This is a genomic window from Streptomyces griseosporeus, assembly GCF_014656055.1.
GTDB lineage: Bacteria > Actinomycetota > Actinomycetes > Streptomycetales > Streptomycetaceae > Streptomyces > Streptomyces griseosporeus.
Map to the genome: position 1 here is coordinate 511,849 of NZ_BNBR01000005.1, position 55,167 is coordinate 567,015.

The 55,167-nt window shown below is 73.6% G+C and carries 60 protein-coding genes (2 of these 60 cut by a window edge); 32 read left to right on the top strand and 28 right to left on the bottom strand.

The annotated features are described in order from the left end of the window. The 15 genes from IE308_RS25405 to leuC form a co-directional block, all read right to left on the bottom strand. Nucleotides 1-348: the 5' portion of an L-threonylcarbamoyladenylate synthase gene (locus IE308_RS25405; RefSeq protein WP_110629420.1), read on the bottom strand. Its footprint begins 330 nt before the window's first position; the window shows 348 of its 678 coding nt (coding positions 1-348); the start codon lies at nt 346-348; the stop codon falls past the left edge of the window. Between the two features lie 43 nt (nt 349-391). Continuing rightward, on the bottom strand, nt 392-1,861 hold the full coding sequence (locus tag IE308_RS25410) for a class I adenylate-forming enzyme family protein (protein WP_190219680.1): 1,470 nt from the start codon (nt 1,859-1,861) through the stop codon (nt 392-394). Next, entirely contained in the window at nt 1,858-2,598 is a 741-nt protein-coding gene (locus IE308_RS25415) for a hypothetical protein (RefSeq protein ID WP_190219681.1), read from the bottom strand. Before IE308_RS25415 ends, IE308_RS25410 begins: the two co-directional genes overlap by 4 nt. Then, entirely contained in the window at nt 2,595-2,966 is a 372-nt protein-coding gene (locus tag IE308_RS25420; protein WP_110629423.1) for a hypothetical protein, read from the bottom strand. Before IE308_RS25420 ends, IE308_RS25415 begins: the two co-directional genes overlap by 4 nt. Further along, the gene (locus IE308_RS25425) at nt 2,959-3,810 is read right to left on the bottom strand and encodes an enoyl-ACP reductase FabI (protein ID WP_110629424.1); all 852 of its coding nucleotides are present in this window, start codon (nt 3,808-3,810) and stop codon (nt 2,959-2,961) included. Before IE308_RS25425 ends, IE308_RS25420 begins: the two co-directional genes overlap by 8 nt. 32 nt (nt 3,811-3,842) lie before the next feature. After that, on the bottom strand, nt 3,843-4,607 hold the full coding sequence (locus tag IE308_RS25430) for an SDR family NAD(P)-dependent oxidoreductase (protein ID WP_110629425.1): 765 nt from the start codon (nt 4,605-4,607) through the stop codon (nt 3,843-3,845). After that, nucleotides 4,582-4,959, bottom strand: a complete 378-nt coding sequence (locus IE308_RS25435) for an ApeI family dehydratase (RefSeq protein WP_190219682.1) — start codon at nt 4,957-4,959, stop codon at nt 4,582-4,584. The genes IE308_RS25430 and IE308_RS25435 overlap by 26 nt, the downstream gene beginning before the upstream one ends. Beyond that, complete coding sequence (locus tag IE308_RS25440; RefSeq protein WP_190219683.1) at nt 4,956-6,053, bottom strand: NAD-dependent epimerase/dehydratase family protein; 1,098 nt, start codon at nt 6,051-6,053, stop codon at nt 4,956-4,958. The genes IE308_RS25435 and IE308_RS25440 overlap by 4 nt, the downstream gene beginning before the upstream one ends. After that, on the bottom strand, nt 6,050-7,210 hold the full coding sequence (locus IE308_RS25445; RefSeq protein ID WP_190219684.1) for a beta-ketoacyl synthase N-terminal-like domain-containing protein: 1,161 nt from the start codon (nt 7,208-7,210) through the stop codon (nt 6,050-6,052). The genes IE308_RS25440 and IE308_RS25445 overlap by 4 nt, the downstream gene beginning before the upstream one ends. Further along, nucleotides 7,207-7,620, bottom strand: coding sequence for an acyl-CoA thioesterase (locus IE308_RS25450; protein ID WP_190219685.1), 414 nt, complete (start codon nt 7,618-7,620; stop codon nt 7,207-7,209). Before IE308_RS25450 ends, IE308_RS25445 begins: the two co-directional genes overlap by 4 nt. Nucleotides 7,621-7,660: 40 nt before the next feature. Then, nucleotides 7,661-7,942 carry an acyl carrier protein gene (locus tag IE308_RS25455; RefSeq protein ID WP_110629430.1) on the bottom strand — a complete coding sequence of 94 codons (282 nt, stop codon included), beginning with the start codon at nt 7,940-7,942 and terminating at the stop codon, nt 7,661-7,663. A gap of 80 nt (nt 7,943-8,022) precedes the next feature. Then, a complete protein-coding gene (locus tag IE308_RS25460) occupies nt 8,023-8,451 on the bottom strand; it encodes a GlcG/HbpS family heme-binding protein (RefSeq protein WP_190219686.1) in 429 nt (142 codons plus the stop codon). Nucleotides 8,452-8,497: 46 nt separating this feature from the next. Next, a complete protein-coding gene (locus IE308_RS25465; protein ID WP_190219687.1) occupies nt 8,498-9,703 on the bottom strand; it encodes an MFS transporter in 1,206 nt (401 codons plus the stop codon). Between the two features lie 34 nt (nt 9,704-9,737). After that, nucleotides 9,738-10,331 carry a 3-isopropylmalate dehydratase small subunit gene (gene leuD / locus IE308_RS25470; RefSeq protein WP_190219688.1) on the bottom strand — a complete coding sequence of 198 codons (594 nt, stop codon included), beginning with the start codon at nt 10,329-10,331 and terminating at the stop codon, nt 9,738-9,740. 2 nt (nt 10,332-10,333) lie between these two features. Continuing rightward, nucleotides 10,334-11,758, bottom strand: a complete 1,425-nt coding sequence (leuC, locus tag IE308_RS25475; RefSeq protein ID WP_110629434.1) for a 3-isopropylmalate dehydratase large subunit — start codon at nt 11,756-11,758, stop codon at nt 10,334-10,336. Between the two features lie 176 nt (nt 11,759-11,934). Here leuC and IE308_RS25480 point away from each other — a divergent pair, with 176 nt between their 5' ends. The 8 genes from IE308_RS25480 (at nt 11,935) to IE308_RS25515 (ending at nt 19,730) form a co-directional block, all read left to right on the top strand. Then, nucleotides 11,935-12,843: a UbiA family prenyltransferase gene (locus IE308_RS25480; RefSeq protein ID WP_162655564.1), complete on the top strand. Its 909-nt coding sequence runs from the start codon at nt 11,935-11,937 to the stop codon at nt 12,841-12,843. A gap of 185 nt (nt 12,844-13,028) precedes the next feature. Next, entirely contained in the window at nt 13,029-14,129 is a 1,101-nt protein-coding gene (locus IE308_RS25485) for a sensor histidine kinase (protein ID WP_190219689.1), read from the top strand. Between the two features lie 250 nt (nt 14,130-14,379). After that, the gene (locus IE308_RS25490) at nt 14,380-14,997 is read left to right on the top strand and encodes a response regulator (protein WP_229909053.1); all 618 of its coding nucleotides are present in this window, start codon (nt 14,380-14,382) and stop codon (nt 14,995-14,997) included. A 111-nt stretch (nt 14,998-15,108) separates the two neighbouring features. After that, nucleotides 15,109-16,482, top strand: a complete 1,374-nt coding sequence (locus IE308_RS25495) for a sensor histidine kinase (protein WP_190219691.1) — start codon at nt 15,109-15,111, stop codon at nt 16,480-16,482. Continuing rightward, entirely contained in the window at nt 16,479-17,144 is a 666-nt protein-coding gene (locus IE308_RS25500; protein ID WP_110629439.1) for a response regulator, read from the top strand. The genes IE308_RS25495 and IE308_RS25500 overlap by 4 nt, the downstream gene beginning before the upstream one ends. A 30-nt stretch (nt 17,145-17,174) precedes the next feature. Continuing rightward, nucleotides 17,175-17,819, top strand: a complete 645-nt coding sequence (locus tag IE308_RS25505; RefSeq protein ID WP_190219692.1) for a hypothetical protein — start codon at nt 17,175-17,177, stop codon at nt 17,817-17,819. A gap of 9 nt (nt 17,820-17,828) precedes the next feature. Then, complete coding sequence (locus IE308_RS25510; RefSeq protein ID WP_190219693.1) at nt 17,829-19,049, top strand: cytochrome P450; 1,221 nt, start codon at nt 17,829-17,831, stop codon at nt 19,047-19,049. A gap of 87 nt (nt 19,050-19,136) precedes the next feature. Next, nucleotides 19,137-19,730 carry a Uma2 family endonuclease gene (locus IE308_RS25515; protein WP_110629442.1) on the top strand — a complete coding sequence of 198 codons (594 nt, stop codon included), beginning with the start codon at nt 19,137-19,139 and terminating at the stop codon, nt 19,728-19,730. 42 nt (nt 19,731-19,772) lie between these two features. On the opposite strand, the gene IE308_RS25520 is transcribed toward IE308_RS25515, so the two are convergent. Next, complete coding sequence (locus tag IE308_RS25520) at nt 19,773-21,377, bottom strand: ABC transporter permease (protein ID WP_190219694.1); 1,605 nt, start codon at nt 21,375-21,377, stop codon at nt 19,773-19,775. Beyond that, nucleotides 21,374-22,267 (bottom strand): ABC transporter ATP-binding protein, encoded by an 894-nt coding sequence (locus IE308_RS25525; protein WP_190219695.1) that lies wholly within the window; start codon nt 22,265-22,267, stop codon nt 21,374-21,376. The genes IE308_RS25520 and IE308_RS25525 overlap by 4 nt, the downstream gene beginning before the upstream one ends. 104 nt (nt 22,268-22,371) lie before the next feature. Here IE308_RS25525 and IE308_RS25530 point away from each other — a divergent pair, with 104 nt between their 5' ends. Both IE308_RS25530 and IE308_RS25535 read left to right on the top strand, forming a co-directional pair. Further along, nucleotides 22,372-22,866 carry a GbsR/MarR family transcriptional regulator gene (locus IE308_RS25530; RefSeq protein ID WP_110629445.1) on the top strand — a complete coding sequence of 165 codons (495 nt, stop codon included), beginning with the start codon at nt 22,372-22,374 and terminating at the stop codon, nt 22,864-22,866. 56 nt (nt 22,867-22,922) lie between these two features. Beyond that, entirely contained in the window at nt 22,923-23,543 is a 621-nt protein-coding gene (locus tag IE308_RS25535; RefSeq protein ID WP_190219696.1) for a Uma2 family endonuclease, read from the top strand. A 15-nt stretch (nt 23,544-23,558) separates the two neighbouring features. Here IE308_RS25535 and IE308_RS25540 read toward each other — a convergent pair whose 3' ends face one another. Further along, nucleotides 23,559-24,413 carry a diacylglycerol kinase family protein gene (locus IE308_RS25540; protein WP_190219697.1) on the bottom strand — a complete coding sequence of 285 codons (855 nt, stop codon included), beginning with the start codon at nt 24,411-24,413 and terminating at the stop codon, nt 23,559-23,561. Nucleotides 24,414-24,608: 195 nt separating this feature from the next. Here IE308_RS25540 and IE308_RS25545 point away from each other — a divergent pair, with 195 nt between their 5' ends. Further along, complete coding sequence (locus tag IE308_RS25545; protein WP_110629447.1) at nt 24,609-25,892, top strand: adenylosuccinate synthase; 1,284 nt, start codon at nt 24,609-24,611, stop codon at nt 25,890-25,892. 106 nt (nt 25,893-25,998) lie between these two features. Next, a complete protein-coding gene (locus IE308_RS25550; RefSeq protein ID WP_110629448.1) occupies nt 25,999-26,193 on the top strand; it encodes a hypothetical protein in 195 nt (64 codons plus the stop codon). Between the two features lie 26 nt (nt 26,194-26,219). Here the strand turns inward: IE308_RS25550 and IE308_RS25555 are convergent, their stop codons facing one another. Continuing rightward, complete coding sequence (locus IE308_RS25555) at nt 26,220-28,697, bottom strand: ABC transporter permease (RefSeq protein ID WP_308440127.1); 2,478 nt, start codon at nt 28,695-28,697, stop codon at nt 26,220-26,222. 176 nt (nt 28,698-28,873) lie between these two features. Beyond that, nucleotides 28,874-29,605 (bottom strand): ABC transporter ATP-binding protein, encoded by a 732-nt coding sequence (locus IE308_RS25560; RefSeq protein ID WP_110629450.1) that lies wholly within the window; start codon nt 29,603-29,605, stop codon nt 28,874-28,876. Nucleotides 29,606-29,786: 181 nt separating this feature from the next. On the opposite strand from IE308_RS25560, the gene IE308_RS25565 reads away from it, so the two are divergent. The 3 genes from IE308_RS25565 (at nt 29,787) to IE308_RS25575 (ending at nt 32,241) form a co-directional block, all read left to right on the top strand. Continuing rightward, nucleotides 29,787-31,172 (top strand): sensor histidine kinase, encoded by a 1,386-nt coding sequence (locus IE308_RS25565; RefSeq protein WP_229909056.1) that lies wholly within the window; start codon nt 29,787-29,789, stop codon nt 31,170-31,172. Beyond that, a complete protein-coding gene (locus IE308_RS25570; RefSeq protein ID WP_190219698.1) occupies nt 31,169-31,852 on the top strand; it encodes a response regulator in 684 nt (227 codons plus the stop codon). The genes IE308_RS25565 and IE308_RS25570 overlap by 4 nt, the downstream gene beginning before the upstream one ends. A gap of 98 nt (nt 31,853-31,950) precedes the next feature. Next, nucleotides 31,951-32,241 (top strand): hypothetical protein, encoded by a 291-nt coding sequence (locus tag IE308_RS25575; protein WP_110629452.1) that lies wholly within the window; start codon nt 31,951-31,953, stop codon nt 32,239-32,241. Nucleotides 32,242-32,250: 9 nt separating this feature from the next. Here the strand turns inward: IE308_RS25575 and IE308_RS25580 are convergent, their stop codons facing one another. From IE308_RS25580 to IE308_RS25590, 3 genes are all read right to left on the bottom strand, one after another. Further along, a complete protein-coding gene (locus IE308_RS25580) occupies nt 32,251-32,901 on the bottom strand; it encodes a putative DNA-mimic protein (protein ID WP_110629453.1) in 651 nt (216 codons plus the stop codon). 89 nt (nt 32,902-32,990) lie between these two features. Further along, on the bottom strand, nt 32,991-33,692 hold the full coding sequence (locus tag IE308_RS25585; RefSeq protein ID WP_190219699.1) for a GntR family transcriptional regulator: 702 nt from the start codon (nt 33,690-33,692) through the stop codon (nt 32,991-32,993). Nucleotides 33,693-33,813: 121 nt separating this feature from the next. Further along, on the bottom strand, nt 33,814-35,178 hold the full coding sequence (locus IE308_RS25590) for an aspartate aminotransferase family protein (protein WP_190219700.1): 1,365 nt from the start codon (nt 35,176-35,178) through the stop codon (nt 33,814-33,816). 171 nt (nt 35,179-35,349) lie between these two features. Between IE308_RS25590 and IE308_RS25595 the strand changes: the two genes are divergently transcribed. The 4 genes from IE308_RS25595 (at nt 35,350) to IE308_RS25610 (ending at nt 39,058) form a co-directional block, all read left to right on the top strand. Beyond that, the gene (locus IE308_RS25595) at nt 35,350-35,955 is read left to right on the top strand and encodes a type 1 glutamine amidotransferase family protein (RefSeq protein WP_190219853.1); all 606 of its coding nucleotides are present in this window, start codon (nt 35,350-35,352) and stop codon (nt 35,953-35,955) included. Next, nucleotides 35,952-36,419: a MarR family winged helix-turn-helix transcriptional regulator gene (locus IE308_RS25600; protein ID WP_190219701.1), complete on the top strand. Its 468-nt coding sequence runs from the start codon at nt 35,952-35,954 to the stop codon at nt 36,417-36,419. Before IE308_RS25595 ends, IE308_RS25600 begins: the two co-directional genes overlap by 4 nt. Before the next feature lie 79 nt (nt 36,420-36,498). After that, the gene (locus IE308_RS25605; protein ID WP_190219702.1) at nt 36,499-38,316 is read left to right on the top strand and encodes a serine/threonine-protein kinase; all 1,818 of its coding nucleotides are present in this window, start codon (nt 36,499-36,501) and stop codon (nt 38,314-38,316) included. A gap of 40 nt (nt 38,317-38,356) precedes the next feature. Beyond that, complete coding sequence (locus tag IE308_RS25610) at nt 38,357-39,058, top strand: alpha/beta fold hydrolase (RefSeq protein ID WP_190219703.1); 702 nt, start codon at nt 38,357-38,359, stop codon at nt 39,056-39,058. A gap of 3 nt (nt 39,059-39,061) precedes the next feature. On the opposite strand, the gene IE308_RS25615 is transcribed toward IE308_RS25610, so the two are convergent. Then, nucleotides 39,062-39,817 carry an SLATT domain-containing protein gene (locus tag IE308_RS25615; protein WP_190219704.1) on the bottom strand — a complete coding sequence of 252 codons (756 nt, stop codon included), beginning with the start codon at nt 39,815-39,817 and terminating at the stop codon, nt 39,062-39,064. 284 nt (nt 39,818-40,101) lie between these two features. Here IE308_RS25615 and IE308_RS25620 point away from each other — a divergent pair, with 284 nt between their 5' ends. From IE308_RS25620 to IE308_RS25630, 3 genes are all read left to right on the top strand, one after another. Beyond that, nucleotides 40,102-40,443 (top strand): YbaB/EbfC family nucleoid-associated protein, encoded by a 342-nt coding sequence (locus IE308_RS25620; RefSeq protein WP_190219705.1) that lies wholly within the window; start codon nt 40,102-40,104, stop codon nt 40,441-40,443. Between the two features lie 73 nt (nt 40,444-40,516). Beyond that, a complete protein-coding gene (gene recR / locus IE308_RS25625) occupies nt 40,517-41,116 on the top strand; it encodes a recombination mediator RecR (protein WP_110629461.1) in 600 nt (199 codons plus the stop codon). Next, nucleotides 41,109-41,771: a DUF5063 domain-containing protein gene (locus IE308_RS25630; protein ID WP_110629462.1), complete on the top strand. Its 663-nt coding sequence runs from the start codon at nt 41,109-41,111 to the stop codon at nt 41,769-41,771. The genes recR and IE308_RS25630 overlap by 8 nt, the downstream gene beginning before the upstream one ends. A 22-nt stretch (nt 41,772-41,793) precedes the next feature. Here IE308_RS25630 and IE308_RS25635 read toward each other — a convergent pair whose 3' ends face one another. Continuing rightward, the gene (locus tag IE308_RS25635; protein ID WP_190219706.1) at nt 41,794-42,195 is read right to left on the bottom strand and encodes a hypothetical protein; all 402 of its coding nucleotides are present in this window, start codon (nt 42,193-42,195) and stop codon (nt 41,794-41,796) included. Between the two features lie 96 nt (nt 42,196-42,291). On the opposite strand from IE308_RS25635, the gene IE308_RS25640 reads away from it, so the two are divergent. Beyond that, nucleotides 42,292-43,071 carry a helix-turn-helix domain-containing protein gene (locus tag IE308_RS25640; protein ID WP_190219854.1) on the top strand — a complete coding sequence of 260 codons (780 nt, stop codon included), beginning with the start codon at nt 42,292-42,294 and terminating at the stop codon, nt 43,069-43,071. After that, nucleotides 43,064-43,252 (top strand): DUF397 domain-containing protein, encoded by a 189-nt coding sequence (locus IE308_RS25645; protein WP_110629463.1) that lies wholly within the window; start codon nt 43,064-43,066, stop codon nt 43,250-43,252. The genes IE308_RS25640 and IE308_RS25645 overlap by 8 nt, the downstream gene beginning before the upstream one ends. Before the next feature lie 37 nt (nt 43,253-43,289). On the opposite strand, the gene IE308_RS25650 is transcribed toward IE308_RS25645, so the two are convergent. Continuing rightward, the gene (locus tag IE308_RS25650) at nt 43,290-43,967 is read right to left on the bottom strand and encodes a replicative DNA helicase (RefSeq protein ID WP_190219707.1); all 678 of its coding nucleotides are present in this window, start codon (nt 43,965-43,967) and stop codon (nt 43,290-43,292) included. Here IE308_RS25650 and IE308_RS25655 point away from each other — a divergent pair. The 6 genes from IE308_RS25655 to IE308_RS25680 all read left to right on the top strand — a co-directional run bounded on the left by IE308_RS25655 (nt 43,942) and on the right by IE308_RS25680 (nt 49,519). Beyond that, nucleotides 43,942-44,100, top strand: a complete 159-nt coding sequence (locus IE308_RS25655; protein WP_190219708.1) for a hypothetical protein — start codon at nt 43,942-43,944, stop codon at nt 44,098-44,100. The genes IE308_RS25650 and IE308_RS25655 overlap by 26 nt on opposite strands. A 50-nt stretch (nt 44,101-44,150) precedes the next feature. Next, nucleotides 44,151-44,732 carry a Uma2 family endonuclease gene (locus IE308_RS25660; RefSeq protein ID WP_190219709.1) on the top strand — a complete coding sequence of 194 codons (582 nt, stop codon included), beginning with the start codon at nt 44,151-44,153 and terminating at the stop codon, nt 44,730-44,732. Nucleotides 44,733-44,928: 196 nt separating this feature from the next. Continuing rightward, nucleotides 44,929-46,206: an aspartate kinase gene (locus tag IE308_RS25665; RefSeq protein WP_110629466.1), complete on the top strand. Its 1,278-nt coding sequence runs from the start codon at nt 44,929-44,931 to the stop codon at nt 46,204-46,206. A gap of 13 nt (nt 46,207-46,219) precedes the next feature. Beyond that, a complete protein-coding gene (locus tag IE308_RS25670) occupies nt 46,220-47,278 on the top strand; it encodes an aspartate-semialdehyde dehydrogenase (RefSeq protein ID WP_110629467.1) in 1,059 nt (352 codons plus the stop codon). 352 nt (nt 47,279-47,630) lie between these two features. Beyond that, nucleotides 47,631-48,305 (top strand): SigE family RNA polymerase sigma factor, encoded by a 675-nt coding sequence (locus tag IE308_RS25675; RefSeq protein WP_190219710.1) that lies wholly within the window; start codon nt 47,631-47,633, stop codon nt 48,303-48,305. Then, nucleotides 48,302-49,519 carry a hypothetical protein gene (locus IE308_RS25680; protein WP_229909058.1) on the top strand — a complete coding sequence of 406 codons (1,218 nt, stop codon included), beginning with the start codon at nt 48,302-48,304 and terminating at the stop codon, nt 49,517-49,519. The genes IE308_RS25675 and IE308_RS25680 overlap by 4 nt, the downstream gene beginning before the upstream one ends. A gap of 28 nt (nt 49,520-49,547) precedes the next feature. On the opposite strand, the gene IE308_RS25685 is transcribed toward IE308_RS25680, so the two are convergent. Beyond that, nucleotides 49,548-50,327: an SURF1 family protein gene (locus IE308_RS25685; protein WP_190219711.1), complete on the bottom strand. Its 780-nt coding sequence runs from the start codon at nt 50,325-50,327 to the stop codon at nt 49,548-49,550. Between the two features lie 133 nt (nt 50,328-50,460). Between IE308_RS25685 and IE308_RS25690 the strand changes: the two genes are divergently transcribed. After that, nucleotides 50,461-52,314, top strand: a complete 1,854-nt coding sequence (locus IE308_RS25690; RefSeq protein WP_190219712.1) for a S9 family peptidase — start codon at nt 50,461-50,463, stop codon at nt 52,312-52,314. 6 nt (nt 52,315-52,320) lie between these two features. Here IE308_RS25690 and IE308_RS25695 read toward each other — a convergent pair whose 3' ends face one another. Beyond that, a complete protein-coding gene (locus IE308_RS25695) occupies nt 52,321-54,177 on the bottom strand; it encodes an NAD-binding protein (protein ID WP_190219856.1) in 1,857 nt (618 codons plus the stop codon). Nucleotides 54,178-54,344: 167 nt separating this feature from the next. On the opposite strand from IE308_RS25695, the gene IE308_RS25700 reads away from it, so the two are divergent. Further along, nucleotides 54,345-55,167 carry the 5' portion of a permease gene (locus IE308_RS25700; RefSeq protein ID WP_190219713.1) on the top strand. Its footprint extends 197 nt past the window's final position, so 823 of the gene's 1,020 nt are visible here — the first part of the coding sequence; it begins with the start codon at nt 54,345-54,347; its stop codon lies off the right edge, out of view.

Genomic DNA, 55,167 nt, shown 5'->3' on the forward strand with positions numbered 1-55,167 from the left:
CACCAGGTGGTCCGGGATGCGGTGGTTGCGGGGCAGGACGATGTTGAACGGGCCGGGCCAGAAGGCGTCCGTCAGCCGGCGCACGGCCTCCCGCAGCTCGGCGGGGACCTCGGTGTACTCCTCCCACTCCTGCGGGTGCCGCACGAACAGGGTCAGCGGCGAGGTCGGCGGGCGGCGCTTGATGGCGAACGCCCGCTCCACGGCGGCCCGGTTCCACGGGTCCAGGGTCAGCGCCAGGTTGGTGTCCGAGGGCGCCACCACGACCCCGCCGGTGCGGACCAGGGTGCCCGCGGTGCGCAGGTTCTCGTCGGTGGGGGCGGCGACATTGGCGTACGTGTCGACAGTCATGTGTCTCACTTCCGGTGTTGTTCGAAGAAGGCTGTGGGGGGCGTTACTTGCTGAGCTGGGTCGACGGGTCGACCAGGGTGAAGGTGCGCGGCACCTCCACCGCGCGCAGCCGGCCGCGGCACCAGCGCCGCAGCTCGGCGGCGTCGACGCCGGCTCCGCCGGGGCGGGGCAGGATCTGCGCGGCCAGGCCCTTGTCGCCGTCGGCGGCGACGCGGGCGGCGCTCACCTCGGGGTGGTCGGCGAGGACGCGTTCGACGAGGCCGAGGAAGACCTTCTCGCCGGCCACCGAGGTGACCCGGCGCGCGCGGCCGACCAACTGGTAGGTGCCGTCGGGCAGTTCCTCGCAGATGTCGCCGGTGGGCACCTCGTCCCCGGCGTACGGCACGTACGCGCCGTCGGTGTAGCCGCCCGCCTGGGCGGTGGGGGTGCGGACGACCAGCTCGCCGTCCGGGCCGAGCCGCCAGCTCACCCCGGCCAGCGGCCGGCCGAGCCCGCCGTCGTGCGCGGTGCCGCCCGGCGTGTGGGTGGCGACGCGCGGTCCTGCCTCCGTCAGCCCGTAGGTCGTACGGACGTCGGGCACGCCGCGGGCGCGCAGCTCGGTCAGCGCGGTCCGGCCGAGCCGGTCGCCGCCGACGGTGACCTGGCGCAGCGACGCCGGGAAGCGCTCGCCGCTGTCCAGCACCCGCATCAGCAGGTGCGGGGTGAGCGCGGTGTGCGTGGCGCCGAAGCCGCGGCCCGCGTCGAACCAGTTCGCGGTGGCGAACGGCGGCTCGATCAGGGCGAGTCCGGCGCCGGCGGCGAGGACGCCGAGGACTCCGCAGACGAACGCGGACGAGAAGTACATCGACTGCGACAGCAGATAGCGGTCGCCGGGGCCGAGCCCGCCGACGCTGTCCCAGTGCATGCCGGCGTTGCGCAGCAGCCGGGAGCGGCGGTGCACGACGGCCTTCGGGAGTCCGGTGCTGCCGGAGGTGGCCAGCACCAGCGACGGCTCGTCGTACGGCGGCGCGCCCGTGCCCGGCTCCCCGTCCAGCCGCAGCAGTACGGTGCCCGCGTCCCGCGCGAGGGGTCCGCCGCCGCGCGCCGCCCAGGTCCGGGCGACGGCCGGGGTGAGCCGGCCGGCGACGGCGCCGGTGGCCGCCGCGAGCAGCCGGTAGCTGTCCGGGGCGAGCGCGTCCGACAGCAGCACCGGCACCAGCCCGGCCTCCCAGGCGGCGGCGACGTCCAGCAGGGTGGTGAGCCGGCTGCCGGTGCCGACCAGCACCCGGTCGCCCGGCGCGAAGCCGTGCCCGGCCCACTGCTCGGCGCGCTCCGCGACGCCCGCCACCAGCGCGGCCGCGTCCAGCACCCGCACCCCGCGGGGCGTGTACTCGGTGACGGAGGCGGCGGGATGGACCCAGCCGGCGCCCGCCTCGGACGCCCCACCGGGAGCAACACCGCCGGAGGCGACACCGCCGGGAGCAGCACCCGCCCCGGCCGGCCCCCCGAGGAGAGCCTGTGCGGTCCCGCTCATCGCACCCCCGCCGTCCTGGCGTCCGCCAGCAGCGGGGCGACCCGGTGGGCCGCCGCGAAGTCCTCCGCGGCCGGGGCGCCGCCCGGGCCGTCCGTGCCGCGCGGCGCGTACAGGTCGGCCGGGTCCAGCGCCACCACGTGCTGCTCGGAGACGGACACCGCGCTGTCCACGTGCTCGACGGCGGCGAGGACGGCCAGGCCCTCCCCGGAGCGCCCGGTGGCGTCCGGCAGCCACGTGACGTGGCCGACGTAGCCCGTGCGGATCGCGCCGGAGCCGAGCCGCAGCGCGGCCAGGAACAGCGCCCCGTCGAGGGTGGCGCGCTGCCCGGCGAGCACCACCGACGGTCCGCGGGCGGCGAGTTCGCGGGCGGTGCTCTGGGCGACGATGTTGTAGCCGGCGACGGAGAACGTCGACGGCGAGCGCCGCCCGGCCGCGAGCGCCCCGGCGAAGGCGCGCACCGAGCGCTGGTTGCCGCGCCGCGTGCTCACGAACACCCCGCGGGAGAACGGGTCGTCGTCCCCGGCCGGGGACGCGGTGGTCAGTTCGCGGGCGGCGAGCGCGCCGAGCAGCGACGCCGGGTCCTGCTTGCCGCGCACGTCCTGCGCGGCGACCTCGGTGACGAGGGCTTCGGGCACATGGTCCTGGGACAGGTCCGCGCGGAAGCCGGGGGTGGCGAGGACCACCGCCGCACGCAGCCGGACGGCTCCGCGCAGGCCGTGGAAGAACACGGTCGTCATGTCACCTCCTGGGTGCGGACGGTGGCCGAGGAGTGGACCCGGCCCTGGACGGACAGTGAGGCGCGCACGGTGGACAGCCGGCCGGAGCGCAGCAGCCGCGCCTCCAGCACGGCCCCGGCCGGGGCGACGGCCTCGTCGGTGATCTCCAGCTCGTCGATCCGGGCCGGGACGCAGCGGTTCGCGCCGCGCGCCCGGGCCGCGAGCCGGCAGGCGATCTGGTGCATCGCCTCGACGGCGATCAGCGGCCCGGCGCCGGTCAGATCCCCGGCGGGCAGGACGAGTTCGGCGCGCGCGGCGTCCCCGTCCACCTCCAGCGGCCCGCACAGGCCGAGGAACCAGCCGGTGGCGGGGGCGTACGGCTCAGCCATGGCCGGCGTCCCCCGGCCAGGTGCCCATCATGTGGTAGCCGGCGTCGACGTACACCGTCTCGCCGGTCGTCCCGGACGACAGGTCGCTGAGCAGGTACAGCGCGGTGCCCGCCACGTCCTCGGTGGTGATGGCGCGGCCGAGCGGGCTGCGTCCGGCGCGCTGGGCGAGGGAGGCCGCGAAGTTGGGCAGCCCGAAGGTGGCCAGGGTGCGCACCGGCCCGGCGGACAGCACGTTGACGCGGGTGCCGGACGGGCCGAGTTCGGCGGCCAGGTAGCGGGCGGCGGACTCCAGCGCGGCCTTGGCCACGCCGAGCACGTTGTAGCCGTGGCAGACGCGTTCGGCGCCCAGGTAGGACAGGGTCAGCACGCTGGAGTTCGGGGTGAGGTACGGCCGTACCGCGCCCGCGAGCCCGATCAGCGAGTAGACGCTGGACTCCATCGCGTGGGTGAAGCCGGACCGGCTGGTGCTCGCCAGGCCGCCGGCCAGCTCGTCCTTGTCGGCGTGGGCGACGGCGTGCACGACGAAGTCGATGCCGCCGTGCCGCTCGGCGAACTCGGCGCACACCCGCTCCAGCGCGCCCTCCTCCAGCACGTCGCAGTGCCCGAGGTACGGCGCCTCGGCGCCGTCGGCGACCAGCCGGGGCGTGGCCCGCTGCAGCCACTGCCCGGCGGAGGACGCCCGGTAGGTGAAGCCCAGTTCGGCGCCCTCGGCGGCCAGGCGGCGGGCGATGCCCCAGGCGATGGAGCGCTGGTTGACCACGCCGAGGACCAGGCCCCGGCGGCCGGCCAGCAGCCCGGTGCGGGCGGGGGCCTCCGTGGCGGGGGCGAGGGTGCCGGTGGACATGTGCGGTCCCTTCTCAACGGTCGTCGTGGTACTCACAGCTGGGCACCTCCGGCCACCGGCAGCACCGCGCCGACCAGTTCCGGGTTGCGGGTCACCAGCGCGGCCACCACCTGGGCGACATCGCGCGGGTTGGTGAACCGGCGCAGCGGGATCTCCTGGAGGTACTTCTTGCGGTCCTTGCCGTCGAGCATCACCTTGGTCAGGTCGGTCTCGACGAAGCCGGGTTCGACGACGTTGGCGAACACGTTGAACCGGGCGCCCTCCAGCGCGATGTTGGCGGCGTACCGGGTCAGGGCCGCCTTGCTGACGCCGTACATGGCGTTGCCGACGCGGGCGTTCCGGCGGGCCTGGGAGGAGATGAAGACGACGTCGCCGCGGCGGTGCCGGAGCATGTGCGGCAGTGCGGCGTGGGTGAAGGTGACGGCGCTGCCCAGGTTGGTGTCGAGGAGCTGCTCCAGCTCCGGCCAGGTGACCTGGTTGACCAGCCGGTCCACGGTGAGCCCCTGGTTGTTCACCAGGGCCTGGAGCCGGCCGGTGGCGGCGACGCGGTCCATGAACGCGCGGACCTGTTCGGCGTCGCGGCCGTCGACCTGGGAGCCGCGGGCCAGTCCGCCGGTGGCCTCGGTCAGTTCGTCCGCGGCCCGCTTTGAGCTGAGGTACGTGAACTCGACGTCGTAGCCCTCCTGGGTGAGCCTCCTCACCACGGCCCGGCCGATGCCCCGGGCCCCGCCGGTCACCACCGCGACCGGCCGCCCGCCGGGCTCGGAACCCTCAGTCGTCTGCACGCTGTCGGTCATCGGTGACCACCTCCCCTCGTACGGCGACGACCTCCCGGCCGTCCTCTTCTTCGATCAGTGCGGTGCAGGTGACGGCGCCGGCGTCGTCGGCGGTCGCCGTGAGGCGGACCCGGGCGGGCGGCACCAGCGGGCGCGCGAACCGCACGTCCCGCAGGCCGCGCGCGGCCGGGTCCAGGCGGCGGGCCAGGCCGAGCAGCAGGTGCGCGGCGGCCGAGCCGGGCAGCACCGGGTTGCCCGGGAAGTGCTCGGCGAAGACGGGCCAGCCGGGGTCGAGGTCGAGCACGGCGGTCACCGTGCCGTCGGTGTGCCGGACGTCCGGGGCGACCGGAATGCCCAGCAGGTTCCCGCTCATGCGGCCACCGCCGCTTCCCGCCGCGCCCCGCGCCGGGCCGTCAGCCGGGCCAACTGCCCTGTGACAAAACGGGCGTAGGAGTCCGCGTCCACCCGGGGGCGGGCCGCGGCCGGTACGTGCGCGTCGAGCACGGCGTGGTCGAAGCGGAAGCCGCAGCTCATGAACGCCACGTTGTCGGCGTTGACCGAGGCGTACGCCCGGTCCAGTGCCGTCGCGGGCGGCCCGAGCCGCAGCACCTCCGCGCCCAGTGCCGCGTTGACGGCGTCCGCCGCGGCGGCGTTCGTCAGGGTCTGGTCGCCCAGGTGGTAGTAGGCGGCCACCTCGGCGCCCCGCGCGGCCCGGTCCGCCAGCGCGGCGCAGCTCGCGGCGAGCTGGTCGACGTGGGCGAGCGGCGGCGCGTTGCCGGGCTCGGCGTCGATCGTGAGCGCCGCGCGGCGGGCGACGACCTTGGCGAGCATCTCGACGAGCGTGTAGTACCCGGCGCGGTTGTCCTGCACGGCCGCGTGCCCGTCGGGCCCGATGACCGAGCCGAGCCGCAGCATCGACACGGGCGCGCCGGTGTGCGCGCGAAGGTTGTCCAGCATGTGCTCGGCGAGCAGCTTCGACAGCACGTACGGGTTGACCGCGTCCGGCCGCCACACCGGCGCCTCGGGGACGGTCTCCCGCCGCGCGGGCGCGCCCGGTCCGGTGACGCCGACGGTGGAGATGTGGAAGAACCGCTCGTCGGGCGCGCACAGCTCCAGCAGCCGCAGTGGTACGGCCGTGTTGGCGGCGACCGTCGCGGCCAGCTTGTCCTGGTCGTACGACAGGGACGCGCCGACGTTCCACACCTGCGCGACGGAGTCCAGCCCGGCCCCGCGCAGCGCGGCGGGGGTCAGCCCGTCCAGCGGCAGCGCGGTGACCCGGTCGAGCAGACCGTCCCGCCCCTCCGTGCCGGCCGCCTCCAGCACCCGTCCGATCCGGCGGCGCAGCCGCTCGGTGTCCGGTGCCCCGGCGGTGAGCAGCAGCACCCGGTCGAAGGCGGGCAGCAGTGCGGCGGTCAGTGCGGTGCCGACCAGGCCGCCGGCGCCGGTGACCACGAGGTTCCGGCTCATGCCGCGCCCCCGGCGGTCAGGACGACGCAGGAGTTCGCGCCGCCGAAGCCGTAGGTGACGCTCACGCCCAGGGCGCGGTCCGCGTCCAGCGGCAGCGGCGCCTCGCCGGTCGCGACAGGGGCGCCGGCCCAGCGGTCGTGCGGGGTGCGCAGGCCCGCGGTCGGCGGGGCGACCCGCTCGCGCAGCGCGTACGCCGTGAGCAGCGCCTCCACCGCGCCGGTCGCGCCCAGCGAGTGGCCGAGGGCGCCCTTGGTGCCGGAGACGGCGACGTCCCGCTCGGGGAAGACCGCCGCGTACACCGCGGCCTCCAGCGCGTCGTTGACGGGCGTGCCGGAGCCGTGCCCGTTGAGGTGGGCGACGTCGGCCGGGGTCGCGCCGGCCATCGCGAGCGCCGCGCGCAGCATCCGCGCCGCGCCCTCGCCGGACAGGTCCGGGGAGGTCAGCGCGTCGATGTCGGTGCTGGCGGCCCAGCCGCGCAACTCGGCGAAGGGCACTCCGGGCAGCCGGTCGGCGGCGGTGAGGACGAGCGCGCAGGCGCCCTCGGCGAGGGTGGTGCCGTCGCCGTCGGCGTCGTAGGGGCGGCAGCGGTCCGGGGACATGGTCTTCAGCCCGGAGTGGCCCGCGTACTTGCCGGGCTCCAGGGAGTCCACGCCGACCGCGAGGACGACCGGGGCGATCCCGGAGGCGACCAGGTCGGCGCCGTAGCCGACCGCGTCGGTGCCGGAGGAGCAGGCCGAGGAGAGCACCACGACCGGGCCGGTCAGGCCGAGCCGGCCCGCGACCTCGTCCCAGAAGTGGTCGAGTTCCACGTCGGGCCCGGTCTGCTCGAAGATGTCGCCGAGACTGATCCCGACGGTCACCCACGCCTCGGCGAGTTCCCGGCGGTCCACGCCGGCCGCCTCCGCCTGCCGCAGCGCCTCGGTCAGCGCGGCCTCGGCCAGCGCCGCGAGGCGCGGCCCGCCGGTGAGGCCGGCCAGCCCGGCCACCTCACCGACGGTGCCGCTGCGGCCCGTGCTGCCCGCCTCGAACAGGCTGAGCGGGCCGAGCCCGCTGGCCCCGGCCCGCACCGACGCCCAGGTGGCGTCGGCGGAACCGGCGAGGCAGGTGGTCGCGCCGGCCGCGGCCACGGCGACGCGGACGGGGGTGTCGCCGCTCATGCGGCCCGCTCCGCGGTCTTCGGCGCGGGGAGCTGCCGGGCGAAGGCCTCCGGCACCGGCAGCAGCCGGTAGGGCTCCTTCTGCACGAAGACGAGGTTCAGCTCGGCGCGGGCCAGCAGCTTGCCGCGGGCCTCGGCGCGGAAGTGCAGCTGGAGCGCGCGGCCCAGGTTCTCGGCACGGGTCACGGACACCTGCACGGTGTCGTTGCGCAGCGCCGAGTTGCTGTAGGAGGCGCGGACGCGGGCGACGCGGATCTCCACGCCCTCGCCGAAGAAGCCGGGCGGCGAGCTGTAGCGGCCGAGGAACTCCTTCAGCGCGTTGCTGTACCACTTCAGGTAGTTGGAGAAGTGCACGACCTCGAACTCGTCCACTTCGGCGTCCCGGACGGGATGCTCCAGGCTGAGGATCATCAGGTTTCCCCCCTTGTCGTGTCTGCGTGTCGTGGCGTGGTCAGCCGGCGAGCTTGCGGCCGACCAGGGCGACGATGCGGCCGACGGTGGCGAAGTTGTCCGGGACGAACTCGCCGTCGGTGACGGATATGCCGTACTCGTCCTCCAGGTGGGCGAGCAGCTCGGCGAAGCCGAGGGAGTCGACGCCGACGTCGGTGCCGAGGAGCATGTCGTCGGTGATCTCGGCGGGCTCCATGTCGATGAACAGCGCGTCCACGATGAACTGCTTCAGGTGGGCGGCGACGGCGTCGGCGGCGAAGGTCTCGTTGGCGGTGACGGTCATGACGTACTCCTTGCGAAACGGTGGGTGGGAGGCCGGGCGGCGGGCGGTCCGCCGCCCGGCTGAGGAAGGTGTGGCGAGGGTCAGTCCTCGAGCGTGGCCAGCGCGGCCTTGGCGATCTTGATGTCGTCGCTCCAGTGGCCGCCGCTGACGCCGATGCCGCCGACGACCTGGCCGTCCACGACGATCGGCAGGCCGCCGCCGAAGACGATGAGGCGGCGGATGCCGGTGGGGGCGCCCATGGCGAGCGGCTGGTCGTCCTTGATGAACTCGTGCCACTGGTCGGTCGGCAGGCCGAAGCCGGCCGCCGTGTACGCCTTGTCCTGGGCGATCTCCAGGGTGAGCAGGGCGGCGCCGTCCATCCGGGCCAGGGCGTTGAGGTGGCCGGACTCGTCGACGACGGCGACGGTGGAGGGCTGGCCGAGCTCGGCGGCGGCCTTGAGGGCCGCGTCGACGAGCTGCCGGGCGAGCTCGTTGCTGAGGGCGGCACGCTGGCGGACCTGGGCAGACATGGTCAACTCCTTGTGAATCACGAACAGATGGGTGGGGGTGGTGGTCTCAGACCGCGACCGGCGCCTTCGCGGGGGTGTCCGCGGCGGCGGTGCGGGGCAGGGCGACGACGGCCGCGGCGGCGAGCGCCAGGTAGCCGACGACGACCCCGAGGAGCAGCTGCGGGAAGCCGACCCGGTCGAGCAGCAGCCCGGCGAGCAGGATCAGCAGCGTGTTGACCGCGGCGAACCGGGCCTCGTTGGCGCGCAGCGCGGCGGCCTTCTCGGCGGCGGGCCGGTCGGCCAGCAGCTCCCCGATGGCGCCGACCGCGACCGGCCGCACCGCGCCCACACCCGCGCCGAGCGCGAGGGTGGCGACGGCGGCACCGGCGGTGTTCGGCTGCCACAGCAGGATCAGCAGGCCGGCCCCGGCGAGCGAGGCGCTGGCGGTGGCGGTGGCGCGGGCGCCGAACCGGTCCACGGCCGCGCGGCCGTACCGGGCGGTGAAGTAGCCGCTCAGCGTGTACGAGCCGAGGACCAGCCCGAACACCGGCAGCGACACATGCAGCCGCAGGTAGAGCAGATACGGCAGGAAGCCGATGAACAGCGCCAGCACGAAGGCCCGTACGACGGTGTAGTACGCGCTCCAGCGCAGCACGGCGGCGTACGCGGGGCCCTTGGCCCGCTGGGCCGGCGTGTCCTTCGGCGCGGTGGCCGTCGGCTTGACCGCCGGTTCGAGCCCCCGCCCGACCAGCGGCGCGGTCAGCGCGGCCAGCGCGGACATCGCCGCCGACAGGTAGAACGGCGCGGTGTGCGAGGCCTGGTAGAGGATCGCGCCGAGCACACCGGCGACGAGCGCGGCGGCGAAGGTCAGCGAGCCGCTGCGGCCCTCCCAGGCGCGGGCGTCGGCCCCGTCGCGGCGGCACACCTCGGCGAGCAGCGCCGAGTCGGTGCCGCTGGCCAGGGAGAAGCCGAGCGCGGCGATGATCTGGCCGGCGATCGCCACGGGCAGCCCGCCCGGCAGGGCGAGCAGCACCAGACCGGCCGCCTTCAGCCACTCGCCGGTGGCGACGGCACCGGTGAGGCTCAGCCGGGCGGCGAGCGGCTTGGTGACGGGTCCGGCGAGGGCCAGGGCGGCGCCGTACACGGCGAGCGTCAGCTCCACTGTGGGCAGCGACAGGCCGCGGTCGTAGAGGAAGACGAACAGGATCGTGAGGTGGAAGTAGCTGCGGGACAGGACCCGGTAGCCGGTGAACAGACGTGGGGCGGAGAGCATCGCACCTCCCGGGGCGACGGTGACGGACGGACCGTCAGGCGGCGGTGACCGTCGGCTTGAAGGAGGGGCGCCGGTCCTCGTACGCCCGGATCCTGTCGGCGTGCCGCAGGGTGGCGTCGATCTCGTCGAGGCCCTCCATCAGCCGCATGCGGTGGTAGGGGTCCAGCTCGAACGGCACGGTCAGCTCACCGGCCCGCACCTCCAGCGCGGCCAGGTCGACGGTGACCGGCTCCTCGGGGAACTCCTCGGCGCGCCGCCACAGTTCGGCGATGACCTCGTCGGGGAGCTGGATGGTGAGCAGCCCGTTCTTCAGCGAGTTGCCGCGGAAGATGTCCGCGAAGCGGGGCGAGAGCACGACCCGGAAGCCGTGGTCGAGCAGCGCCCACACGGCGTGCTCGCGCGAGGATCCGGTGCCGAACTCGGGGCCCGCGACCAGCACGGTGGCGCCCTCGTGGCGCGGCTGGTTGAGCACGAACTCCGGGTCGGTGCGCCACACGGCGAACAGGCCGTCGGCGTAGCCGGTGCGGGTGAGCCGCTTCAGGAAGCGGACCGGGATGAGCTGGTCGGTGTCGACGTTGCTGCGGCGCAGCGGCAGCATGCGGCCGGTGTGGGAGACGAAGGGTTCCATGGTCAGACCTCGGCGAAGACGGGCTCGGGCAGGGACTCGGGCGAGGCGAGGGCCCCGGCGACGGCGGTCGCGGCGGCCACCGCGGGCGACACCAGGTGGGTGTGGGACCCGGCGCCCTGGCGTCCCTCGAAGTTGCGGTTGGAGGTGGACGCGGCGCGCTGCCCGGGCTGCAGGAAGTCGGGGTTCATGGCCATGCACATCGAGCAGCCCGCGTTGCGCCACTCGGCGCCGGCCTCGCTGAACACCCGGTCCAGGCCCTCCGCCTCGGCGGCCGCCTTGACCCGGTCGGAGCCCGGTACGACGAGCATCCGCACCCGGGGGTCGACGCGCCGGCCGCGCAGCACCTCGGCCGCCGCCCGCAGGTCCTCGATCCGGCCGTTGGTGCACGAGCCGAGGAAGACGGCGTCGACGGGGATGCCGGCCAGCGGGGTGCCCGGGGTGAGTCCCTGGTAGGCGAGGGCCCGCTCGCAGGCGGCCCGCTGCGCGGGGTCGGCGAAGGACTCGGGGGCCGGCACGAGCGAGTCGAGCGGGGCGACCTGGCTGGGGTTGGTGCCCCAGCTGACGTACGGCGTCAGCGTGTCGAGGTCGACGTCGACCTCCTTGTCGAAGACGGCGTCCTCGTCGGTGCGCAGCGTGCGCCAGTACTCGACGGCCGCGTCCCAGTCCGCGCCGCGCGGGGCGTGCTTGCGGCCCTTGAGGTAGGCGAACGTGGTGTCGTCGGGGGCGATCATCCCGGCGCGGGCGCCCGCCTCGATGGACATGTTGCAGATGGTCATCCGCGCTTCCATCGACAGCCCGGCGATCACCTCGCCGCGGTACTCGATGACGTGGCCCTGCCCGCCGCCGGTGCCGATCTTCCCGATGACCGCGAGGATGATGTCCTTCGCGGTGACCCCGGGCCGGGGCGTGCCGCGCAGGTTCACGGCCATCGTGCGGAACGGCCGCAGGCGCAGCGTCTGCGTGGCGAGCACGTGCTCCACCTCGCTGGTGCCGATACCGAAGGCGAGCGCCCCGAAGGCACCGTGCGTGGAGGTGTGGGAATCCCCGCACACAATGGTCGTACCCGGCTGGCTCAATCCCGTTTCCGGACCGATCACATGGACAATTCCCTGTCCCGGATCGCCCAGCGGATAAAGCGTGACCCCGAATTTCTCACTGTTCTTTCGAATTGCCTCGACCTGCGCCCGGGAGGTCGGGTCGGCGATCGGCAGACCGATGTCCTGGGTGGGCGTGTTGTGGTCCTCGGTCGCCAGGGTGAGGTCCGGGCGGGCCACCTTCCTGCCGCGCAGCTCCAGGCCGTCGAAGGCCTGCGGGCTGGTGACCTCGTGCAGCAGATGCAGGTCGATGTAGAGGATGTCGGGCTCGCCCTCGGCCCGGTGGACCAGATGCGCGTCCCAGACCTTCTCGGCTAGCGTCTGCCCCGGCACGTCGACTCCTGTCTCGTGGGTGTTGTTCCGACGAGTAGAACTGAAACAGGAGGGGAATGACGTCCTCAATAGAAGTGCCCCGCAGGGCACATGGGCGTACCACTAAAGTGACACGGCCCCACGGAATGCCATATTCCTCGTGCGATTTCCGCACCTGCCGATCTAGATTCGCTGCCGTGAGCATCGTCGCCGAACGTCATCGACCCCTTACCGACCGCCGCCTCGGGCACCGGCTGCTGCTGTGCGTCCAGGAGGCGCGGCCGCTGGTGCAGGCCGCCTTCGTCCTGCGGTTCGCGCTGGGCGCGCTGTGCACGCTGGGCAGCGGCCGGGCGCCGGGCTTAACGGTGCTGGCCGGTGCCGCCGCCTGGTGGGCGGCCACCACCTGCGCGTACCTCTTCAACGGCCTGATGGACCTGCCCGAGGACCGCGCCAACGGCTCCTCCCGTCCGCTGGCCGGCGGCCGCCTCGACGTACGCACCGCCCGCGCCGGAGTGGTGGCCCTCGCCGTCACCGCGCTCGCGCTCAGCCTGTTCGCGCCGCGCACCACCGGCTGCGTCCTGGTCTTCCTCGTCCTCGGCTACCTGTACTCGGCGCCCCGCGGCGCGGCCAAGCTGCGCGCCTGGTCCGCCAGTTGTGTCACCACCGCCGCCACCTTCGCCACCTACCTGGGCGGTGCCCTCTCCACGGGCCGCACGCCCAGCGCCACCGCCCTGCTGTTCGGCGCCGTCATGTCGCTGTGGGTGGGGCTGATCGGCGCCGTCGCCAAGGACCTCGGCTCCACCGGCGGCGACGCGCTGGCCGGCCGCCGCACCCTCGCCGTCGTCCGCGGCGAGGCGGCCACCCGCACCTTCTGCGCCCTGGCCGCACTCTGCCTCGCCCAGTTCTCCCTGCTCGGCGCCCCCTGGACCACGACGCCCGTGCCGCTGACCACCGGCGCGCTGGCCCTCGCCGTCGGCGCCACCCTGCTGACCGCCCGCTGCCTCGCCCCGCGCACGGTCGCCCCGCGCAGCCCCTACCGCGTCGCCATGGCCACCCAGTACGGCGTCCATCTCGCCACCGCCGCCGCCCTGTTGCTCGGTATGTGAGACATGCCCGGCATATGAGACGCGTAGTGCCGATCACAGGCACGCGGCGCACACTGCCAGGGGTTCTTGAATGATTCTTTGCGGCAGGCCACGTTGCATGTAATGGAACATTGCTACGGTCTGCCACGTCGGCTGGAGCGGCCCCACACGTCCCGGCTGTCGAGACAGGAGGGGGAAGCGCCGGGATGTCTGCCACCGCCGGGTCACCGCCCGAGCGGCGCGCCGCCGTGGTCGAGGCGGTGATCGCCGCGTACGCCGCAGGACTCAGGGAGGCCGACAGCGCCCTCGTACGCAACGACAGGATCTGGAACTCCGCGCGCGACCAGGCGCGCGACATCCTCACCGAGTGCCTCGCCGCGCTGCACGGCGAGCAGGTGCAGGTCGCCATGGAGGCCGAACTCACTTCCATGGCCCTCGGGATGCGCCGCGCCTTCGAGCAGATCCCGCCCATCGACTCGCTGTTCGCCGCGCACGTGCTGTTCGAGGTCGGCACCGACGCCCTCGTGGAGGAGGCCCGCGCCTTCCCCGCCGGGACCGGCATGAGCCGCCTCACGCGCGCGGTGCGCATGCTGCACAGCTCCATCTCCACGCGCGTGCGGGCCGCCGCCATCGGCTACGAGGCGTCCACGCTGCGCGGCGTCGGCGCGGCCAACACCGCGCGCCGCGACCAGCTGGCCCGCGACATCCACGACCACATCGGCTCCAGCCTGGCCCTCGCGCTGCGCTGCCTGGACCTGTACGAGGCCGACCTGGCCGCCGGCGGCAGCGCGCAGAGCCGGATCGCGGACGCCCGGCAGGCGCTGCGCGACACGTTCCGCTTCACCCGCTCGCTGGTCAGCGGGCTGCGCAGCTACGAACTGAGGGACAGCCTGCAGGCCGAGATCAGCTCCTACACGCAGGCCGCGACCGACGGCGCGCAGGTCGTCGTCGGTATCAACGGCGACGAGGCGTGGCTGCCTGCCGACCGCCGCGAGGAGATCTTCCTCGTGGTCCGGGAGTGCCTGCGCAACGCCTTCACGCACGCCGCCGCCTCCCGGATCGACGTGGACGTCACCATCGCCCCGGACTGCGTCGCCTGCACCGTCGAGGACGACGGCCGGGGCTTCGACCCGGCGGCGCCGGCGACCGGCCGCAGCGGCGGCATGTCGTCGATGCGGGAGCGGGTGACCGGCCTCGGCGGCACCCTGCGGGTGGCGAGCTATCCGGGGATCGGCACACGGGTCCACTTCCAGGTGCCGCTGCCGGAGGTGGCGGCGGTGGACCTGGTGGAACGGGAACACACCTGACCGACGAACGAACGGACAAGGGGGACATCGGGGGATGAACGGGGGACTTGAGATGAGTGAGGACATCGGTGCGCCGGGCGGCGCGGATACGACGAGGCCGGGCCACGGGGGTCCGGTGAGGCCGGCCTACGGGGATCCGGTGAAGCCGGCCGGCGGGGGTTCGGTCGGGCCGGCCGGCGGGAGGACCGCGGGGCAGGTCGGCGCGCGGCCGGTCGGCGCGGCCGGTGGGCGGCGAGAGCTATGGCCCGCCGTGGCCGGTGGCCGGCGGGAGATCCGGATCCTCGCCGCGGACGACCACAGCCTGCTGCGGGGCGCGCTGTGCGAGCTGCTGGACCTGCACGACGGGCTGACCGTGGTCGCCCAGGCCGGCGACGGCCCGTCCGCGGTCGCGCTCGCGGCCGAGCACCAGCCGGACATCGTGCTGCTGGACGTGGAGATGCCGGGCCCGGGCCCGCTGCAGACGGTGCGGGCGCTGCGCGAGCGGGCCCCGCAGGCCAGGATCGTCGTCCTGACCATGCACGACGACGCGCGGCTGATCGAGTCGCTGCTCAAGGCGGGCACCTCCGCCTACCTGCACAAGGAGGTCGACCGGGAGATCCTCGTCTCGGCGATCCGCAGCGCGATGGCGGGCGGCAAGACCACGTTCCTGCCCCGCCCGGTGCCCCCGTCCGGACCGCACCCGCTGACCGACCGGGAACGCGAGCTGATGACCCTGGTCGCGGAGGGCCTGAGCAACCGCCAGATCGGCACCCGGCTCGGCATAGCGGAGGGCACGGTCAAACGGCACCTGCGGAACGTGTTCGACAAGCTGGGCGCGGCGTCACGGCTGGACGCGGTGAACCGGCTGCGGGAGTTCGAACCGTTCTGACCGGCGGACCGGGTGCCCGCCGCCCGCAGACCCCGTAGTACCTGAGAGGGACGCCGAGGAACCCCCTCCAAGGGGACGACCGCGCGGGCGGGGCCGCCTTACGGTTCCGACATGGCCGAGACGACCAAGACGCACCCCACCACGAGCGGACCGGGCGAGGGCGACCACCCCGCGTACGTGCCGCGCAGCCCGGAGTTCCGCGCGGCCGCGCAGGCGCTGCGCGGCATGCGGCAGGACCTGCTGCACGACGTGTTCGCCTACCGCCCGCTGCCCCGCCTCGCCGCGGACGCGCCCTTCGTACGGCGCTTCCCGGCACCGCTGCGCCGCCACGCGGTGTGGGCGCGGCACGCGCTCGTGCTCCTCCTAGCGTGGGCGACCCTGGCGGCCGGCGCCTCCACGGGCTACGACCTGGCCTCCCCGGTCTACGTCGTGACCAGCGTGATCCCGGCGGCGGCGGTGGTGCTGACGCTGCTGCGGCCGGTGGCCGCGTTCTGGCTGTCGCTCGGCTCGGCCGCGCTGCTCGCCGTGCTCGGCGTCGACTGGGACGGCTGGCCGTTCCAGCCGGCCGGCTTCGCCGGGCACCTGTCGGTGCTGACGGTGGTGGCGCTGCGCACCCGGCCGCGTACGGCGGCGTGGATGTGGCTGGTGACCGCGGCGTACGGCGTGCTGACGGGGCCGTTCGCCGCCTACCCCTACGGCGGCTCGGACTCGGTGGAGTTCCTCTTCCTCTCCGCGCTCGTCCTGCTCGCCGTGACGGTCTGGCACATACGCCGGGACGCGGAGGAGGAGGTGACCGCCCAGCAGACGGTGACGGAGCACGAACGCTCGCGGCGCACCCTGCTGGAGGAGCGCACGACCATCGCCCGCGAGCTGCACGACGTGGTGGCGCACCACATGTCGGTGGTGGCGATCCAGGCCGAGGCGGCGCCCTACCGGGTGGAGAACCCGCCGCCGGAGCTGGCCAAGGCGTTCGCCACGATCCGGGAGAACGCGGTGGCGGCCCTGACCGAGCTGCGCCGCGTCCTGGGCGTGGTCCGCGCCGAGGACTACGAGGCCCCCGACGCGCCCCAGCCGACCCTGGCCGACCTGGACGCCCTGCTCGCGAACGTGCGCGAGGCGGGCCTGACGGTGGACAGGACGGTGACGGGCGCCGTCCGCGAACTCCCGCAGGGGGTGGAGCTGTCGGCGTACCGGATCGTCCAGGAGGCGCTGAGCAACACGCTGCGGCACGCGCCGGGCGCGACGGCACGGGTGGAGATCGGCTATGTCATCGGCGGCCTGGGCCTGCGCGTGGTGAACACGCCCCCGCCGGCGCCCGCGCCGTCCGCCGCCTCGCCGGGCGCGGGACACGGCCTGACGGGCATGCGCGAACGCGTGACGATGCTGAACGGCGAGATGACGGCGGGCCCGACACCGGAGGGCGGCTACGAGGTGACGGTGTACCTGCCGGCGCGCACGCCCGGTGAGGACGGCGGGACGGCATGACGATCCGCGTACTGGTCGCCGACGACCAGATGATGGTCCGCGAGGGCTTCTCGGTCCTGCTGAACGCGATGCCGGACATCGAGGTGACCGGCGAGGCGGTGAACGGCCGCGAGGCGGTGGCGAAGGTCCGCGAACTCGCCCCGGACGTCGTCCTGATGGACATCCGCATGCCGGAGCTGAACGGCATCGAGGCGACGCGTGAGATCGTCGCGGCGGACGGCACCGCGAAGGTGCTGGTCCTGACGACGTTCGACCTCGACGAGTACGTCTACCAGGCGCTGCGCGCGGGCGCGTCGGGCTTCCTCCTGAAGGACGCCTCGGCCCGTCAGCTGGCGGACGCGGTCCGCGTGGTGGCCGCGGGGGAGGCGCTGCTGGCCCCGTCGGTCACCAGACGCCTGATCACCGAGTTCTCCCGGCTCTCGGAACCGTCCCACCCCCTGTCCGGCGCCCACGCGGCCTACGGCGACCTGACCGACCGCGAGACGGAGGTCCTGGTCCTCATCGCGCAGGGCCTGTCCAACGCGGAGATCGCCGGACGCCTGGTGGTGGCGGAGTCCACCATCAAGACCCACGTGAGCCGCATCCTGGTCAAGCTGGGCCTGCGCGACCGCACGCAGGCGGCGGTGTTCGCGTACGAGGCACGGCTGGTGACCCCCGGCTGACGGCCGCGGCGGCTCTGGAAGGCTGACGGCATGACGACGCTCGCGGGATACGAGAACCGCCCCCTGGCGGACGGCGGGCCGCTGCTCGGCAGGCCGGGCTTCTGGCCGAACCACCTCTGGGCGCCCTGCTGCCAGGAGGCCGGGGCCGGGCCGGAGCGGTTCGGCGCCGACGGGGCGGACGTGGACGCGCTGTACGAGACGCTGACGGATCCCGGCCGCTGGCCGGTGTTCCGGGTGCCGTGCGCGGACGGCCGCGAGGTGACGGTCGTCTACCACAACCTCGTCGACGACCCCGGTGTCGCGTACCTGCTCACCGCCCCCGGCGACAGCGGCCCGCGCCCGCTGCGGGCGCTGACCTGGCGGGAGCTGGACCGCGCCGCCCACGGACCGCTCCCCGCCACCGGCGCCGACGGGATCACCGACCCCGCGGCCCGCCTCCTGCTGCTGTTCCCGCTGCTCGACGACCACGCCGTCCCGGACGAGGCGGCGGCGACGGTCGAGTCCGCCCTGGTCGCGGTGGGCGCCCCGCAGGACACGGCCCCCGCCACGGCCCGGCACCTGCTGGACCACGCGGCGGGCGAGGTGTGGCACGACCCGGAGTGGGATTCCCCGCTCAGCGGCGCGGAGCCGGAAGCCGCGCGGAGCCCCTGGTCAGACCCCGGTCCGCCGCGTTAGCGTCGCCGCATGTCCGACGTGGCCCGCCTCGCCTTCGACCCCTGGGACCCGGCCTTCCTCGCCGACCCCTACCCCGCCTACGCCGAGCTGCGGGCGCGCGGACGGGTGCTGTACTACGAGCCGACGGACCAGTGGCTCGTGCCCCGGCACGCGGATGTGTCGGCGCTGCTGCGGGAGCGGCGGCTGGGGCGGACGTATCTGCACCGGTTCTCGCACGAGGAGTTCGGCCGGACCCCGCCGCCGGCGGAACACGAGCCGTTCCACACCCTCAACGACCACGGCATGCTCGACCTGGAGCCCCCGGACCACACCCGGATCCGGCGGCTGGTGTCGAAGGCGTTCACCCCGCGGACCGTCGAGCGGCTCAAGCCGTACGTCGAACAGCTCGCCGGCGACCTCGTCGCCCGGCTCGTCGAGGCGGGCCGCGGCGATCTGCTCACCGACGTCGCCGAACCGCTGCCCGTCGCCGTGATCGCCGAGATGCTCGGCATCCCCGACGCCGACCGCCCGCTGCTGCGGCCCTGGTCGGCGGACATCTGCGGGATGTACGAGCTGAACCCCTCCGCCGAGGCCGCCGATCGGGCCGTCCGCGCCTCCGTCGAGTTCTCCGACTACCTGCGCGACCTGATCGCCGCCCGCCGCAGGGAACCCGGCGACGACCTGATCTCCGGGCTGATCGCCGCCCACGACGAGGGCGACCGGCTCACCGAGCAGGAGATGATCTCCACGGCGGTCCTGCTGCTCAACGCCGGCCACGAGGCCACCGTCAACGCCACGGTCAACGGCTGGTGGGCGCTGTTCCGCAACCCCGCCCAGCTGGCCGCCCTGCGGGCCGACCACTCCCTCGTGCCCACGGCCGTGGAGGAGCTGATGCGGTATGACACCCCGCTCCAGCTGTTCGAGCGCTGGGTGCTGGACGACCTCGAGATCGACGGGACGACGATCCCGCGCGGCGCCGAGATCGCCATGCTGTTCGGCTCCGCCAACCACGATCCGGACGTCTTCGACGTCCCCGACCGCCTCGACCTCACCCGCCGCGACAACCCGCACATCTCCTTCAGCGCGGGCATCCACTACTGCATCGGCGCCCCGCTGGCCCGCATCGAACTGGCCGCGTCCATGCGGGCCCTCCTCACCCGGGCGCCGACGCTGACCCTGGCGGCGGAGCCGGAACGCAAGCCGAACTTCGTCATCCGGGGGCTGGAGGGGCTGAGCGTCGAGGTCGGGTGATCACTCGTTCGGATGAGCGCCGATCGAATTCGGGCCGGGGCGGCTCGCAACACGTCACGCTGGTGCCGGCCTGCGGAGGGAGGCACCATGACGGTCATGGCAGAGCGCGCGTCGTCTCAGTTGTCGGTGTCCATGTTCGAGCGGATCGCCGAGTTCGCCGAGCGTGAGGACGAGGCCGTCAGGTTCGAGTTCATCGACGGACGGATCGGGCTCAACAAGGTGACGAACGGTAACCACGGCGAGATCGCCATGTGGCTCGTGTTCCAGTGCAAGCAAGCTCGCCCTGAACTCACCCTCAACACCACACAGGGACTCAAGGTCGAGGCCTACCGCAAGGGCCGGGCCCGTCCCGACGGCGTGCTCGCGCCTGTCGGCCACTTCGCCGGGAAGGGCGACTGGGCGGACCCCGACGGCGTGCTGATGGCCGTGGAGATCACGTCGTACGACGCGGACACGCACAACCGCGACCGGATCGAGAAGCCCCGTGCCTACGCCGAGGCCGGCATCCCGGTCTACCTGCTCATCGACCGCGACAGGCTGTCGGTCCTCGTGCACAGCGACCCCGACTTCGAGGACGGATACCGGGACATCCACGTGGTCCGTCTCGGCGGCAAGGTCACCCTCCCCGAACCGGTCGGCATCGAACTCGACACGGCGCATCTCAAGCAGTACCTCGACTGAGCCCACGGACGCGCACCCCACGCCGCCGGGTCGCCGCAGGCCTCAGCTCTCCAGGTCCCGCCTCCGCACCCCCGCCAGCCCCGCCGCCGTGCACACCGCCGCCACCCCCAGCAGCACCCCCGCCGGCCCCCACCGCATCTCCCCGCCCGGCAGCTTGGGGAGGTGGCCGAAGGGGGAGAGGTCCAGGACCGTCTGCGGGACGTCCAGCGCGGGGCCGATCCAGCCGAGCAGGAGGACCGCGCCGGCCACCGCCCACGCGGCGACCGCCGCCCTGGGCAGCAGCCCGTACAGCAGGACCGCCAGTCCGCCGACCACCCACACCGCCGGCACCTGGACCAGGCACGCCGCCAGGATCGGGCCCGCCTCGCCGCCGTAGCCGGCCGTGAAGCCGAGGCCCGTCAGCAGCATCAGCCACACCACCCCCGCGAACGCGATCAGCAGATGCCCGGACGCCCAGCGCAGCCGGCCCACCGCGCCCGCCAGCACCGGCTCCGCCCGGCCCGAGGTCTCCTCCCCGTACAGCCGCAGCACCGACGCGACCACGAACAGCCCGGCGACCAGGCCCATCACCCCGATCATCGACGCGAGGAACGCGTCCGTGAGCCCGGACTGCCCGCCCATCCGCTCGAAGATCTCGCGGGCCCGCTCGTTGTCGCCGACCAGATCGGCCGCCCCCTCGGTCATCCCGCCGTAGACGACCCCCGCGAGGAAGAAGCCGATCGACCAGCCCAGCACGCCGCCCCGCTGCAACCGCCAGGCCAGCGCCCCCGCCGAGGCCAGTCGGCCCGCCGCCGGTCCGGGCCGCGTCGGCAGGAAGCTCATGCCGACGTCCCGGCGGCCCGCCAGCCCGTACGCCACCGCCGCCTGCACGGCCACCGCCGCGCCGGACAGCAGCAGCACCCACCAGCGCTCACCGGCGTACGCGCGGACGTTCTCCGGCCAGCCCAGCGGCGACAGCCAGGTCAGCACCGACGAGCCGTCGTCCGTCGCCGCGTCCCCCGCCGCGCGCAGCACGAACGCCGCGCCCAGCACGCCCGCCGCGATGCCCCGGGCCAGCCGCGCGCTCTCCGTCAGCTGGGCCGCGATCGCGGCCGTCGTCGCGAACACCAGGCCCGTGGCCGCGGCCCCGAGCGCGAAGGCCACGGCACCCGCCGCGCCCAGCCGGGCGAGACCGGCGGCCAGCAGCACCGCGAGGACGGCGTCGGCGACGGCCGCCGCGAGCAGCGCCGCCGTCAGGGACGCCCGCCGCCCCACCGCCCCGGACGCCACCAGCTCCGCCCGGCCGCTCTCCTCCTCGTCCCGGGTGTGCCGTACGACGATCAGCAGGCTCATCACCGCGGCGAGCGCACCGGCGTACACGCCGATCCGCCAGGCCGTCAGCGCGCCGAGGGAGTCGCCGAACACGGGGCCGACCATCGCGCGCAGCGAGGAGTTGGCGGCCATCTGCCGCAGCAGGTCGGCGCGTTCGGCGTCGGTGGCGTACAGGTTCCGCAGGGTGTTCGGCATGGACAGCACCATCAGGGCGTTGACCGCGATCCACACCGGGGTCATCACCCGGTCGCGGCGCAGCGCGAACCGCAGCAGCGTGCCGGTCCCGGCGAGTTGGCGTCCGCCGCCGGACCGTCGTACCGCGAGCGTGGCCGTCATGCCGTCACCTCGTCCTGGTAGTGGCGCAGGAACAGCTCCTCCAGCGTGGGCGGCGTCGAGGTCAGCGACCGCACCCCCGACTCGCTCAACCTCCGCAGTACGGCGTCCAGGTGGCCGGTGTCGACCTGGAGGCGGACGCGGCTGCCGCGCACGTCGAGGTCGTGCACGCCGGGGAGGCGGGCGAGGCCGTCGGGCGGTCCGGCCAGCTCGGCGGTGACGCTGGTGCGGGTGAGGTGGCGCAGGTCGGCGAGCGAGCCGGTCTCCACGGTCCGGCCCTTGCGGATGATGCTCACCCGGTCGCACAGCTCCTCGACCTCGCTGAGGATGTGGGAACTGAGCAGGACCGTCCGGCCGCGCTCGCGTTCCTCCTCCACGCACCGCCGGAAGACCTCCTCCATCAGCGGGTCGAGGCCGGAGGTCGGTTCGTCGAGGATCAGCAGGTCGACGTCCGAGGCGAACGCGGCGACCAGGGCGACCTTCTGCCGGTTGCCCTTGGAGTACGTGCGGCCCTTCTTGGTCGGGTCCAGCTCGAACCGCTCGACCAGCTCGGCCCGCCGCTTGGGGTCGAGGCCGCCGCGGAGCCTGCCGAACAGGTCGATGATCTCGCCGCCGGAGAGGTTGCGCCACAGGGTGACGTCGCCGGGGACGTAGGCGATCCGGCGGTGCACCTCCACCGCGTCCGCCCAGGGATCGCGGCCGAGGACATGGGCTGCGCCGGAGTCGGCGCGCAGCAGGCCGAGCAGGACACGGATGATGGTGGACTTGCCGGCGCCGTTCGGGCCGAGGAAGCCGTGCACCTCACCGGCCTCGACCTCCAGGTCCAGCCCGTCGAGCGCGTGCGTCCGTCCGAACGCCTTGTGCAGTCCGGAGACGGTGATGGCCTTCGTCATGCTTCAGAACGTACGCTTACTTCAGAAATTTGTGAAGTTAAGGAACCATCAAAACGGGGCGATAGACTGGCGGAGGCCGGCCGACCAGGGGAGATGATCGAGCGATGACGGAGCCGAAGGAGGCGGGGCGCGACCCCGAGACGCTCTCCCGGTTCGTGGAGCACTTCGCCGCACAGCTCGTGGAGGCGGGGCTGCCGCGCATGCCGGCCCGCGTCTTCGCGGCCCTGCTCGCCTCCGACACCGGCACGCTGACCTCCGCCGAGCTGGGCGAACAGCTCCGGATCAGCCCGGCCGCCGTCTCCGGCGCGGTCCGCTACCTCTCCCAGGTCCACATGCTCTCCCGCGAACGCGAGCCGGGCTCGCGCCGCGAGCGCTACCGCGTCCACAGCGACCAGTGGTACGAGGCCCTCACCAACCGCGAGGCCGTCATCAAGCGCTGGGAGGACGCCCTCCGAGAGGGCATCACCAGCCTCGGCCCCACCACCCCGGCCGGCCGCCGCCTCACCGAGACCCTGGCCTTCTTCGAGTTCATCGAGAAGGACGTGGCCGGAATGATGGAACGCTGGCGCGCCCACCGGGAGGAGAGGTTCGGAGCCTGAGTAACTGATCGGATACGCTGCGTGCTGGGTGGTCTGCGGCAGGGGGAAGGCGCATCATGACGTTGATGACAGTGCGACCGATGGCAAGCGGCAGCGATCCCTTCAGCTTCGAGGAACTGCTCGACGCTCTCGACGAGTTGGACGCACCTGGCTTCCGGGCCGAGGTCATCAGGGGGAGCATCGTCTTGTCGCCGTGGTCCAAGGGGTACTACCGCCGCGTCATGCGCGCGGTACTCGAGCAGCTTGAGCCCCGTCTTCCCGACGGGCACGAGATCGAGCTGGCCCCGTTCCTGTACGTCTTCCCGGGAGAAGAGCGGGCGTACGGCCCGGACATCCACGCCGCACCCCGAGAGGCCTTCGAGACGACGAGCAACCGCCTCGACGGCGAAGCCCTCTCCTTCGTGGCCGAGCTGACCTCGGCCTCCACCCGCGACGATGACCTGACCGACAAGGTGCTCGTCTACGGCAGGGCCGGTATCCCCGTCTACCTCGTCCTGGACATGCAGGAAGAACAGGCCACCGTCTTCTGGACCCCGTCGCCCACCAAGGGCTACGAGTCCCACTGCACGAGGCCCTTCGGCGAGAAGCTGCCGATCCCGGCCCCGTTCGACTGCACCCTCGACACCGACGGCTTCCGCGCCCCGGCAGCGGACCAGGACCAGAACACCGCCTCCTGATGCCGGGGCCGGGACTCAGCGCGCCCCCGGCCCCGCCGGCAGCGTGATCCCCAGGGCCCCCTCCAGTACCGTCCACGTCCGGCGGCGTACCGGGCCCGAGACGCGGTCGTCGGCGTGGTAGCGGAAGTCCGCGCCCGAGACGGAGACCGTGCGGCCCTCGCTGAGCAGCGGGGACGCCTCCGCGCCGACCGAGGACGGGCGGACCTCCACGAAAGCGGTGCCGGAGGTGCCGGGGGTCAGGGACACCGCCTCGACCGGCTGGTCCAGGTCCACCACCGTCACCCCGTCCACCTCCACGCGCAGCCGGGACGGGCCGGCCGCCGGCAGCGTGCGGACCGGGCGCAGCGGGACCAGCGTGCGGACCAGGGACTGGCAGGTGCGCAGCCACGGCCGGGCCCCCTCCGGATCCGCTTCCGCCTCCGGCATCCGCTCCCGCAGCGGCGGGATCCCGACCGTCCCCAGCACCACCCCGTCGCTGTCGTCCACGAGGACGTCCAGCCGCCGTACCGCCCCGTCCAGCACCGCGCGCGCCGCCGCCACCGCGCCCGTCGGCACGCCGAGGGAGCGGGCCACGGTCACGGCCGGGCCGACCGGGACGACCGACAACACGGATCCGGCCAGCTCCCGCTGCCGGTGCAGCACCGACACCGCGCGCACCAGCGCCCGGTCGTCACCGATCACCACCGGCCGCCGCGACCCGCGGCGCGCCAGCGCGCGGGCGAACTCCTCCGGGTCGTCCGGCAGGCACAGCTTCGTCGCCGCACCCGCGCTGAGCACGTCTTTTGCGATCCGGACCGCCTCTCCGTCCGTCCTCCGGGCGATCGGATCGACGATCACCAGCAACTGTTCGGACGTCGGATAGGTCGCCACCTCGGTCCTGCCTCGCTTCCTCGGGTAGCATCTTTGTGCAAGAGCCCCTTGCGCTATTGCGCCAGGGGCTTCGTCTATTCCGGGGCATCCGGTCCGACGGTTGGCGGCCAATGACGGCCGCGGTGCACGCGGCGGTAGACCCTCCGCGTACGCCCCTGACCCTGGACATGCCCCGCCCGGAAGGGGTGTACGCGCGTGCCCGCACTTGTGCTGCTCGGTGCTCAGTGGGGTGACGAGGGCAAGGGAAAGGCCACCGACCTGCTCGGTGGATCGGTGGATTATGTAGTGCGCTACCAGGGCGGCAACAACGCCGGCCACACGGTCGTCGTGGGTGACCAGAAGTACGCACTCCACCTCCTCCCCTCCGGAATCCTCTCCCCCGGTTGTACGCCCGTCATCGGCAACGGCGTCGTCGTCGACCCGTCGGTCCTGCTCTCCGAGCTGAGCGGTCTGAACGAGCGCGGCGTCGACACGTCGAAGCTCCTGATCAGCGGTAACGCGCACATCATCACGCCGTACAACGTGACCGTCGACAAGGTCACCGAGCGGTTCCTCGGCAAGCGCAAGATCGGCACCACCGGCCGGGGCATCGGCCCGACCTACGCCGACAAGATCAACCGCGTCGGCATCCGGGTCCAGGACCTGTACGACGAGTCGATCCTCCAGCAGAAGGTGGAGGCGGCGCTCGACGTCAAGAACCAGATCCTCACCAAGCTGTACAACCGGCGGGCCATCGCCGCCGACCAGGTGGTCGAGGAGCTGCTGGGCTACGCCGAGAAGATCAAGCCGTACGTCGCCGACACGGTCCTGGTCCTCAACCAGGCCCTGGAGGACGACAAGGTCGTGCTCTTCGAGGGCGGCCAGGGCACCCTGCTCGACATCGACCACGGGACCTACCCGTTCGTCACGTCCAGCAACCCGACCGCGGGCGGTGCGTGCACCGGCGCGGGCGTCGGCCCGACGAAGATCAGCCGGGTCATCGGCATCCTCAAGGCGTACACCACCCGGGTCGGCGCCGGTCCGTTCCCGACCGAGCTGTTCGACGAGGACGGCGAGGCGCTGCGCCGCATCGGCGGCGAGCGGGGTGTGACCACCGGCCGGGACCGCCGCTGCGGCTGGTTCGACGCCGTCATCGCCCGGTACGCCACCCGCGTCAACGGCCTGACGGACTTCTTCCTCACCAAGCTGGACGTCCTCACCGGCTGGGAGCAGATCCCCGTCTGCGTCGCCTACGAGATCGACGGCAAGCGGGTCGAGGAGCTGCCGTACTCGCAGACCGACTTCCACCACGCGAAGCCGGTCTACGAGATGCTGCCGGGCTGGAGCGAGGACATCAGCAAGGCGAAGTCCTTCTCCGACCTGCCGAAGAACGCCCAGGCGTACGTGAAGGCGCTGGAGGAGATGTCCGGCGCCCCGATCTCCGCGATCGGCGTCGGCCCGGGCCGGGACGAGACGATCGAGATCAACTCGTTCCTGTAGGTCACACGCCGGTCGGTCACGCGCCGGTAGGTCACACGTCGGCCACAGCTGACGGAAACGGGCGCCTCCCGCAAGCGGAGGCGCCCGTTTGGCGTTCGAATGGAGCATGACCCGGCGCGAGGTGCGGTGCCTGGGGCCGTACGGCGGTGAGGTCGAGGACACCGGCTGCGGCGAGCCCGCCCGGTTCGAGCTCGTCCGCCACCGGCGCCCGCCGCTGCACCTGTGCCCCGTCCACCTCGGCCCGGCCCTGCTCCTCGCGGACGGCGTGCTGTGGCCGCCCGAGATCCGGCTCATCGCCTGACCGCCGGCCGTCGGTGCGCGGCCCGCTCACTCCGTGCGCAGCGCCCTCACCGTGTCCGTCCGGGCCGCCCACCCGGCCGGGGCCAGCGCCCCCGCCACCGCGATCACCACGCCGCCCAGCGCGAGGGCGGCCGTCACCGCGGGCGCGTACACCGCGATGTCCGGCTCCGGCAGGCGCATGCCGACCGCGTCGCCCATCAGCGGGGCGATCCAGTGGTGCAGGGCCACCCCGAGCGGCACCCCCGCGGCCCCGGCGAGCAGGCCCAGCGCGCCCGTCGAGGTGAGCACCATGGCGACGGTCTGCCGGGGTGTCATCCCGACCGCCTTCATGATCCCGAGGTCGCGGACCCGGTCCCGGGTGTCCAGCACGACCGTGTTGAGCACGCCCAGCCCGGCCACCGCGACCAGCAGCGCGGTCAGCGTGCCGATCAGCGCGTCCATGGCTGCGATCACGCTGGAGGCGCGGTCGGGAGCGGGCCGCGCGGTCGCGCCGAGCGGCTCCAGGGCCGTACGCACCGAGGCCGCGTAGGCGGAGGCGGACAGGCCCGGCGAGGGTTTCACGTGAAACCGTTCCGGCACGGCGGACGGGTCCAGCCGCCGCAGCGTGCCCAGCGAGGTGAGCAGCCGCATCCCGTCGCCCTCGGTGAAGAACGCCTCCCCGGTGATGCGGACGGCGGTCCGGCGGCCGTGGCCGGCCAGCGTGACCTCGTCGCCGACCCGCACACCGGCCGCGTCCAGGAACCGCCGGGTGACCACCGCCTCGCCGTCCCCGCCGAGCCAGCGCCCCGACACCAGCTGCGGGGCGGCCCAGGAGGCGTCGCCGTCGTAGGCGAGGACGGGGGTGCGGCCGCTGACGCCGGTCGCGGTGACCTCGGCCTGCGTGGTGGCGTAGAAGCGGTCCGTGTGCCGGTCGGCGCGCAGCGCGGCGGCGACCCGGACCGGGTCGGCCGGGGGCCGGTCGGACGGGCCGCCCACGTGCACGGCCAGAGCGCCGGGCGGAGCGCTGCCCCGGCCGGTGTCCACCTCGACCGGCGCGGTTGCGTTCAGCATCCGGTGGTTCTGCACCGCGCCGAGCGTCAGACCGAGCCCCACGGCGAAGGTGACGGTGACGGCGGCGAAGCCCACCGCGGCGGCCGTCACCCCCGACCGCGCCGGACGGGCGAACGGGTGCGCCAGACCGAGCCCGACCGGCCGCGGCACCGGCAGCCGTGCCGCCAGCCGGGCCGCCACCCGCCGCGCGGGACCGCCGTGGCCGTCGCCGGACGCGCGTCCCCCGGCCAGTGCCTCCGTCGTGCGCAGCCGGCCCGCCCGCAGCGCCGGGACCAGCGCCGCGGCCGCCACCAGCGCGAGCGCGCCGGCCGGGACCGCCACCTCCACCCACCAGGGGATCGACGCACTCGCGCCCTGGTAGGCGTCCTCCACGTCCGCCAGGACCGGCCACGCCAGCAGGTGCCCGCACACGACGCCGAGCAGGGCGCCGGCCGCGGCCGGGAGCACGGCCTGGGCGACGTACGCCCGGACCACCTGCGCCGGGGTGAAGCCGAGCGCCTTCAGCACCCCGATCCGCCGGGTGGCCGCGCCGACCGCGCCGCTGACCACGATCCCGATGATCAGCACCGACAGCACCAGCGCCAGCACCCCGAAGGCGGCGACGAACGGCACGAACGCCAGCGCGTTGGCCGACTGCTCCTGCCGTACGGCCAGATGGGACCGCGTCCCGGACAGCGCGCCGGGCGGTACGGCGGCCGCGAGCGCGGCACGGTCGGCGTCGAGCTGCGCGGTGGTGGCGGCGTCGCGGAAGCGATAGAGCATCTGGTAGGCGGCGGGGGCGGCCGGTGCCGTGGTCGCGCTCCGCCGGGCCAGGGTCTCCGCCTGGGCCGGGGTGACCCAGGCGTCGGCCGTGCCGGTCACCGAGCGGGCCAGGCCGACCACCGTCAGCGTCGGCCGGCCGGGCAGCTCCGGGAACTCCAGCCGGGTGCCGGGCCGCACCGGGGCGATGCCGTCGGCGATGACGATCTCGCCGGGCCGTGTCGCCCAGTCGCCGTCGAGGAGGGCCAGCCGGTCGACGGGGCCCCGGCTGTCCGCCCGTCCGGCGACGGTCAGCGCCGGCAGCGTCACACCGGCGGGCAGGTCCGCCGCGTCGGTCGCCGTGCGCGGGCTCAGGGACAGCGTCCGGAACGGGCCCGCGGCAGCCGTCACCCCGGCCGCCCGTGCCGTACCGGCGAGCTGTGCTGCCGTCACCCGCGCCGGGTCGAACCGGGCGGTGAGATGGGCGCCGCGCAGCTCGCGCATCGCGTGGTCGAACGGCGCCCGGGACGCCGTGAGTACGCCTGCGGCCACCACCGACGCGGTCACCGCGACGAACGTCGTCAGGACCATCACCAGGGTCTGCACCCGCCGCCGCCCCAGCCCCGCCCGCACCACCCGCCCGAGCGTGCCGGAGCCGCGGCCACGGCCCCGCCCGCCCACGTGACCACTCCCGCCCACCGGCCCGCTCTCGCTCACAGGGCCGCTCCCGCCCACCGGCCCGCTCCCGCCCACCGGCCTGCTCCCGCCCACCGGCCCGCTCTCGCTCACCGGCCCGCTCTCGCTCACGGGGCCGCTCCCGCTCGCGGGGCTGCCTCCGCTCACGGGGCCACCTCCGCCCATCGGCCCGCCTCCGCTCACCGGCCCGCCTCCGCTCACCGGGCCACCTCCGCCGTCGGGCGGGTGTGCCGTACGTCGCGCACGATGCGTCCGTCGACCAGTTCCACCGTGCGCGTCGCGCAGGACGCGGCGAGGGACAGGTCGTGGGTGACCAGGACGACGGTCTGCCCGTCCGCGTTCAACTGGGTCAGCAGCGCACGGACGTCCTCCCCGGAGGCGGTGTCCAGCGCGCCCGTCGGCTCGTCCGCGAGCAGCAGCGCCGGACGGTTCATCAGGGCGCGGGCGACGGCCACGCGCTGGCGTTCGCCGCCGGAGAGCCTGCCCGGGTGGGCGTGCGCGTGCCGGGCGATGCCCAGGTGCTCCAGCAGCTCCGCGGCACGCCGCCGGGCCCCGGCCCGGGACATGCCGGCGAGCTGGGCCGGGAGCAGCACGTTGTCGGTGACCGTCAGGTCCTCCAGCAGGTGGAAGAACTGGAAGACCATGCCGACACGGGTGCGCCGGTAGCGCGCCGAGGCGGCCTCGCCCAGCGTGTCCACGCGCAGCCCGTCCACGGTGACGGAGCCGGCGCTCGGCCGGTCCAGCCCCGCGATCAGGTTCAGCAGCGTCGACTTGCCGCTGCCCGACGGCCCGAGGACGGCCAGCGCCTCCCCGGGCCGCACGCTCAGCGTCACCCCGGCCAGCGCCGGCGGTCCCTCCCCGTAGGCCTTGCGCACCTCACGGAGGTCGATCACGGGGGGCGGGGTCAGGGGTGGTGCGGTGGTGGCCACGGTGCCTCCGAGCCGGTCGGTGGGACGGACGGCCCGACGCTAGGCGCGGACGGCCGTCCGGGGCGTCGGCCGTGACGGCGAGAGCGGCTGCCGTGCGAGGAGGACGCCGCGCCGGTGTCATCCCGGGGATGTACGCGGCCAGAGGGATGTGCGGGGGAGGGCCGCTTGCCACACTCGGGGCATGGCGGATGCGGTGATCAGCGGCGGTGCGCTCACGGAGCGGTGGCGTAGGACCCTCACCGGCTTGCTGCGGTCGGGCCCGCTGCCCCGGCCGTCGAGGTGGATGTGGGCGGCCGACACGATCGTCGCCGCCGTCCTGTCCGCGGCCGTCGTGCTCGCGACGGTCCGGCGCGGCGACGGCCCGGTCCGGCCCGCGCTCGTCGTCGGCCCCGCCTGGGATCCCGTGGTCCCGGCCCCGCCGGTCCCGGTGGTGCCGCCGGACGTGCCGCCCATGCCGTCGTGGCTGCTGCTGCTCGCGGCGCTGACCGCCGCGCCCCTGGCGGCGCGCCGGCGGTTCCCGCTGGCCGCGTTCTGGGCGGTGACCGGGCTGACCCTGCTGTACAACCAGCACGCGGACGGCGCCGAGGACGCCACCGTGTACACCTTCCTCGCCTGTGTGATCGCCGCGTACAGCGCCGCCGTGTACAGCCCGCGCCGGCTGCCCGCCCTGGGGAGCCTGGTGGCGGGCGCCGCCCTGACGGCGGTGTTCCACGACGAGAACTTCCCCTCCTTCACGCCGGGCGCGGTGCCCTTCGTGCTGCTGCTCGGGGTCGGCCTCGCGGCCAACGCCATCCACACCGCCGAGCAGCGGCTGCACGCCCTGAAGGAGCGGCAGGAGTCCGCGACGCGGCTCGCCGTCGACCGGGAACGGGCCCGGATCGCGCGGGAGTTGCACGACATCGTGACCCACAATGTGAGCGTGATGGTCATCCAGGCCGGCGCGGCCCGCAAGGTGATGGACGCCGCCCCCGACCGGGCCCGCGAGGCGCTGCTCGCCGTGGAGGCCGGGGGCCGTACGGCGCTCGCCGAACTCCGCCACGTGATGGGGTTGCTGACGATGACCGCCGACGCGGCACCGTCCGACGGCGGACCGCTGCCGGAGCCCGGCCTCGCCCCGCAGCCCGGCCTGGACCGGCTGCCGGAGCTGACCGACCGGGTCCGCGCCACCGGCGTCCCGCTCGGCCTGACGGTCACCGGCACCCCGGCACCCCTGCCGGCGGGCGCCGACCTGGCCGCGTACCGGGTGGTGCAGGAGGCGCTGACGAACGTCGTCCGGCACGCGGCCGGGGCCCGGGTCCGGGTCGCCGTCGACCACGCGCCGGACGCGGTCCGCATCGAGGTGACCGACACCGGCGGCACGGCGGCGGCCCCGCCCGGCAGCGGCCGCGGCCTGACCGGCCTCCGCGAACGCCTCGACGTCTACGGCGGCACCCTGGAGACCGCCCGTCTCCCGGAGGGCGGCTTCCAGGTCAGGGCGGTGCTGCCGGTGGACGGGCACAGCCCACCGGCCGAGGCCCCCCGGGGCACCGGGACCCACGGCCCCGGAACCTGCGAGGCCCCGGCGTGAGCGCCCCGCCCCCGCGTGTCGTCATCGCCGACGACCAGGCGCTCGTGCGCACCGGCTTCGGGATGATCCTCGCGGCCGACGGCATCGACGTCGTCGCGGAGGCGGCCGACGGGGAGCAGGCCGTCGCGGCGGTCGAGCGCACCCGCCCCGACCTCGTCCTGATGGACGTACGGATGCCGGTCCTCGACGGCCTCGAAGCCACCCGCCGGATCCTGTCCGGCGGCCTGGTGCCCGAGCCGCCCCGCGTCCTCATCCTGACCACGTACGACCTCGACCGTTACGTGTACGCCGCGCTCACCGCCGGCGCGAGCGGCTTCCTGCTCAAGGACGTCACCCCGGAGCACCTGGTCGCCGCCGTCCGCATGGTCCGCGCCGGCGACGCCCTGCTCGCCCCGGCCATCACCCGCCGCCTGGTCGAGCGGTTCGTCTCCCGCGCCGAGCACACCGCCGCCCTCCACCGGGATCTGGCGGTCCTCACCCCGCGCGAGACGGAGGTGCTCCAGGCCCTCGGCACCGGCCTCAGCAACGCCGAACTCGCCGCCCGCTTCGGGCTGAGCGAGGCCACGGTGAAGACGCATGTGGCCCGCATCCTGGCCAAGCTCCGCCTCCGCGACCGCGCCCAGGCGGTCGTCGTGGCGTACGAGACGGGACTGATCACCCCGCGCACGCGGGAGAGTTAGGCAGCCCCCGGGAGCCGACGGGACCAGAGGGAGCGTGCCGGGCCTATCGGGCTTACGGTGTAAACAGGACGCGTGCCGAGGCGAAGAAGGTGACGGCGATGCGCGTACTCGTCAAGGCCAGTGTGGACATCGACAAGGGCAACGAGGCCATCCGCAGCGGCAAGATGGCCGACCTCGTCAAGGAGACCCTGGAGAAGATCAAGCCCGAGGCGGCCTACTTCGGCCCCCTCGACGGGCACCGCACGATGCTGCTCGTCGTCGACCTGCCGGACAGCTCGGCGATCATCCCCACCCTCGACCCGCTGTTCAGCAACCTGGACGCCACGATCGAGGTCACCCCGGTGATGAACGTCGACGACCTCCAGAAGGGCCTGTCCCAGCTCCAGTGACCGTGACCGTCAGCTGAACACGATCATCGACCCCTGCGCCAGCGACCGCGTCGCCGCCGCGTGCAGCCCCAGCCACACGTGCCGCTCCCGGGCGAAGGGGCTGGGGTCGTACGGCGCCGGGTCGGCCGGCTGCTCCAACTCCGTCGGCGCGCGCGGCGGTTCCGGCGGGGCGGGCGGGTTGGCCGGGTCGATGCCGATCGACGCCGCGACCTGCTCCAGCTCGCGCAGCAGCGCCTGCGAGGAGCCCAGCGGGCCGCCGCCCGCCAGGAGTTCGTCGCTGGAGAGGGGGCTGGGGAAGTCCAGCGGGACGTACGCGCCCGCGTGGTCGTAGTGCCAGACCAGGTGCGACTGCTGGGCCGTCGCCTCGAACATCTCCAGCAACTGCTCGTAGTCGCCGCCCAGTTCGTCCACCGGCGTCACCGGCAGCCCGCACACCTGGAGCAGATAGGCGCGGCGCAGGAAGTGCAGGGCGTCGTAGTCGAAGCCGGCCACCGGCGCGACCTCGCCGGACAGGCCCGGCATGTACTGGTACACCGGCACCGGCGGAAGCCCGGACTCGGCGAGCACCTTGTTGTACTGCGCGAGTTCCTCGGCGAACGGGTTGTCGGGCGTGTGGCACAACACGTCGACGAGCGGTACCAGCCACAGGTCACAGGCCAAAGAGGGCTCCTCACACAGCGTCCTCGCGCAATGACGGATCAAGGCAGGGTATTCGGTACGTGCCGGTCCCATACCCCCCGTGCCGCTCCTCAGCCGTCCGCCAGCCGTTCGATCACCGCCAGGGAGTGCGCCTTGTACTCCGCGATGATCGCCCGCGCCCCCTCTGTGTCGCGCTGCGAGAGGGCGTCGACCAGTTCGGTATGGCGGGACCACAGCCGGCCGCGCAGATCGGTCAGCCGCCGCAGATGCTGCACCGCGCACACCCACGACTGCACGCGCAGCCGGTGCAGGAAGTCGGCGAGATAGGGGTTGCCGAACAGGGCGCTCAGCTCGCGCCAGAACCTCAGGTCGTAGCCGATGAGCACGGTCAGGTCACCGGCCGCCGCCGCCCGCTGCGCCTCCTCGCCGCGCCGCCGCACCCCCGCGACGGCCGCCGCCGCCCGCGGGTCGTCCAGGTTCCGGTAGCCCTCGTGGCCGTCCTCCAGGGCGAGGAACATCCCCTCGATGACCAGGCTGCGCGCCTCGATGATGTCCCGGTAGTCGGCGACGGAGTACTCGCGGACCCTGAACCCGCGGTGCTGGTCGGACTCCAGCAGGCCCTGTGCGCTCAGGTCCACCAGGGCCTCGCGCACGGGCGTCGCGGAGACGCCGTACTGCTCGGCGATCTCCTTCACGGTGAAGGCCCGCCCCGGCCCGAGCCGCCCCGCCAGCACCTCGTCACGGAGCGCGTCGGCGATCTGCTGCCGCAGGGTGCTGCGGGTCACGGCGCCGCTGCCGGTGCTGCCGGGCATGGTCGGGTGGCTCCCTCTCCACGGACGAGGATGGCGTGTTCGAGACGCGGATGGCGTGCTCGTCTCTACGAGCACGCCACCATACGCCGAGGGAAGCCGGACCGTCCCGCCCGAGTGGGCCCTACGCGGCGTCCGTGTACTCGTCGGCCACGGACAGCGCCGCGTCCAGTGCCGCGAGGCCCTCCTTCAGCTCGGCCTCGGTCACGTTGCACGGCGGCACGACATGGGTGCGGTTCATGTTCACGAACGGCCAGATGCCGTGCCGCTTGGCCGCGGCGGCGAAGGCGGCCATCGGCGCGTTGGCCTCGCCGGCCGCGTTGTACGACACCAGCGGCTCGCGCGTCTCCCGGTTCTTCACCAGCTCCAGCGCCCAGAACATGCCGACGCCGCGCACCTCGCCGACGCTCGGGTGCCGCTCGGCCAGCTCGCGCAGGGCGGGCCCGACGACGTCCGCGCCGAGCCGCCCGGCGTGCTCGACGACGCCCTCCTCCGCCATCACGCCGATCGTGGCGACGGCGGCGGCACAGGCCAGCGGGTGCCCGGAGTAGGTCAGACCGCCCGGGTAGGGCCGCTTGCCGAAGGTCTCGGCGATCGCGCCGGAGATCGCGACACCGCCGAGCGGCACATAGCCGCTGTTCACGCCCTTGGCGAAGGTCATCAGGTCCGGTACGACACCGAAGAGGTCGGCGGCGAACCACTCACCGGTCCGCCCGAACCCGGCCATGACCTCGTCGAGGACGAAGACGATGCCGTACTTGTCGCAGATCTCGCGCACGCCCGCCAGATAGCCGGGCGGCGGCACCATGATCCCGGCCGTGCCGGGCACGGTCTCCAGGACGATCGCGGCGATCGTGCCGGGCCCCTCGAAGGCGATGGTCGTCTCCAGGTGCTCCAGCGCCCGCGCGCACTCCTGCTCCTCGGTCTCGGCGTAGAAGCGGGAGCGGTACAGGAAGGGCGCCCAGAAGTGGACGACCCCGTTGGTGCCGGTGTCGCTGGCCCAGCGACGCGGGTCGCCGGTGACGTTGATCGCCTGCTGGGTGCCGCCGTGGTACGAGCGGTACGCCGAGAGCACCTTCGGGCGGCCCGTGTGCAGCCGGGCCATGCGGATCGCGTGCTCGACGGCGTCCGCGCCGCCGTTGGTGAAGAAGATCTTGTCCAGGTCGCCCGGGGTGCGCTCGGCGATCAGCCGCGCCGCCTCCGACCGCGCCTCGATCGCGAACGCGGGCGCGAAGGTCGTCATCCGCGCCGCCTGCTCCTGGATCGCGGCGACGACCTTCGGGTGCTGGTAGCCGATGTTCGTGTAGACGAGGCCGCTGGTGAAGTCGAGGTAGCGCTTGCCGTCGTAGTCCCAGAAGTACGACCCCTCCGCGCCGGCGACGGCGAGCGGGTCGATGAGGTCCTGCGCGGACCAGGAGTGGAACACGTGCGCGCGGTCCGCGGCCTTCACGGCGGCGCAGGCCTGGGGGTCGGGCAGATGAGGGGTCATGCCGCGAGCGTAAATGTCCGCGATGCGGAAGCGGTATCGGCGTCTTGTCTGCGGACGGGGGCGATCCGCGACACGTTGTCGACCGCCCGGCATTGACAGCAGGCTGTCATGGTGACAGCCTGCTGTCATATCACCCATGAGGCACCGGGAGGCGTCATGAACCACCAGACCGTGCAGCGCAAGCCCGTCCACCTCGCCGTCTACGACAGCCTCGCCGACTGGGAGACGGGCCACGCCACCGCCCACCTCGCCCGCGCCGGGTACGAGATCCGCACGGTCGGCCCCACCCGCGAGCCGGTGACCAGCATCGGCGGCCTGCGCATCCAGCCCGACCTCGCCCTGGACGACGTACGGCCCGAGGACAGCTCCCTGCTGATCCTGCCGGGCGCCGACCTCTGGGACGCGGGCGACGGCCTCGCCCCCTTCGCCCGCGCGGCCCGGGCCTTCCTGGACGCGGGCACCCCGGTCGCCGCCATCTGCGGCGCCACCGCCGGCCTCGCCCGCGAGGGCCTGCTCGACGACCGCGCCCACACCAGCGCGGCCCCCTTCTACCTCGCGGCGACGGGCTACCAGGGCGCCGGGCACTACGTCGACGCCGACGCGGTGACCGACGGGCGGCTCGTCACCGCCGGCCCCACCGAGCCCGTCGCCTTCGCCCGGGAGGTCTTCCGCCTCCTCGGGGTGTACGAGGGCGAGGTGCTGGACGCCTGGTACCGCCTCTTCCACGACTCCGACGCCGAGGCCTACTTCGTGCTCCAGAAGGCGGCCACGCGGTGAGCCGGGAGCGCCAGGACCTCCTCAGCCGCGGCGCGCTCGGCGTCTTCCGGCTCAACGGCCAGTTCCTCGCCGTCGCCGAGGAACTGGCCCGGCCCGCCGGGATCACCGCCGCCCGGTGGCAGGTGCTGGGCGCCGTGCTGCGCGAGCCGCTGCCCGTGGCCGGCATCGCCCGCGCCATGGGCATCACCCGGCAGAGCGTGCAGCGCATCGCCGACCTGCTGGTCGACCGGGGGCTCGCCGAGTACCGGCCCAACCCCGCCCACCGCCGCGCCAAGCTCCTCACGCCCACCGAGGAGGGCCGGGCCGCGATCGCCCGGATCAATCCCGGGCACGCGGCCTTCGCCGACCGCCTCGCCGAGGCCGTCGGGGAGGCGGAACTGGCGCAGGCGGTCGAGGCACTGGAACGCCTGTCGAAGGCGCTGGACGGACTCGGACCCCCCGCCCCGCCTGTTACGGAACCGTAGAGACGGCCCCGCCCGCCTGCCGTGATCCCCGCACTATCCTCGGGCTGTCGGAGGGGCGCAGGGGGAGGGACGGTCGGCCATGGAACGACTGGGGCCGGGGGATCCACAACGCATCGGGACCTACCGCCTGCTGGCCCGGCTGGGCGCCGGAGGCATGGGCGAGGTGTTCCTGGCCCGGTCCGGCCGGGGCCGCACGGTCGCCGTGAAACTGGTCCGCGAGGAACTCGCCGCGCAGGAGGAGTTCCGGGCCCGTTTCCGCCAGGAGGTGCACGCCGCGCAGCGCGTCGGCGGCCACTGGACCGCTCCCGTGCTGGACGCCGACACCGAGGCCACCGTGCCCTGGGTGGCCACCGGGTACGTCGCCGGACCCAGCCTCCAGCAGGTCGTCGGCCACGACCACGGGGCGCTGCCCGAGCGCTCGGTGCGCATCCTCGCGGCGGGCCTCGCCCACGCCCTGCAGGACATCCACGCCGCCGGGATCGTCCACCGCGACCTCAAGCCGTCCAACGTGCTCGTCACGATCGACGGGCCGCGCGTCATCGACTTCGGCATCGCCCGCGCCCTGGAGACGGTCACCGAGGCCGGCGGCCTCACCCGCACCGGCTCCCTCGTCGGCTCGCCCGGCTTCATGGCCCCCGAGCAGGTCCGCGGCGACCGCATCACCCCGGCCTGCGACGTCTTCTGCCTCGGTTCCGTCCTCGCCTACGCCGCCACCGGCCGGCTCCCCTTCGGCTCGGCCCACAGTGGTGTGCACGCCCTGATGTACCGCATCGCGCAGGAGGAGCCCGACCTGGAGGGCGTGCCCGAGGGCATCGCCGACCTGGTCCGCGACTGCCTGCGCAAGGACCCCGCCGCCCGCCCCACCCTCGACCGCGTCCTCGACCACACCGGCGCCGACGACACCCTCACCGAGGGCCGCTCCCGCGACCCGTGGCTGCCGAGCGCACTGGTGGCCCAACTGGGGCGGCACGCGGTGCGGTTGCTGGACACGGAGGACCCGGAGAGCGCGGAAGCAGGCGCCGGAGCCGCCGCGGGCGGTGGCTCACCCGAGCACGCGGCGGCGGCGGACGCCTCGCCGGGATACGCGGCCTCGGCGGCACCCGCCGCGCCCGTCGCAGCTCCGCCTTCTCCACCCGCCTACGCTTCCCAGGGCACCCCGCCGCCCCCGGGCAGACCCGGCCACGTCCCGACGGTGATCGCGGGCCCGGGCATGCCCACACCACCCCCGGCGGCCCCCGCCCCACCGCACCGGCAGCACCCACAGCACCAACCGGCGTACGGCTACCCCCAGCCGTACGCGACGGCGCCGTACCCGCCCGGCGACTACGGGCCGCCGCCCCGCCGCAGCGGCCGTACGACCGCGCTCCTCGTCCTGATCGCGCTGGTCGTGGCGCTGGCGGCGGGCGGCACGGTGTACGCGCTGCTGAACGGGGGCGACGACGACCCGACGCCGGCCCCGACGACGGCGCCGCCCACCCCCACCGGAACGGACTCGCCCCCGTCCCCCTCCCCGTCCACCGGTTCGGGTTCGCCGCAGGCAGGGGCGGTACCGGAGGCGTACGTCGGCACATGGGCGGCGACGATCGACAACGCGAGCGGCGAGAACACCCGCCTGCTCACCATCCGGCAGGGCGAGGTGGGCGACCCGGTCCTCACGCTCGTCGCCGACGGCCCGACCGACGCGGGCACCTACCACTGCGTGTTCGAGGCGACCCTGGCCCAACAACCGTCGGCGGACGGCCCGTTGGAGATAGGCCCGTCGACGGTCACCACCGGCACCCCGCGCTCGTCCTGCTCCCCGGGCGCCCCCACCCGCATCACCCTGCTCCCGGACGGCACCCTGGAGCGGGTGAACACGAGCACCGACGAGAAGCTGACGTACACACGGCAGGGCTGACGAGGCGGCGCCCCGGTGAGCCCGCACCTACGATGACGCGATGAAGTTCCTGATGGTGCCGGGCGGTTGGCAGGGCGGATGGGTGTTTGACCAGGTCGCCGCCGAGCTGCGCCGGGCGGGGCACCGGGTCGAGGCGGTGACCCTGGCGGGGCTGGAGCCGGACGGCCCGGCCGACGCGGACCGTCCGCCGAACCTCGACGACCACATCGCCCAGGTGGCCGGGATCATCGACGGTGGCGACGGGGAGCCCGTCGCGCTGTGCGGGCACAGCTACGCCGGGATGGTGATCGCCGGGGTCGCGGACCGGCTCGGCGACCGGATCGGCGAGCGTCTCGCGCAGCTCGTCTTCATCGACGCCTACGTCCCGGACGACGGGGACTCCTGCTGGTCCCTGACCAGCGACACCTTCCGGGAGCTGTTCGTCGCCGGGGCCCGCGCCGACGGGCGATGGGTCGCGGTTCCCGAAGGGCTCGACCCGCGCGCGCGACCGCACCCCCTGGCGAGCTTCGTCCAGTCGGTCAGGCTGTCGGGCAGGCTGTCGGGCAGGCCGTGGCGCGGGCCCGGCCGTACGTACATCAGCGGTGGCGCGTGGCCGGGTAGCCCCTTCGTGACCCTGACCGAACGGCTGCGCGCCGATCCGGGCTGGCGGGTGCACGAGATCCCCGTCGGGCACAACATCGCCCGCCGCGACCCGCACCGCCTCGCCGCCGTCCTCGGCGCACCGGCCCCCGACGCGGCCTGAGGCTCACCTCGGCTCGGGCGGCCGCTGCCGGGGCATGTTCGGCCGCGCGCTCCCGGGCGGCACCGAGAAGCGGCCCCCCAGCCCCCCGACGTCCGCGCCCCGCCCCACCGCTCCGGAGGCCACCGCCGACTGGATCCCCATCGGCGCGGAACCGGTGCGGAACTCCACCATCCAGTCCGCCGTCTCCGTCCGCACCAGCTCCGTCACGTCCTCGGAGAACCGCCGCAGCACCCCCAGGCACCGCTCGGCCGCCTCGCTCGCCGTGCCCTCCGCCGGCCCGAGCACCTCCCGCACACTCTCCGACGCCCAGTCGAACTGGAGCACCTGGAGCCTGCGCTGCACCGCCTGGGCCGTGGCGACATCCCTTATCCACCCGGACGTCACCCCGAAGAACCGGTCCACCCCCACACACGCCACCGCGAGCAGCAGCGCCAGATACCCCCAGGGCGCCACCCCGCCGACCACCCCGGTCAGATCCAGCAGCGGCAGCGCCGCCCCCGACACCGCGCCCACGGCCGCACCCGCCCGCAGCACCCGGGCCCCGCGCCGCTTCCACACCCGGTCGGCCAGATACCAGGCCGCCGTCTCCAGTGCCCCGCGCTCCACCCACCGGTACAGCTCGTCGAGCCGGACGGCGGGCTCGCCCCAGTCCCCGAGCGGAAAGGCCCGCCCGGTCAGATCGCCCGGCCGCAGCCCCGCCCCGCCCTCTCCCCGCCCGTCCTGAGGCGGACCCTCGGGCTGCATCTCCGGCTGACCCACCCGGCACTCCCTATTGACGAACGGTCACAGTGCGTGACGCCTGACGTGACACCTGATCCTGACGTGAGCTGTGCGTGCTGTGTGCCGACCCTTCCTACCGCCCAATGGGTGGCGATGAGGACGGTTTCCTCACTTTTCCGCCCGGAAGGAGGGCTTGATCAGGTATAGACCGCACGACCGGCTCACTCGAAAGAGTGCTGCGGCGACCCCGGGTCGGACCACGTAGGCTCGTACAAGGCGGAAAACAATCAGGAATGAACAACAGCCAGGACAGGAGCTGATCCGTGATCCCCGGTGGTGGCCAGCCCAACATGCAGCAGTTGCTCCAGCAGGCCCAGAAGATGCAGCAGGACGTGCAGCGGGCCCAGGAGGAACTGGCGAACACGGAGGTCGAGGGCCAGGCGGGCGGCGGTCTGGTGAAGGCCACGGTCACGGGCGCGGGCGAGCTGCGCGCGCTGAGGATCGACCCGAAGGCGGTGGACCCGGAGGACACCGAGACCCTCGCCGACCTGGTCGTCGCGGCGGTCCAGGCGGCCAACGAGAACGCGCAGGACCTCCAGCAGCAGAAGCTCGGCCCGCTCGCGCAGGGCCTCGGCGGCGGCGGCATCCCCGGCCTGCCGTTCTGACACCCGCCTTTCGAAGACGGCCGCGCGGCATCTACCGTACGTAGAGAAGTAATCGAGGAAGGACGGCAGTCCGTTGTACGAAGGCGTGGTCCAGGACCTCATCGACGAGCTGGGGCGGCTCCCCGGCGTCGGTCCCAAGAGCGCGCAGCGGATCGCCTTCCACATCCTCCAGGCGGAGCCGACGGATGTACGGCGGCTCGCCCAGGCCCTGCTCGAAGTGAAGGCGAAGGTCCGCTTCTGCGCGGTCTGCGGCAACGTGGCGCAGGAGGAGCAGTGCGCCATCTGCCGGGACAGCCGGCGTGACCCCTCCGTCATCTGTGTCGTCGAGGAGCCGAAGGACGTCGTCGCGATCGAGCGCACCCGGGAGTTCCGGGGCCGCTACCACGTCCTCGGCGGAGCGATCAGCCCGATCGAGGGCGTCGGACCCGACGACCTGCGTATACGAGAACTTCTCGCGCGGTTGGCCGACGGTACGGTCACGGAGCTGATCCTGGCGACGGACCCCAACCTGGAAGGCGAGGCCACGGCCACGTACCTCGCCCGCATGATCAAGCCCATGGGCCTGAAGGTCACCCGCCTGGCCAGCGGCCTCCCGGTGGGTGGCGACCTGGAATACGCGGACGAGGTCACTCTCGGCCGCGCCTTCGAGGGGAGACGACTCCTAGATGTCTGACGCCACGCGGCACGCCGCCGAGCACAACCCGGACGACTTCGCGGTCCAGATCGCGGACCAGGTCGAGAGCTTCCTGGTGGCCGTCACCGAGGTCGCGAAGGGCGACGAACCGGCCTCGGCCGTCCCCTTCCTCCTCCTGGAGGTCTCCCAGCTCCTCCTGGCCGGCGGCAGGCTGGGCGCGCACGAGGACATCGTCCCCGACGAGCGCTACGAGCCCGACCCGGGCCCGGAGCCGGACGTGGACGAACTCCGCGAGAACCTGGCCCGCCTGCTGGAGCCGATCGACGTCTACTCCGAGGTCTTCGACCCCTACGAGCCCCGCAAGGCCCCGGTCCCGGCCCGGATCTCCGACGACCTGGCCGACGTCATCACCGACCTGCGCCACGGCATGGCCCACTACCGGGCCGGCCGCACGTCGGAGGCCCTGTGGTGGTGGCAGTTCTCGTACTTCTCCAACTGGGGCTCGACGGCGTCCGCGGTCCTGCGCGCCCTCCAGTCCGTCCTCATCCACGTCCGCCTGAACCAGCCCCTGGAGGAGCTGAACGGCCTGGACACGGACCAGGCGGACCTGGGCGACGACACGCTGGAGTTCGAGGCGGGCCAGGTCATGGCAGAGGAGATCGCGGGACCGCTGGGCCTGGGCGAGGCGAAGTAGCCCCCCCGGGGCCCCACGGCAACTAGGCGGCCAAGGTGGCCAGCAGCGCCCCCGCGTCCACGTACGGTGCCGTCGTCGTCGGTTCGCTGTACCAGCGCAGGGGCCAGGTGTTGCCGTCCAGCGCCGGGATGCCGACGTACGTGACCATGCGCTCGCCCTGCCCGCCCAGCCGCTGCACGCCCAGCGGCCAGTCGTAGGCGTGGACGACCCCCGGCGCGAGCAGGAAATACACCCACCGGCTCCAGCTCGCCTCGCACACGATCGGCCCCGCGTCCCCGTCCGTCCGCTCGATCAGCCAGTCGGCCACGGTCTCCCCGAGGAGGCCCTCGATCCGTACGGCGTCGAAGTGGACGCCGACCAGGCGCAGTCGGTGGCCGGCCGCCGGAACCCACTCCGGTCGGTGCATTGCTCTCGTCATGGTCACACCGTGCCGCCCACCGAGCTACGCTCAGTAGTGACCCAGGTGATACACGGCGCGGTGTACCGGCCGGAGGTGCGTTCCGTGACTCAGTCGCCCCCTATGTGGCGCTTCAGCGGCAACCAGTTGAAGCGCTGGCGCACCAAGGCCAACGTCAGCCGCGAGCAACTGGCCGCCGCCGCCAACTACTCGCCGGACACCATCAAGGCCATGGAGCAGGGCGTACGCATGCCGACGCCCCGAGTCCTGGACGTGGCCGACGAGTTGTGCCGGGCGGAGGGTCTGCTGAGCGCCGCGAAGGAGTACCTCAGCAGGGAGAAGTTCCCGCCCAGGGCGCAGGAGTTCATGGAGCGGGAGAAGGAGGCCGTCGGTCACTGGTCGTACGAAGTCGCCCTGGTGCCGGGGCTGTTGCAGACAAGGGCGTACGCCCGCTCCCTGATCGAGAACCGCTACCCGCCTCTGGACGACGAGACGGTCGAGCAGCGGATCGAGGCCCGTATCGAGCGGCAGGCCATCCTCACCGACCGGAAGCCGCCCGTGGCCCTGAGCTTCATTCTCTACGAGGCGGTGCTCCGCAGTCCGTTCGTGGACGATCAGCAGTTGGAGCACCTGCTGGAGGCCGGTGGTCTGCGGAACGTCGAGTTGCAGGTGCTGCCGTTCGACCGGGCCACCTCCCCGGCGCTCTTGGGTGCCATGGTGCTTCTGGAGACACGCGACCACGAGAGGCTGGCCTTCGCGGAAGGGCCGTTCGCCAGCGAACTGTCGGCCGATCCGGAGGTTGTCAGCCGGGTGGCGGGGCGGCTTAGCATGATCCGCGCGCAGGCTCTCAGCCCCGACGAGTCGGCCCGTTTCATCGAGCGGATGGTGGATCGCGATGACTGACCAGCTGACGTGGTTCAAGTCGAGCTACAGCGACGATGAAGGCGGCAACTGCGTCGAAGTGGCCCCCACCCCCACCACCCTCCACATCCGCGACTCCAAGACGGCCCCCGCCGGCCCCCACCTCCACGTCACCGCGCCCGCCTGGTCGGCCTTCATCGCCGCACTTCAGCCCGAGGCTTGAGCCCGGGGGGTTCGAGCCCTTCCCTATGGCGCAGTGGTCAGTTCTGCGCCATGTCGACGAATCGACCATAGTGCCCCTGGAATGCCACCGTGATGGCGCCGGACTCCCGGAGGTCGTCCAGCATCGGTTTCTTGTCCCACCGCTGCTCCGGACTACGGTTCAGGTGACTGGTGGCGATGATCGGGACTTCCAGTTCGCGGGCCAGGGTCTTCAGGTCGCGGACGATGTCGCCGACCTCCCTTTCGCGAAGGTCGCTGCGCTTGGCCGGCCGGATGTCCTGGATGCCGTCCACAGCGATCAGGCGCACACCATGATCCTGAACCAACTCGGTCGCCTCGTCCTCCAGCTGCCGCATCGTCAGCCGACTGGGCGCTTTGATCCACAGCGGAGCGTCCGAGATGACCGGTGCGATCCGGCCGAGGCGTGTCCACTCCGCTTCTTCCATCGTCCCCGCATGAATGCGAAGGCGGGCGACACGCGCCTCAGCGGACAGAACGCGGGTGACGAAGTGCTCCCTGCTCTCTTCGAGCGTGTACGCCAGAGTGGGCACCTTGTGCTTGATCGCGGCATGGCGGCACATGTCAGTTACCAGTGTCGATCGCCCCAGCCCGGGACGGGACGCGATGACCATCAGACGGCCGCCGATCAGGCCTCCGGTCAGAAGGTCGAGGTCGGTGAAGCCGGTGGGAATGCCCCGCAGGCTGTTCGGGGGCACCACCTCGTACGGCGCCGTACCCGGCACCTTCCTGGCCGCCCCGCGCGACGCCGGCGGCCCGTTTGGCGCGGACGAGGTCATCGACGTGACGGAGAAGGTCAACGCCCTGCGCCGGGCGGCGGGCCTGCTGTGAGCGTGCGGGACGTGCCGGTCCGGGCACCATGGAGGCGAGGAGGCGACGTAATGACCCCCAGGACCGAGCAGCACCGGCCGCAGATGTCCGTCGAGGAGTTCGAGGAGCTGGAGCGCCACGCCTCGGAGACCGTGCGGCTGGAGTTCATCGAGGGAAAGGTCCAGGTCAAGGCCGTACCCGACGGCGATCACAGCGAGATCTACATGTGGCTCCTGGAGCAGTGCATGCAGGCCCGCCCCGAGCTGCGGCTTCACCCTGAGCGCGGCCTCAAGACGGAGGCGTACCGCAAGGGGAGGGCTCGCGCGGATGCCGTGCTGGTACCCAAGGGAAGCCTCAGGGGGCGCGGCGAATGGTCCGAGGCCGACGGGGTGCTGATGGCGGTGGAGATCACGTCGTACGACTCCGACACGGCTCAGCGGGACCGCGTCGAGAAGCCCGGCGGTTACGCGGCGGCCGGGATCCCCGTGTGTCTCCTCATCGACCGGGACGACTGCTCGCTGGTGGTCTTCGACCAGCCGGAGGACGGTCACTACCGGCACCAGGAGAAGCTCCCGTTCGGCGCGACCGTGGAGCTTCCCGAGCCGGTGAACATCACCCTCGACACCGAACCGCTCAAGGAGTTCGCCGACTGACGGCTGCCATGTGACCCGCCCCACTTTCCGGACTGCCCCTGTCGCCCCTGGGGCATGAGCCGAGTCGGACGCGGGCGGACGGGTCGTCTCACGATGCGATATCGCGAGGGTGGGATTCGGACGCTCGATAGACTGAACCGACCCGCAGTACACCGTCGTATATGCGGAAAGAACACAAACGGAGCGAGGAGCGCACGTGGGCCTTGTCGTGCAGAAGTACGGAGGCTCCTCCGTAGCCGATGCCGAGGGCATCAAGCGCGTCGCCAAGCGGATCGTGGAAGCCAAGAAGAACGGCCACCAGGTGGTCGCCGTGGTTTCCGCGATGGGCGACACGACGGACGAGCTGATCGATCTCGCCGAGCAGGTTTCCCCCATGCCTGCCGGGCGCGAGCTCGACATGCTGCTGACCGCCGGAGAGCGTATCTCCATGGCCCTGCTGGCCATGGCGATCAAGAACCTGGGGCACAGCGCCCAGTCGTTCACCGGCAGCCAGGCAGGTGTCATCACCGACTCGGTCCACAACAAAGCCCGGATCATCGACGTCACCCCGGGCCGGATCCGCGACTCGCTCGACGAGGGCAACATCGCCATCGTCGCCGGGTTCCAGGGTGTCAGCCAGGACACCAAGGACATCACCACGCTGGGGCGCGGTGGGTCCGACACGACGGCCGTCGCCCTCGCCGCCGCGCTCGACGCCGAGGTCTGCGAGATCTACACCGACGTCGACGGCGTGTTCACCGCCGACCCCCGTGTGGTGAAGAAGGCCCGGAAGATCGACTGGATCTCGTTCGAGGACATGCTCGAACTGGCCGCGTCCGGGTCCAAGGTGCTGCTCCACCGCTGTGTGGAGTACGCCCGCCGCTACAACATCCCGATCCACGTCCGCTCCAGCTTCAGTGGGCTGCAGGGCACGTGGGTCAGCAGTGAGCCGATTCAGCAAGGGGACAAGAAGGTGGAGCAGGCCATCATCTCCGGTGTCGCGCACGACACCTCCGAGGCCAAGATCACGGTCGTCGGCGTGCCGGACAAGCCGGGCGAGGCGGCGTCCATCTTCCGCACGATCGCCGACGCCGAGATCAACATCGACATGGTCGTGCAGAACGTGTCCGCCGCGGCCACCGGCCTGACGGACATCTCCTTCACGCTGCCGAAGACCGAGGGCCGCAAGGCCATCGACGCCCTGGAGAAGAACAAGGGCGGCATCGGCTTCGACTCGCTGCGCTACGACGACCAGATCGGCAAGATCTCCCTCGTCGGCGCCGGGATGAAGACCAACCCGGGCGTGACGGCCGACTTCTTCACGGCGCTGTCCGACGCCGGCGTGAACATCGAGCTGATCTCGACCTCCGAGATCCGCATCTCGGTCGTCACCCGCGCCGACGACGTGCCGGAGGCCGTCCGCGCCGTGCACACCGCCTTCGGGCTCGACTCCGACAGCGACGAGGCCGTCGTCTACGGCGGCACCGGCCGATGACCAGGCCGCAGAGGTGACGGCAGGGTCCGGGCCGACGCTGGCGGTCGTGGGAGCGACCGGGGCCGTCGGCACGGTCCTGCTCCAGATCCTGTCCCATCGGGCGGACATCTGGGGCGAGATCCGGCTGATCGCCTCCCCGCGCTCGGCTGGCCGCAAGCTGGCCGTGCGCGGCGAGCAGGTCGAGGTGCTGGCCCTGTCGGAGGACGCCTTCGACGGGGTCGACGTCGCCCTGTTCGACGTGCCCGACGAGGTCTCCGCGCACTGGGCGCCGGTCGCCGCCGCCAAGGGCGCCGTCGTCGTCGACAACTCCGCCGCCTTCCGGATGGACCCGGAGGTGCCCCTCGTCGTCCCCGAGGTGAACCCGCACACGGTCCGCATCCGGCCGCGCGGGATCGTCGCCAACCCCAACTGCACGACGCTGTCGATGATCGTCGCCCTGGGCGCGCTGCACGCCGAGTTCGGGCTGCGCGAGCTGGTGGTGTCGTCGTACCAGGCCGTCAGCGGTGCCGGGCGGGCCGGGATCGAGACCCTGCGCGAGCAGCTCGCCCTCGTCGCCGGCACGGAACTGGGCACCAGCCCCGGCGATGTGCGCCGCGCGGTCGGGGACCGGACGGGGCCGTTCCCGGAGCCGGTCGCGCTGAACGTCGTACCGTGGGCCGGGTCGCTGCGCGAGGACGGCTGGTCGTCGGAGGAGATGAAGGTGCGGGACGAGTCCCGCAAGATCCTCGGGCTGCCCCGGCTGCCCGTCGCCGTGACCTGCGTGCGCGTGCCGGTCGTCACCACGCACTCCCTGACGGTCCACGCCCGCTTCCAGGGCGAGGTCACCGTCGACGGGGCCCGCGAGATCCTCGCCACCGCGCCCGGTGTCGTCCTGTGCGACGACCCGGCCGCCGGGGAGTTCCCGACGCCCGCCGACGCGGTGGGCACCGACCCCACCTGGGTCGGCCGGGTGCGCCGGGCGCTGGACGATCCGACCGCGCTGGAGCTGTTCGTGTGCGGGGACAACCTGCGCAAGGGCGCCGCCCTGAACACCGCGCAGATCGCCGAGCTGATCGCGGCCGAGTGGCGCTGATCTCACGGTCCGGGCTCCTCGTCCGGCAAAAACGGTGGCCCCTGCACCGGTACTTTGTAGGATCTGTGTAAATCATGTGATCAGGGCGATCGTCCGGACCACTTGAGCCCCGCACCCGCGGCGGCCGAAGATTTTCCTCCCCGCTCCCCGCAACCGCGCGGAGAGCGGGGAGCGTCTTTGCGGTCGCCCTGTGCGGGCGCGGGACGCGTGTCACCAGGACGTGGGGACGGCCTGGCCGCGGGCGTGGGGACGCCCGTTCGTTCGGACATAGGGGAAGAGCGGGACTCATGGTCGGCGTAAACGTGACGCCCGGCACGTACAACCCTCACGGGGGGAAACGTGTCCAACTGGCGTGGCAGAGGTACTCGACTTCACTGTGGCTGCGCGGGGCGCGGCCCTGCGGCCCCCACGCGGCGGCCGCCGAACCCGCATGCCCGGCTCGCCCGGCGGCATGCCGGTGATCGCGCCCATGCCCGCAGCGCGGCCCGCCCGCATACCCGGTCAGCGCGACGGCGCCGAGGAGACCGTGGCGGCCGGCACCACCGTCGACCACCTCACCGAGACCTACCGCGCCCACTACCGGTCGCTGCTGGGTCTCGCCGCGCTCCTCCTCGACGACACCGCCTCCTGCGAGGACGTCGTCCAGGAGGCCTTCATCCGCGTCCACTCGGCGCGCAAGCGGGTCCGCGACCCGGAGAAGACCCTCGCCTACCTGCGGCAGACGGTCGTCAACCTCTCCCGCTCGGCACTGCGCCGCCGCATCCTCGGCCTGAAGCTGCTGTCCAAGCCGATGCCGGACATGGCCAGCGCGGAGGAGGGGGCGTACGACCAGCTGGAGCGCGACTCGCTCATCAAGGCGATGAAGGGCCTGCAGCGCCGCCAGCGCGAGGTGCTGGTGCTGCGCTACTTCGCGGACATGACCGAGGCGCAGGTCGCCGAGACGCTCGGCATCTCCCTCGGCTCGGTCAAGGCCTACGGCTCCCGCGGTATCGCCGCCCTGCGCATCGCCATGGAGGCCCGGACATGACCGACGTCCCGGGCGGCCCCGAGGCCCACGAGGCCGACGAGGCCCGTGAGGCCCACAAGGCCCGCGGCTCGCAGCAGCCGCACGCCGAACCATCGCACGAGAAGCAACCGCACGCTGGGAACGGAACTGTGAATCACGGCCTGGACGACCCGAGCCCCGAAGGGCTCGACTCGGACGAGCTGGCACTGCGCCGGATACTGCACCAGGCGGTCCAGGAGATCGAGCCGCGCGACGGCACCCTGGAACACCTGAAGCGGGCTGTCCCCGCGCGCCGGGCGCGCAAGCGCCAGGCAGCAGTCGGCATGGCCGCCGCGGCCCTGTTCATCGGTACGGCCATCCCCGCCCTGGTGCACGTCTCCAACGCCACCGGCTCCGACGCCAACCCCTCCATCGCCGGCAACAGCTCGCAGGCACAGGGCGGCACCGGCACCAGCAAGGGCCCCGACGGGCAGGAGACGTCCGCGGGCTCCGGCTCGGGCACCACCCCGGGCAAGGGCCAGGACGGCACCAAGGACCCCGGCAAGGACAAGGGCGCCGGCGCGGGCGGCACCGCCGACCCGGCGGCCACCAGCGCGGCGGGCGTCCCCGAATGCACCGCCGACCAGCTCGGCAGCGCCACAGCGAGCAGCGGCGGCCCCGACGCGGCCGGTGTCGTCTACGGCACCTTCCACGTGGTCAACGTCTCCGGCAGCACCTGCTCGGTCAGCGGCACCGGCAGCGTGAGCCCGCTCGCGCAGGGCGCCGCGGACCCGGCGAGGATCGCGCTCGCGGACCACTCCGCGGGCGACGCCGCCGCGGGCCTGCCCGACCCGGCGCTCTCCCTGTCCCAGGTGGTGCTCGCGCCGGGCTCCGCGTTCGACGTGCAGTTCGCCTGGGTGCCGTCGGAGACCTGCCCGACCGGCAGCGGCGGCACCGACAGCACGGGCGGCGACACCGGCGGCTCCACCAGCGGCGGCACCGGCGGCGAGACCGGCGGCAGCTCCTCTCCCTCGCCGGACCCCTCGCCCAGCCCGGAGGTCAGCAGCGACGGCAGCTCCGGCACGTCGACCGGCGGTGACACCGGCACGGCGACCCAGCTCGGCACCGGGGACGGCACGGCCGACGGCAGCGTCGTCGTCTCGTACACGCCGTCCGCGGGCTCACCGACGGTCTCCACGACCGTGCCGAACGCGTGCGCGGGGACGGTGTACCGGACGGGGCTGCTGGCGCAGTAGACCCGCCGCCCGGGCGGTGCCCGGGAGGTCAGACGCGGGCGGGCTCGTCCTCCGGGACGAGCCCGAGCGCCGCGTCCCGCTGGAACTCCACCTCGCGGCGCAGCAGCCGGAACCACATGAACACCACGAACCCGGCGAAGACGAACCACTCGCCGGTGTAGCCGAGGTTCTGGAAGGCCTTCAGGTCCAGCCCCGTGTCCGCCGTCCTGGCCGCGGGTACGGCGGTCATCCCGGCGTCGGCCCTGTCGAGGGTCACCCAGGCGTCGTACAGCTCGTCCGGCACCAGGTTGACCAGCGAGGCCGTGCTGATGGCCGCGGTCTGCCCGGCCGGGAGCCCGCCGCGGGCGCTGACGCCGTTGTCACCGGGGGTCTCGGAGGCCTGGAGCGTGCCCGTGACGGTGACCTCGCCGGACGGCGGGGCCGGGGCCTTCGCGGCGTCGGCGGCGCCGGGCAGCCAGCCGCGCACGACCGGGAGGGCCTTGCCGGCGTCGGTGCGCAGGAGGGTCAGGACGTAGAAGCCGCGGCGGCCGTCCAGCTCGCGGTCGGGCACGAGGAGCTGCTTGCCGTACCGGCCGGTCGCGGTGGTCTGCCGCCCGGCGGTCGCCTTGGTGACGGGCAGCAGCTCGGCCAGCGGGCGGGCCGCCTCGCGGCGGGCGGTGGTGGCCGCGGCCCTGGCGTCGCGGTGCTCGTCGACGCGCGCCTCGAACCGGCTCAGCTGCCAGGACCCCATGAAGACGCAGAAGGGGATGGCCAGCAGCACGAAGACGTTGATCCCCCACCAGCGGGGCGTCAGCAGAAACCGGTACACGCCCTCAACGGTACGGGGCGCGCGGCCGGGCGCGGGCGGCGGGGCTCGGGTCGGGAACGGGGACGACGGGAAGTTGTCCACAGGCTGGGGACCTGGGCGGACGATTGTCGGCCACAGCGGGCAGTATGGGGCCATGACTGAGAGCTACGGGTCTGCCACAGGGGACCGGGAAGCGGGCGGGGAGATGGCCGAGGACACGACGGAGCAGATGCCGGACTGGGAGAGGCGTTTCCGGGCACCCCGGGTCTCCCTGCCGGACTGGGCGCTGGACGCCCCGCACCGCGCCCTGTTCGTGTCGAACGCCACGGGGACGTACGAGCTGTACTCCTGGGACCGCGAGACCGGCGAGCAGCAGCAGGTGACCCACCGGCCGAACGGCACGACGGACGGCGTGCTCTCCCCGGACGGCGAGTGGATCTGGTGGTTCGACGACAAGGACGGCGACGAGTTCGGCGTGTGGCGCCGCCGCCCCTTCGCGGGCGGCGAGGACGAGCTGGCCACCCCGGGCCTCGACCCCTCCTACCCGGCGGGCCTGGCCCTCGGCCGCGACGGCCGCACGGCGGTGGTGGGCCGCTCCACGGACGAGGACGGTACGACGATCCACCTGGCCCGCACCGGTGAGCCGCCGCTGGAGATCTACCGGCACCGCGAGTCGGCGGGCGTCGGCGACCTCTCGCACGACGGCTCGCTGATCGCCATCGAGCACACCGAGCACGGCGACGCGATGCACTCGGCGCTGCGCGTGCTGCGCCCCGACGGCACGACCGTCGCCGAGCTGGACGACACCCAGGGCGGCACGAAGGAGCTGGGCCTGGAGGTGCTGGGCTTCGCACCGGTCGACGGCGACACCCGGCTGCTCGTCGGCCACCAGCGCCGGGGCCGCTGGGAGCCGATGGTGTGGGACGTGGCGACCGGGCGGGAGACCGACCTGGTGCTGGACCTGCCGGGCGACGTCAGCGCCGAGTGGTACCCGGACGGCAGCGCGCTGCTCGTGGTGCACGGCTTCGAGGCCCGCAGCGAGCTGTTCCGGTACGACCTGGGCAGCGGCGGGCTGGAGCGCATCCCCACCCCGCCGGGCACGGTGTCGGGGGCGACGGCCCGCCCGGACGGCACGGTGGAGTACCTGTGGTCGTCGGCGGCCGAGCCGCCCGCGGTCCGCTCCACGTCCGGCCGCGTGGTGCTCGACCCGCCCGGCATGCGCTGCCCGGGCTCGGTCCCGGTGGAGGACGTGTGGGTGGAGGGGCCCGGCGGCCGCATCCACGCCCTGGTCCAGAAGCCGGCCGGCGCGACCGGCCCGCTGCCCACCGTCTTCGACATCCACGGCGGCCCGACCTGGCACGACAGCGACTCCTTCGCGGCGGGCCCGGCGGCCTGGGTCGACCACGGGTACGCGGTGGTCCGCGTCAACTACCGCGGCTCCACGGGGTACGGCCGGGCGTGGACGGACGCGCTGAAGCACCGCGTCGGCCTGATCGAGCTGGAGGACGTCGCGGCCGTGCGGGAGTGGGCGATCGGCTCCGGCCTCGCCGACCCCGAGCGGCTGATCCTCACCGGCGCCTCCTGGGGCGGCTACCTCACCCTCCTCGGCCTCGGCACCCAGCCCGACGCGTGGGCGCTGGGCATCGCCGTCGTCCCGGTCGCCGACTACGTCACGGCGTACCACGACGAGATGGAGGCGCTGAAGGCCATGGACCGCACCCTGCTCGGCGGCACGCCCGAGGAGGTCCCGGAGCGGTTCGCGGCGTCCTCCCCGCTGACCTACGTCGACCGGGTCACGGCACCCGTCTACATCTCGGCCGGTGTGAACGACCCGCGCTGCCCGATCCGCCAGATCGAGAACTACGTGGCCCGCCTCAAGTCCCGCGACGCGGTCCACGAGGTGTACCGCTACGACGCGGGGCACGGCTCGCTGGTGGTCGACGAGCGGATCAAGCAGGTGAGGCTGGAGCTGGACTTCGCGGAGCGGCACCTGCCGAGAGCGCGCTAGCAGCCACTAGGAGCGGAGCGCCCGGGTGGGGGACAGCTCGGCCAGCCCCCGCCGGGTGGCCGCCAGCACCACCCGGTCCTCGCCCCGCAGCACGTACGCGTCGGACACCTCCCCGTCCACGCCGGCCGCGTCCACCGCCAGCACCCGCCACAGCCCCGGCTCGAAGGCCTGCGCCACCGTCTTGCCGGCCAGCTGCGGATGCCGCCCCACCTGGACCTCCGCGAACAGCAGCACCCGCCGTTCGACGGGGATCGCGCCCAGGATCTGCCGCCCGAGCATCGCCCCGGCGAAGGCCGGCGCGGCGAGGTGCGTCACGCTGCGGCTGCGGGTGAGGGCATGCGGGTGCGCGGCCCGCAGGGTGCGGTAGACGGCGGTCGCGAAGTCGTCGTCGTACAGCCGCAGCACGGCCCGCAGGCCGGGCCGCACGCCCCGGGCGTACAGCACGGCCTCCAGGTTGGTGGTGTCGGAGGAGGTCACGGCGAGCAGCGCATGCGCGCGGTGGATCTTCGCGGCCTCCAGGACGCCCTCCTGGGTGACGTCGCCGAGCACCACCGGCACCCGCAGCCGCCGCGCGGTGGCCAGGCCCCGGGCCTCCGGGTCGGACTCGACGCACACCACGGGGATGTTCAGCTCCCGCAGCCGGGTCAGGACGCGGGTGCCGATCTTGCCGAGGCCGAGCAGGACGACGTGCCCGCCGAGGCCGCGGGGCGGTTTGCGCAGGGCGGAGGCGGTGCGGAAGGTGCCCAGCGCCTCCAGGACGGCGGCGAGCAGCACGGGAAGGAGGAGCAACCCGACCAGTCCGGACAGCAGTTGCAGCACCTGCCGCCCGGTGGGGTCGCCCTTGGCGGGGTCGTTGATGGCGAACAGGTCCAGCAGGGTCAGATACAGCGCGCCGAGCGGGTGGATGCCGGTGACCACCGACAGCGCGACGGCGAGCGCGACGACGCAGCCCACCAGTCCGGCGAGCGACCAGCGCAGGCGGCGGGAGAAGAGCGAGGCGAAGGGCGGGACGACACCGCCGCTGCCCCGGCCGGCGGGCAGGGAGGGACCGGCGTAGGAGACCTGCTCCAGCACGACGGTGCCGCGTCCGCGCGCGGCCCGCACGCTCTCCGCGTCGGGCAGCAGCCGCGGTCCGTGTTCGCCGCTGTTCTCCGAACCGTCCGCGAAGGCGGGGTCGTTGCCGGTCGCGGAGAGCAGCGCGAGGGTGGCCAGGCCGGACGGGGCGGCCCGGCCGTCGGGGCGCGGCGGGTGTTCCACCGCCCGCAGCATCAGCCCCTCGGTCTGTACGACCTTGGTGGTGCCGGCGACGGCGGCCGCCGCGAGCGCGGGTGCGGCGGTGTCGGCGTCGGAGAGCACGGTGACGGAGGCGTCCGAGCCGTCCCCGTCCGTCCCTCCCGCGGTGGCCAGCCGGGCGGCCTGGTCGAGGAGTTCCTCGATGTGCTGGCCGAGCCGCCGGTTGTACAGGCGCAGCACGAGCCGCAGACGGGGGTTGAGGCGGCGGGCGGTGAGGGCGGCGCGGATGTTGGTCTCGTCGTCGTCGTACACCAGGGCCAGCGCGGCGGCCCGGTCCACGCCGGCCTCGGCGAGGACGGCCTCGGTGGGCTCGGCGGCCTCGACGAGCCGCTCGCCGCCCTGCGGTTCACCGCCGGTGCCGGTGCCGGTGCTCGTGCCGTTGCCCCGGTTGACGGCGGCCATGACCACCCGGTCGAGCAGCGCGGCGGACACCGCGCGGGCCCGCCCCACGACGGGTGGGCGCACGGTGCGCCGGCCGGGCGGCACGACGAGCGTCACCTGCTCGCCGTACACCCCGCGCAGTTCGGCGGCGAGCCGGTGCGCCAGCCCGTCGTCCCCGCACACCACCATGTGCGCGCCGGCATCACCGGCCGTGCCCTGACTCGGAACGCTCCCCACGAGGAAGGAGACTGCCCCAGAAACACGGGTGGTTCCAGCGCGACGGTGAACGGACCCGGTCGCGCGGCCGTACTGACGGGGAGGCAGACCACCGCCGCCCGCCTTTGGAGGTACCGCCCGTGGCCACCACGACCCGCACTCCGGGCCGGACCACCCCCGGCCCGCCGCCGGGCCCGGCGCCGGGCCGGACGTCGGGGCCGAGTTCGCCGCTGGTGCTGACCTTCGTGCTGCTGCTCGTGGCCGTCGGACAGGGGCCGATCCGGCGGGGGCTCGCGGCGCCGGTCATGCAGAGCTGGATGACGGTGTTCGTGGCGGTGGTGGTGCAGGCGCTGCCGTTCCTGGTGCTGGGGGTGCTGCTGTCGGCGGTGATCGCGGTGTGGGTGCCGGCGTCGTTCTTCGCGCGGGCGCTGCCCGGCCGGCCGGCGCTGGCGGTGCCGGTCGCCGGGGTGGCGGGGGCGGTGCTGCCGGGCTGTGAGTGCGCGTCGGTGCCGGTGGCGGGGGCGCTGGTGCGGCGCGGGGTGACGCCGGCGGCGGCGCTGGCGTTCCTGCTGTCCGCCCCGGCGATCAACCCGGTCGTGCTGACGGCGACGGCGGTGGCCTTCCCGCGCCGCCCGGAGATGGTCGCGGGCCGGCTGGTCGCCGGGCTGGTGGTGGCGTGCGCGATGGGCTGGCTGTGGCAGCGGCTGGGCCGGGCGGAGTGGCTGCGCCCGCCGCGGCACGCGGGGCACGGGGGCCGGACGAAGGGGGAGGCGTTCTGGGGGTCGGTGCGGCACGACGTGACGCACGCGGGCGGCTTCCTGGTGGTGGGCGCGGCGGCCGCGGCGACGCTGAAGGCGGTGGCCCCGCAGAGCTGGCTGCGGGCGGCGGCCGGCAACCCGGCGCTCGGGGTGCTCGCGCTGGCCGCGCTGGCGGTGCTGCTGTCGATCTGCTCGGAGGCGGACG

Bases quoted from the DNA above. Each gene is read 5' to 3' on its own strand.
- IE308_RS25525 (WP_190219695.1), bottom strand. From the start codon at position 22,267: ATGACGAAGGCCATCACCGTCTCCGGACTGCACAAGGCGTTCGGACGG.
- leuD (WP_190219688.1), bottom strand. From the start codon at position 10,331: ATGGAACCCTTCGTCTCCCACACCGGCCGCATGCTGCCGCTGCGCCGC.
- IE308_RS25690 (WP_190219712.1), top strand. From the start codon at position 50,461: ATGACTGAGAGCTACGGGTCTGCCACAGGGGACCGGGAAGCGGGCGGG.
- IE308_RS25440 (WP_190219683.1), bottom strand. From the start codon at position 6,053: ATGAGCCGGAACCTCGTGGTCACCGGCGCCGGCGGCCTGGTCGGCACC.
- IE308_RS25415 (WP_190219681.1), bottom strand. From the start codon at position 2,598: ATGACGACCGTGTTCTTCCACGGCCTGCGCGGAGCCGTCCGGCTGCGT.
- IE308_RS25565 (WP_229909056.1), top strand. From the start codon at position 29,787: ATGGCGGATGCGGTGATCAGCGGCGGTGCGCTCACGGAGCGGTGGCGT.
- IE308_RS25485 (WP_190219689.1), top strand. From the start codon at position 13,029: ATGTCTGCCACCGCCGGGTCACCGCCCGAGCGGCGCGCCGCCGTGGTC.
- IE308_RS25530 (WP_110629445.1), top strand. From the start codon at position 22,372: ATGACGGAGCCGAAGGAGGCGGGGCGCGACCCCGAGACGCTCTCCCGG.
- IE308_RS25420 (WP_110629423.1), bottom strand. From the start codon at position 2,966: ATGGCTGAGCCGTACGCCCCCGCCACCGGCTGGTTCCTCGGCCTGTGC.
- IE308_RS25460 (WP_190219686.1), bottom strand. From the start codon at position 8,451: ATGTCTGCCCAGGTCCGCCAGCGTGCCGCCCTCAGCAACGAGCTCGCC.
- IE308_RS25515 (WP_110629442.1), top strand. From the start codon at position 19,137: ATGACGGTCATGGCAGAGCGCGCGTCGTCTCAGTTGTCGGTGTCCATG.
- IE308_RS25445 (WP_190219684.1), bottom strand. From the start codon at position 7,210: ATGAGCGGCGACACCCCCGTCCGCGTCGCCGTGGCCGCGGCCGGCGCG.
- IE308_RS25495 (WP_190219691.1), top strand. From the start codon at position 15,109: ATGGCCGAGACGACCAAGACGCACCCCACCACGAGCGGACCGGGCGAG.
- IE308_RS25640 (WP_190219854.1), top strand. From the start codon at position 42,292: ATGTGGCGCTTCAGCGGCAACCAGTTGAAGCGCTGGCGCACCAAGGCC.
- IE308_RS25500 (WP_110629439.1), top strand. From the start codon at position 16,479: ATGACGATCCGCGTACTGGTCGCCGACGACCAGATGATGGTCCGCGAG.
- IE308_RS25520 (WP_190219694.1), bottom strand. From the start codon at position 21,377: ATGACGGCCACGCTCGCGGTACGACGGTCCGGCGGCGGACGCCAACTC.
- IE308_RS25455 (WP_110629430.1), bottom strand. From the start codon at position 7,942: ATGACCGTCACCGCCAACGAGACCTTCGCCGCCGACGCCGTCGCCGCC.
- IE308_RS25425 (WP_110629424.1), bottom strand. From the start codon at position 3,810: ATGTCCACCGGCACCCTCGCCCCCGCCACGGAGGCCCCCGCCCGCACC.
- IE308_RS25430 (WP_110629425.1), bottom strand. From the start codon at position 4,607: ATGACCGACAGCGTGCAGACGACTGAGGGTTCCGAGCCCGGCGGGCGG.
- IE308_RS25575 (WP_110629452.1), top strand. From the start codon at position 31,951: ATGCGCGTACTCGTCAAGGCCAGTGTGGACATCGACAAGGGCAACGAG.
- IE308_RS25660 (WP_190219709.1), top strand. From the start codon at position 44,151: ATGACCCCCAGGACCGAGCAGCACCGGCCGCAGATGTCCGTCGAGGAG.
- IE308_RS25465 (WP_190219687.1), bottom strand. From the start codon at position 9,703: ATGCTCTCCGCCCCACGTCTGTTCACCGGCTACCGGGTCCTGTCCCGC.
- IE308_RS25585 (WP_190219699.1), bottom strand. From the start codon at position 33,692: ATGCCCGGCAGCACCGGCAGCGGCGCCGTGACCCGCAGCACCCTGCGG.
- IE308_RS25590 (WP_190219700.1), bottom strand. From the start codon at position 35,178: ATGACCCCTCATCTGCCCGACCCCCAGGCCTGCGCCGCCGTGAAGGCC.
- IE308_RS25655 (WP_190219708.1), top strand. From the start codon at position 43,942: ATGCCCCGCAGGCTGTTCGGGGGCACCACCTCGTACGGCGCCGTACCC.
- IE308_RS25550 (WP_110629448.1), top strand. From the start codon at position 25,999: ATGACCCGGCGCGAGGTGCGGTGCCTGGGGCCGTACGGCGGTGAGGTC.
- IE308_RS25505 (WP_190219692.1), top strand. From the start codon at position 17,175: ATGACGACGCTCGCGGGATACGAGAACCGCCCCCTGGCGGACGGCGGG.
- IE308_RS25450 (WP_190219685.1), bottom strand. From the start codon at position 7,620: ATGATCCTCAGCCTGGAGCATCCCGTCCGGGACGCCGAAGTGGACGAG.
- IE308_RS25680 (WP_229909058.1), top strand. From the start codon at position 48,302: ATGACCGACGTCCCGGGCGGCCCCGAGGCCCACGAGGCCGACGAGGCC.
- IE308_RS25645 (WP_110629463.1), top strand. From the start codon at position 43,064: ATGACTGACCAGCTGACGTGGTTCAAGTCGAGCTACAGCGACGATGAA.
- IE308_RS25535 (WP_190219696.1), top strand. From the start codon at position 22,923: ATGACGTTGATGACAGTGCGACCGATGGCAAGCGGCAGCGATCCCTTC.
- IE308_RS25630 (WP_110629462.1), top strand. From the start codon at position 41,109: ATGTCTGACGCCACGCGGCACGCCGCCGAGCACAACCCGGACGACTTC.
- IE308_RS25605 (WP_190219702.1), top strand. From the start codon at position 36,499: ATGGAACGACTGGGGCCGGGGGATCCACAACGCATCGGGACCTACCGC.
- IE308_RS25610 (WP_190219703.1), top strand. From the start codon at position 38,357: ATGAAGTTCCTGATGGTGCCGGGCGGTTGGCAGGGCGGATGGGTGTTT.
- IE308_RS25695 (WP_190219856.1), bottom strand. From the start codon at position 54,177: ATGGTGGTGTGCGGGGACGACGGGCTGGCGCACCGGCTCGCCGCCGAA.
- IE308_RS25510 (WP_190219693.1), top strand. From the start codon at position 17,829: ATGTCCGACGTGGCCCGCCTCGCCTTCGACCCCTGGGACCCGGCCTTC.
- IE308_RS25435 (WP_190219682.1), bottom strand. From the start codon at position 4,959: ATGAGCGGGAACCTGCTGGGCATTCCGGTCGCCCCGGACGTCCGGCAC.
- IE308_RS25410 (WP_190219680.1), bottom strand. From the start codon at position 1,861: ATGAGCGGGACCGCACAGGCTCTCCTCGGGGGGCCGGCCGGGGCGGGT.